Here is a 55,743-nt window from a genome sequence, read left to right as displayed (position 1 = left end):
GACCCGGTTCGTAGAACGGGGCCCGCGCGGCCTGCAGGGCCGCGACCTTCTCGGGGTCCACGTCGATCCCGATGACCTCGTGCCCCAGCTCGGCCATGCACGCTGCATGGACGGCGCCGAGGTACCCACACCCGATGACAGTCATCCGCATGACGCGCTGTTCCTCCGTGTACGAATCTCGTGTGCTGGACGTGTCGGCCGGACAGCCCGTCCGATCCGGTGCTCCTCCGCGGACCGCAGGAGGCGAACGCCTCCGCGGGGCAGGGTCCAGCAGGAGAACCCGTGAGCGGGGGCGCGTGCGTCGTTCGACCGGGGAGGCCCACCGCACCGGTCCCGCCCGTCGCACCTGCCGTTCAACCACCGGCACCCTGAGCGGGACGTGACGGACAGTAGCGCGGCGATACCCTCAGCGGCAAGGTTCGTCGTCGCCGGGACCCGCCCCCCCCCGCGCCGGGCCGGTCCTCAGAAGAAGACGACCCTGTACTTCACGCTGCCGACGAGCCTGCCCAGGCGGTAACCACCCTGGCGCAGGGCTTCGAGGCGGTCGCGCGGGCCGCGCCCGCTGCGCTTGACCAGACGCAGGAAGTAGACCCACCGGTCCAGCGACTCCTTGGCGTCGAAGGTCATCCCCCGCGGACGGAAGTCGCGGTACAGCATGGGGGACTGCCGGCCCCAGATGTACATCTGCTTGACGGACGCCTTCAGCTCGGCCCGCATCCGGTAGTGGACGACGGCTTCGGGCACGTCGAGCAGGGAGAAGCCCGCCAACTGCAGACGCCAGTAGAACTCGGTCTCCGGACCGCCCCGGACGTAGTCCTCGTTGAACCCCCCCAGCGATTCCCAGACCGAACGACGGAAACCGCAGTTCGCACCGATCGGCCGCGGGAGGTACCCCAGCTGCTTCACGATCCCCGTCTGCCCGCCGGGCGGCCCCCAGCGACGGATGTACTCGTCGTTCAGCTTCACGCGTTCGAGCGTTCCCCCGACACCGTCGGCGCGGTCGAGGCCTTCCGCGAGCGCGTCGAGCCACCCGGCGTCCACCTCGTCGTCGGCGTCGCAGATCAGGACCTTCTCCGCACGGGCGGCCGCGGTGCCCGCGTTGCGGGCGACGTTGGACCCCGCCCGGTGGCTCGCGTCGACGACCCGGACGTCGGCGGCACGACCGCGGGCCCACTCCTGGACGACCCCGGCGGTCCCGTCGTCGGACCCGTTGTCCGCCACCAGCACCTCGAACCGTCGCGAGGTGCGCTGGGCGGCCAGGGCGTCGAGCTGCTGCACGATGGTGCGGGCACCGTTGCGCACCGGGATCACCACCGAGACCTCCGGGGCGTTCTCCACGACGTTCTCCACGTTCTCTCCCGACCTCATCATCCGACTACGGGCACGAGCACAAGTGAACGGTCCGACCTAGCGGTGCCGGACCGAGTGGTAGAGCCCCAGGACCTCGCGCCGAGCGCGGGGCCACAGGACCACCAGCAGGACACCGGCGAGACCGGCCGCACCGCCGCGCACCACCAGCTGGACGAGACCGGACGCGTCGGGCACCAGCATCCCGGTCGAGGCCGCCACTCCCCCGCACACCGCGGCGACCACCGCCGGACGGACCGACGTCCGGAGCACGTCGCGCAGCGACACCGGGGTGCCCTTGCCCGCCCGGGCGATGCCGATGGGCGTGAGGATCAGCTGGGACACGGCGTAGGCGATCGCGACCCCGTCGATGCCCCAGGGCAGCCCGACGAAGAAGGAGGCGATGAGCACCGGGCGGCTGATGAGCGCCCACCGCGCCCACGCCCAGGACCGCCCGGAGGTCGCGTACAACCACCCGTTGGTGAAACCGACCACCTGCAGGAGCCCGGCGACCGAGAGCCAGCGGAACACCTCGGCCGAGGCCAGCCACTGCGGTCCGAGCAGGACGAGCACGACCTGGTCGGCCAGGACGGCGAGCACGACGACCACCGGGGCGACCAGGAAGCACAGACCGCTGAGCGCACCGAGGTAGTAGCGGCGGTACCGGTCCGGTTCCTTGAACAGGGCGGCCATGGTCGGGCGCACCACGTTCGCCACCGGTCCGTGGATCTGCTGCAGGGGGGCCATCAGGAGGCCGTAACCCCGGCTGTACAGACCGAGGGCGTCACCGCCCAGGAACTTCCCGATGACCAGGTTGTCGGCGTTCTTCGACGCGTAGTCGAGGATCCGGAAGGTGCTGATGCCGCCCCCGAAGGAGACCAGGGACCGCACGCCAGCTCCCCGCCGGGGACGGGAGGGACGCCAGTCCACCGACCCCCACAGGATGACGATCGTGAGGAGGGCCCGGGCCAGCTGACCCGCCACCAGGGACCAGTACCCCGCTCCCAGGAGGGCGGCGACGATCGAGACGGCGATCTCCGCCAGACCACCGACGAAGTTGCGGATCGCCAGCGTCCTGAAGTTCAGGCCGCGCAGGAGGAGCGCCTGGTGCTGGACGGTCAGCGACCCCAGGAAGAACGTCACGGACAGCGCCAGGGTGATCCCGACGAGTTCGGGACGGCCGTAGAACCACGCCACCACGGGCGCGGCGGCGGCCACCAGCAGCGTGAGCACGACCCCCAGGGCCAGGTTCAGCCAGAACAGGGTGCTCGCCTGGGCGTGGGTGACCCGGTCCCGCTGGACCATCGCCTCGGACAGCCCCAGGCTCCCCACCGTGGCGATGAACCCGGTGATCACCCAGGCCATGGACATGAGCCCGTAGTCGTCGGGGGTCAGGAGGCGGGCCAGCACGACGATGCTCGCCGTGCGGAAGACCTGCAGGCCCCATTGACCGGCCAGCGTCCACGCCACGCCCCGGGCGCTGTGACCGCCGACGCGCTCGACCGACCCGCGCTCCAGCGCCAGGTCGTTGCGTTCCGCGCGTGACGCCTTGACGGTGGTGCCCACCGGTTCCACCCTCCTCGCCGCTCCGCAACCACCACGTCCTCGGCGTCGAGTCGCATGCGAAGGAAGCCACTGCTACCTACGGTTGCGCACCATAGCAGGGGGTAGCTTCGGTGCGGCCGTTCGTGAAGATGGTGGGGAGTACCGGCCAAGATGGGCGCATTCGCGCCGAAAGCGGGGCATGAGCCTTGCCGTGCCCGTCGACACTCGATGACTATGCAGAGCGTGACGAGGACTTCACCCCGCCCGCCCCACCCCGTCGTGACCACCGCACGGCGGGCGTGGGGACGCCTCGGCCGGCGGGCGCGCTTCCTCGCCGCGGGGGCGGCGCACCCCGCGCTCCGCGGGACCCCGGTGGCCGTCGGTCCACGGACCCGGCTCGAGCTGGGGTCGGCGGCCACCTTCGACCGGGGGCTGCGGTGCACGATCGCCGGCGACAGCACCTTCCACGTCGAAGGTCACCTCCGCTGGGGTGACGACGTCTTCGTCAACACCGGTGCCTTCCTGTCGGTCTTCGAATCCCTGACCGTGGGCGACCGCTGCCGGCTGGGGGAACGCGTCTCGATCCACGACGAGGACCACGTCTTCGAGCCGGTCGGGACCGACCGCGGCGCCTATCGCACGAGCCCGGTGGTGATCGAGGACGACGTCTGGATCGGCGCGGGGTCGATCGTCCTGCGCGGCAGCCACATCGGCGCCGGCTCGGTCGTCGCGGCGGGAGCCGTCGTCCGCGGCGCCTTCCCGCCCGGGTCGCTCATCGCCGGCGTGCCGGCCCGGGTCGTCCGCCCGCTGCGGTCGGTCTCCGGTGACGAGGCGCCGTCCGACTCCCCCGGACGCGTGCGCTCCGCCTGATCGCCCAGGTCCGACTCTCCGTGAAGTTGGTTACTCACCGTCGCGGAGCGTGCGCCCCTGGTTCCCGTGACGGCAGCATCCGCACGGTTCTGGGTACTCTCTGCCCCGATGCGACTACCGCTCGCACCACTCCCCGAGACAGATGGAGCAGTCTCCGTGGCTGAAGCAGTCCGCAGCACCCCCACCACCCCCCTGCGGGCGCTGGCCGCCCGTCGCTGGCTGGCCGTCCTGATCATCCTCGCCGGTGCCGTCCTCGGCGTCGCCGCCGCCTTCCTCAGGACACCGGTCTACCTGGGGGAGGCCCGTGTGGCCGTGGGGAGCGAGAGCCTGGACGCGCGCCTGGTGGCCGGGTACTCCACCGGGGCGAACCAGCTCGCGGCGGACGTCAGCCGCTACGTCAACGACGCCCAGGCACAGGCGTCGATCGCGCCCCTGCTGGGGGACGCGGCCGATGACGTGTCGCGGGTCTCGGCCTCCCCCATCCCCGGGTCCAGCGTCATCCGCATCGAGGTCCAGGCGCGGACGGAGGACGCCGCCACCACCGGGGCGCAGGCCGTGGCCCAGCAGCTGGTCGACCAGGTCAACGCCGCGTCGGGGAACGACTCCGACCAGCTGCTGCAGCAGTACACGGACATGTCGAACCGCGTCGCGGCCGCCAAGCAGGCCCTGGCCGATGCCGAGGGCAACCTCGCGTCGGTCACCGCCGGCGAGGCAGCGCAGCCGGTGATCGACGCCGCCAAGGCCGCCGTCGAGCAGGCCTCCGCCCAGGTCGACGTCCTGACCGTGCAGCAGCTCGGCCTGAGCCAGCAGTACCGCGGGGCCGTGACGGAGGTCCCGGTCGCGGGGGGCCTGCGGATCATCCGCGCCGGGCAGCTGGAGAGCGACAACCGGTCCAGCACGATCCAGCAGTTCGGGTTGGTCGGTGCGGCCGCCGGGTTCCTCATCGCTCTGGCCGTCGCGGTCCACCTGGACCGCCGTCGGACCTCCCAAACCGTCGTCCTGGACGCGGACGGGACGCCGGACCGATCCGGCTCCACGACCTCCACGACGGCCTCCCCCGACGAGACGACGTCCGGGGCACCGCGCCGGTGACCGGCCCCGCTGCGGGGACGGCGTCCCCGCGCCACCGATCCACCGGCCAGAGCGGCCCCCCGGTGGGGGCCGACGCCGAACCCGAGCGCCCCCTGTACCTGTGGTGCCTCATCGCGGCCGTCCTGTGCAACGTCTTCTCGGGCCACTGGGACGCCTTCCACCTCCCGGTGGGGCTGGACCGGTTGTTCTTCGGGCTCGGGATGGTGCTGCTCGTCCTCGACCCCTGGGCCTGGCGCCGGACGACGTTGCGGCTGCGGCCCGCCCACGTCGCGATGGTCGTCCTGGTCCTGATCGCCACGGCCTCCGCCGCGGGGCACTCGACGTTGTTCCAGTCCTCGGGCCTGTTCGCGCTGCTCGACCGTCTGGTGGTCCCCTTCCTCCTGTTCACCGTCGCCCCGGTGGTCTTCAACACCGTCGCCCGGCGGGACCTCCTCCTGAAGGCGCTCACGCTCCTGGGGCTGTACCTGGGTTTCACGGCGCTCATGGAGACCCTGAAGGTGTGGAGCCTCGTCTTCCCCAGCTACGTCTCCGACCCGTCGGTCGGCATCCAGTTCGGCCGGGCGCGAGGTCCTTTCGTCGCCTCGGAGGCGATGGGGATGGCCTGCTCGGCGACCACCTTCGCCGCGGCGCTCGTCGCCACGCGGTTCCGGGGTGCGTGGCGCGCCGTCGCCGTCGCCACCGTCGTCCTGGCCGGTGCCGGGGTGCTGGAATCCCTGACGCGCTCGGTCTGGTTGGGCACCGTGGGCGGCATCGTCGTCGCCATGCTGGGTTCCGCCCGCGGACGGCGACTGCTGCCCGCGGTCCTCGCGGGCACCGCGGTCCTCGTCGTCGCCCTGCTGACCTTCGTCCCCGGGCTCAGCCAGAGCACGGACGAACGCGCAGGGACCACGCGCTCGGTCTACGACCGGGCCAACACCAACGCCGCCGCCGTGAGGATCGTCGAGGAGCACCCGCTGACCGGGGTCGGCTGGCTGCGGTTCATCGACGTGTCCCGCGACTGGGTGCGCCAGGCGGACACCTACCCGATCACCAACGTCGACATCGAGGTCCACAACGTCCTGCTGGGACGCGCCGCCGAGATCGGCGTGCCCGGCGCCGCCGTGTTCGTCGCCTGCATCCTGCTGGGGCCGGTGCGGGCGATCTTCCAGCGCGGTTACGCTGAGGATCAACCGGACCTGCTCGGCTGGCGGTCGTTGTCGACCGCCGTCACGGCGGTCTGGGGTGTGACGATCATGTTGAGTCCGACGCCCTACCCGTTGCCCAACTCCCTGGTCTGGATGCTGGCGGGGATCGCACTCATCCCCCACCTGACGAAGGGGCGACCCGATGACGACCGACGACCCAGCCTCGGGGGCGAACCCGGCCCCGGGCGCTGACGACCCCCTGGTCCGGGCCCTGGCCCGGGCGCGACGGCTCGCGGGAGCGGCCTCCTACCTGGCGCTGACGCGGCACCTGCCCTGGTCACCGCGCCCCGGTGGACGGGCCGCCCGGCGGCTGCGCGCCCTGAGCGCCCGGGCGATGCTCGACCGGTGCGGCGACGACGTGAACGTCGAGCACGGGGCCTGGTTCGGCTCCGGGAAGGGGATCCGGCTCGGGGACCGCTCCGACATCGGGATGGACGCCCTCGTCATCGGCCCGGTCCACATCGGCCGGGACGTCATGATGGGTCCCCGCTGCGTCCTGCTGGCCTCGGCCCACGAGACGGCTGCCGTCGACGTCCCGATGAACCAGCAGGGGTTCCGCCCCGACCGGCCGATCGTCATCGAGGACGACGTCTGGATCGGCGCCGGCTGCACGATCCTGCCCGGCCGCCGCATCGGGACCGGTTCCATCGTCGGGGCCGGGTCCGTCGTCGTGGCCGACGTCCCCCCGTGGACGGTGGTCGCGGGGAACCCGGCACGCATCGTGAAGTCCCGGCGCCCCGGAGACCGCGTGCCGGAGGTGGTCACCCGCGCCGTCGAAGCGGCCGAGACCCTGTCGAGCGAGCTCGGGGGCCTGTAGGTCGCCCGGCCGGGGCCCGGTGGCGGGAAGCTCCGTCAGCCCCCCGCCGACGGGCTCGCGGACCGGCTCGGCTTGCCGTAGTTGCGCGGCAGGGCCTGCAGGTCGTCCCAGGGGAAGCCCGCCATGACCTCGTAGGACTTGGCGTCCCCCATGAGGGCGGGCCAGGGGTTGTCCTGCGCCAGCTCCTGCCCGCTCTCGGCGGTGATGGCGACGGACCCGGCGCGGTCGGTGACGATGAAGCCGTACTTCTGGGCGGCCCGGGCGATCATGGCCGCCAGGGGCGTCAGCCCGAGCTGGTCGACGTCGACGTCGGGGTCGAGGCGCAACCGGGTCCCCTCCTGGACCGCGTCCTCGTCCCGGTCGTTCCCGTCGCTGCGCTGGGCCGGCCAGCTGAAGGTCTTCCAGTGGCGAGCCGCGGTCAGCTGCAGGGACAGGGCGTGGTCGATCGTCCCGCTCCGGGCGTCGTCGACCCACACCATGCCCCCCGCCAGCCCCAGACCCGTGGCACTGGACCCGAATCCCCCGTCGAAGTACCCGGGGGAACGGGACACGTCGTCCATGCGCCCGCCCCAGCAGGCCTGCCACGTCCCGGAGTCGGTCTTCTCCGCCTTCCAGAACTCCCAGAGCTGGTCGGTCTCGGGCGAGTAGACGGTGAGCTGCCCGTCGGTCCCGGCGGCGGGGACCGCGTCGTCCGGGATCGGCACGTCCGTGAACTGCCCGTCCTCTCCCAGCAGGCCCCGGGGGGTGTACCCCTTCTTCTGGCAGTCGTTCCAGTCCACGTCGACACGAGGCTGGTCGGGACCGACGGTGTAGAACGCGACCTGGAACCGGTTGACGTTGAACGCCGCCACCCCGTCGTGCTTGCTCTCGACCTGCTGGGCGATCTCCGCCACCTGCGCCGCGGAGTTGTCGGCCACCGGCGCGTCGCTGATGTCCTGGCGCCACACGCTCTCGGCGGAGAACGGGTAGTCCTCCGGGAGGGCCACGTCCTCGTCCCGCCCCGTCGGACCCGGCGTGGGCGATCCTCCTCCACGGACGAGCAGCGCCGTGACGACGAGGACCAGGACGACGACGACGCCACCCGCAGCGATCCACCGGGGACGGACGTCCTTCCGGGCGGGCTTCCGGGCGGGCGGGGTCCGCTGCTCGCTCATGGCGAGATCCTGTCACGCAGAGCACCGCCTCCCCCCGTCCAGTGGTCACCGGCAGGGAGGACGGACGCACGGTCATCACCGTCCGCGCACACGGCGGTCGCACTCCGGACGCAGCGTCACCGGACCGCCGCGCCCGCGTCCTCGACCGGCGGCAACGGCACGCCGGGCACGGACGCAGCGTGACGGTGACGCGCTGCTCCGACCGGGCAGGGACCGTCGAGGCGCCTGGCCCCCGGCACCTCCACCCAGAGTGACCCCGGCGCCCAGGGCCCTCACCCGGTCGTGTGCAACGGCGGGGAATGCACCCCTTCAGGCGCAGGAGGCGGAGGAAGCTGCCCGATGCATGGGGGGCAACCGTCGTTCTCGCCAGGAGTCCATCCCATGCGCAAGCCGTTGTCCCTCGCCGCAGCCACCGCACTCGTCGCCGCCACCGTCGTGTCCATCGCGCCCGCCGCCTCCGCGGGCACCGGCCCCGTCACCGTGACGGCCAAGCAGCGCGCGGTCGCGAGCGCCCCCCGCATCACCTCCGTGCCGGCGGACTCCACCCCCACCGGCGGGTGGTCAGGCGCCCCCACCGGCGGGGTGTTCGGCGCGTCCAGCGTCTGGAAGACCGACGTCTCCTCCGCCCCCGTGGCCGCGAACTCCCCCGCCCTGGTGGCCAACCTGGCCGGCCAGGTCCAGAAGTACTACGGCGCGGCCGCCTTCAACGTCAACTCCTTCGGGACGAGCATCTACACCGTCGACGCGAGCCAGCCCCGCATCGACGTCGCCTGGGACAACTGCCAGCGCAAGAACTACACCCCCTCGGGTCTGCTCGGTGAGGGTGGGCAGTTCACGCAGGTCCCGATCCCGGACGACGCCGTGCCCGCCGCCGGGACCGACAACCACCTGGCGATCTACTCCCCCTCCAGCGACCAGCTGTGGGAGTTCTGGAAGGCCAAGAAGGTCGACGGCAAGTGGCAGGCGTGCTGGGGTGGTCGCATCGACGGCGTCTCCACCAGCCGGGGGCACTTCGACGGGCACTGGGGCGCCAGCGCGACGGGCCTCGCCGTCTCCGGCGGCGCCGTCCTCGTGAAGGACGCGCAGGCCGGGGTCATCGACCACGCCCTGTCCCTGCAGCTCGTCAACGCCGCGCTCTACACCGACTTCAGCTGGCCCGCCCAGCGCAGCGACGGCCAGGACAAGTCCCCGGACGCGATCCCCGAGGGGACCCGTTTCCGTCTGGATCCCAGCGTCGACGTCGACTCGCTCAAGCTGACGCCCATCGCCAAGATGGTGGCGAGAGCCGCGCAGAAGTACGGTTTCATCATCACCGACAAGGGCGGTGCCGTCGCGATCACCGCGGAGAGCCCCAACGCGGCCAAGACGAGCACCGGCGTCAACCCCTGGAAGTCGCTCATGAAGGGCAAGCCCAGCTACAGCATCTTCGCCAACTTCCCGTGGGACAAGATGCAGGCCCTGCCGGCCGACTACGGGAAGAACCTCTGACCGACCGCGCCACGCCCCGTGCCGAAGAGCCCCACCTCCCCTGCGGGAGGTGGGGCTCTTCGGCGTCGCCGCGGGTCCGACCCGGCAGAGTGAGCCGGTTGCTCCGAACAGGTTCGCACTCCCGGGCGATGCGGCGTCCCCACCGCCCGGGCCGATCCCTGGAAGGTCCCCACCCCCCGAAACCCCCAAGGACCTCACGTGCGCACGATGAAGAAGGCGTTCCTCTGCCTGGTCGCCACCACCAGCATCCTCACGCTGTCCGCCTCCCCCTCCCTCGCCGGAGCCTCCGACGTCATCGCCGACCAGGCTCCCACCGGGGGGATCTTCTCGGCGACGAGCGTGTGGCGGACCGACGTCAGCAAGGCACCGGTGAACCCGGACTCCGCCGCGCTGGTGAGCAACGTCACCGGGCAGGTCGCGGCGAACTACGGCACGGCGGCGTTCAACGTGAACCAGTACGGCACCAGCATCTACACCGTCAACGCCACGCAACAGCGGGTGGACGTGGCCTGGAACAACTGCCAGCGCAAGCCGTACACGCCGAGCGGACTCTTGGGCGAGGGGGGCCAGTTCTCGCAGGTGCCGATCCCCGACGGCGCCGTCCCCGCCGCCGGGACCGACGGGCAGCTCACCATCTACTCGCCCGAGACCGACCAGCTCTGGGAGTTCTGGAAGGCCAAGCGCGTCAACGGGACCTGGCAGGCGTGCTGGGGCGGTCGCATCGACGGCGTCTCCACGAGCCCGGGGTACTTCGACGGGTACTGGGGTGCGGCCGCGTCGGGCCTGGCCGTCTCCGGCGGGTCGGTCCTCATCGGGGACGCGCAGGCGGGGGTCATCGACCACGCGTTGTCCCTGCAGCTGGTGGACGTGCAGGAGGCGAGCACCTTCAGCTGGCCCGCCCAGCGCAGCGACGGCATCGACACCGCCGCCGACGCGATCCCGGAGGGTCTGCGCTTCCGGCTGGACCCGACCGTGAACGTCGACGCCCTCAAGCTGACGCCGATCGCCAGGGCGATCGCCAAGGCCGCCCAGAAGTACGGTTTCATCGTCACCGACCGGGCCGGCGCGGTCGCGGTGGTCGCCGAGAGCCCCAGCGCGGTGAAGGCCGACACGGGGGTGAACCCGTGGACGACGCTGATGAAGGGGAAGCCCAGCTACGCGATCATGAAGAACTTCCCCTGGGACCGGCTGCAGGCGCTGCCGATGGACTACGGCGTCCCCGCGGGGTACGTCCGCCCCTGACTCAGCCGCGGGTCCTGCTCAGGCGCCGCCCCCGCAGCAGCTTGGACAGCGAACCCCACGTGTGCGGTCGCCGGACGAACCACCCGGCGTGTCGGGCGACCGCACCGACGTCGCGACCGGCCTGGGCGGCCCGCAGGTCGTCCCAGCGCCACTTCGTGAACGCCCGGTCGACGTCGGCGGCCGAGAACCAGGACTGCTCGGCGCAGTGCTCGACGATCCGGGTGTAGCACTCGCGCATGAGCTCGGTGTCGTTGATCGCCTGCTGCTCGTGCAGGTGGTAGGTGAAGGTGGAGTCGGCCAACGCCAGACCCGACCCCTGCTGCAGGACGCGGACCCACATGTCCAGGTCCTGCGCCCGGCGCAGCGACCTGAACAGCCCGGCGTCCAGCAGGGCCTGCTTGCGCACGATCGTCCCGCTCGTGCAGACCATGTCCCCCGGCGCCACCAGGTCGATGGACGTCAGTTCGACGTCGCGACGCCAGGCGTTCCCCAGCAGCCGTCCTCCGGTGGAACTGCCGGCACCGGCGACGAGGACGTGACCGGCCGACGGCGCCAGCACCTTCTCGAGGTGATCGGGGTGCCATGCGTCGTCGCTGTCCAGGAAGGCGATCCACTCGGTGGTCGCGGCCTCGATGCCCCGGTTGCGAGCCGGGCCGCTCCCCCCGTTGACCGGCAGCTCGATCACGGTCGCCCCGTGCTCGCGGGCCACGGCCACCGTGTCGTCGGTGGAGGCGTCGTCCACGACGATCACCTCGCGCGGACGCACGGTCTGGGCGGCGACGCTCTCGAGCGCACGGCCGATGAGGTGGGCGCGGTTCATCGCGGGCATGACGACGGTGACGTCTGCCACGTCCGGGCCGGTCTCGGGGATAGCGGTCATGTGTCTCCTCGGATCGCGGTCACGAATAATGGTGGTTGGGGTCAAGAGTGGTTACAGTCCGAACACGACGCTGACATCGGCGCGCCAGTCGAACAGTCTTCGGCCGACCAGGAGGGACAGCATGACCGTACGGCAGAAGTGGTCCGGTGCCGGGACCCGGTGGCGCGAGCAGCTCACTCAGGACTTCGCCCGCAACCCCTTCTGGGAATCCCGCGCGACGCTGGGGGTCTGGCGCTTGGGGCAGGCCGTTCACCGTCGTCCTGGCCTGGCCGCAACCCTCTTGCGTCGTCTGCACACCGTGTGCGACGCCGTCTGGGTGCGCGGGCTCATCGGAGCCGAACTCCCCCGGGAGATCGACTGCGGCGCAGGACTCAGGCTGCCGCACGGAGGTCGCGGCGTGATACTCCACCCCGACACCCGGATCGGCGCAGGGGTCACGTTGTACCACCGCGTCACCGTCGGGGTCTCCGGACCGGGGCGACCTCCCGTCATCGAGGACGGAGCGTACGTCGGCGCGGGAGCGACGATCATCGGGCCGGTGGTCGTCGGGCCGGGCGCGAAGATCGGAGCCGGGGCCGTGGTGGTCGACGACGTTCCCGGCGGTGCGACCGCCGTCGGTGTCCCCGCCGTCGTCAGACGACGGACGGTCGTGCTCGACGCCGAGGGTGTGAACTCGGTCTGACGACCGGTCCGGCCGAACTGGAGCGCGTGGCACACCTCTCCTTCCGTCACGTCACCTTCACCCGTCACGATAGCGGCGCGGACAGTGGTGAAGGTCATCCAGTTGCCCCCCTGGCGTCACGAGGTGTGAATGGTGTCGGACGCTCCGGAGTGGTTACTGTTCGGCGCATGACGGGATCCGACGCGACGGCCGGACTGCGGCCGTCCCCCCCGCCCGGCAGCCCGACCCCGACAGCGGATCGCGACGTGTCCGCGCACGAGGGGGGCGTCGGGCCGGTGGCGTACCTCGTCAGCAGCTACCCCTCCTTGTCGCACGCCTTCATCGAGAACGAGGTCGAATCGCTGCGGGCGCAGGGCGTGGAGGTGCACACGTTCACGGTCCGGCCGGCACCGGCCGAGACCCAGCTGTCGCCGCGCAGCCGCGCGGAGGCCGCCACCACCACCACCCTGCTGGGCTCACCGCCCCGGGACTGGGCCCGGGCCGGGCTGCGCACCGTGCGGACCGGCCTGCCCGGCCTGGTGCGGACCGCCGCCGCGGCAGCACGTTCGGGGCCCGCCACCGCACGGTCGCGGACGTGGCAGGCCTTCTACCTCGCCGAAGCCCTCCTGCTGTTCGACACGTTGCGCGAGCGCGGGATCCGCCACGTGCACGTGCACTTCGCCAACAACGGCGCCGACGTGGCCCGGCTCGTCGTCGCGCTCGGCCTCGCCGTGGAGGGTCCCGACTCCGGGTGGCGCTGGACGATGACCATGCACGGTCCCACCGAGTTCGAAGCGGTGGAGGCGTTCGACCTGCCCGCCAAGGTGCGCTCGGCCCACGCCGTCGCCTGCATCAGCGACTTCTGCCGCGGCCAGCTCATGCGGCACAGCCCCCCGCAGGAGTGGGACAAGCTCCACCTGGTGCGCATGGCGGTCGACGTCGAGAAGTTCGCCGACGCCGGAGCCGAACGGCTCCAGCGGGACGGTGCGGGCCTGCGGGTGCTGTTCGTGGGCCGGCTGGTGCCGGAGAAGGGGCCGTCCGTCCTCGTGGCCGCGGTCGACGTCCTGCGCCGCCGCCGTCCCGACGTCCCCCTCGACGTGCGGATCGTGGGGCGGGGCCCCCTGCACGACGACCTCGCCCGGCAGATCGCCGACCAGGGTCTGCAGGACCACGTCACCCTCGTCGGCCCCGTCGCCAACGAGGACCTGCCGGCCCTGTACGCGTGGTCGGACGTGTTCTGCCTGCCGAGCTTCGCCGAAGGTGTCCCCGTCGTCCTCATGGAGGCCATGGCCACCGGCGCGCCCGTGGTGACGACCCCCATCGCCGGCATCCCCGAACTCGTCCAGGACGGGATCTCGGGCCGGCTGGTGCCCCCGGGGCGGGCCGATCTGCTCGCCGACGCCCTGGTGGCCCTGGCCGACGCCGGTGCGGCCGGTCGGGGGCGCATGGGAGCCGCGGGACGCGAGCACGTCCGTTCGGAGTTCTCACCGCAGCTCAACGCCCACCGACTGCTGGAGGTCCTGTCCCGATGAGCGCTCCGGACCTGCCGACCGTGACCGTCATCGTACCGGTCCACAACGGCGTGGACCTGCTGCGGGGTTGCCTGGCGTCCCTGCGGGCGCAGACCTACCCCGCCGAACTGGTGGACGTCGTGGTCGTCGACAACAACTCCACCGAGGACGTCGCGTCGGCGCTGCCGGCCGGCGACTCCCGCTTCAGGCTGCTCAGCGAGACCCGCAAGGGTTCCTACGCGGCGCGCAACAAGGGGCTGGAGTCGGCCACCGGTGAGGTCATCGCCTTCACCGACGCCGACTGCTCACCGCACCCCGACTGGCTGGAACGGGGAGTGGCCGCCCTGTCCGCCGCACCCCGGGCCGACATGGTCGCCGGCGCCATCGCCCTGCGGTTCGAGCACGGCGCGGCCCGGACCGGACCGGAGGTCTACGAGGAACAGCACTCGTTCAAGCAGGACTGGTACCTGGCCGAGAGGAAGTTCGGCGCCACGGCCAACGTCCTGACGTGGCGCGCGACGCTGGACCGGGTCGGCGTGTTCGACGCCTCCCTGCAGTCCAGGGGTGATGCGCAGTGGGGACAGCGGGTGGCCGCCGCCGGCCTGCGGCAGCGCTACGCCGCCGACGCGGTCGTCGACCACCCCGCGCGGGCGTCCCTGTCCGAGATCATCTCCAAGCAGGTGCGGGTCGCACGCGGTCACGTCGACGTCGACCTGGTCGACGACCCCAGGATCCGGCACTTCGCCGGCGTGGGCGCCTCGCACCTGAAACTGGCGCTGAGCACTCCGGTCACCATCTGGCGCCGTCCGCCGACCCCGGACCGGTTGCGGACGGTGCGCTACCTCGGCGTCTTCACGGCGATCCGCGCCATCTACGTCGGTCAGTCCGCGCGGGGCGTCGCGACCGTCGCGTGGGGGGCCCGCCCGGGCCGCCGCGTCCGCAGGACGTGAGCGAACTTCGCGCCGACGAAGTAGTACTGCATCCAGTGCCCGACCGCGACGTAGCGGACGCGGTCGAACGTCCACCCCGGTGACACCCTGGCCGAAGTCCGGACGGTCGACCTGACGTTGGGGCGCAGGGAACCCTTGAGTTCCCCGCGGTCGTACAGGGCGGTCCCGGCGGCCCGCCGCTTGTCCACGTCGCCCCGGGTCACACGCCGGACCTTCTTGTGCAGCTCCGCCATGGTCGGCCGCGCGGGGTGGTCGACGACGGCCGTCGCGCCGAACACCGCCTGCACCCCGGTGCGGGTGGCCCGCTCGCCCCACTCCCGGTCACCACCGCTCCGCAGGAAGGCCGAGAAGGGGCCGACCCGGTCGAAGGTGGAGCGCAGGGTCATCATGTTGGCGGTGGCGGCCCACCCCTGGTCCTCGACGTAGTGGTCCTGACGCAGGCCGTTCACGCAGTCCCACAGCTCGGCGAAGCTCGCCCGGCCGGCGACCGCGGGGAACAGTTCGATCGCACCGCCGACGAAGGCCGGCCCGTCGCAGGCCAGCAACTGCCGGACACCCTCGGAGAGCCAGTCCGGCCGGGGCAGGCAGTCGCCGTCGGTGAAGGCCAGGACCTCCCCGCTCGCGACCGCCAGCGCGGCGTTGCGCGCCGCGTAGGAACCCGGTGTGCTCTCGCGGACCACCTGCACCCGTTCCAGCACGGCCAGGCTCTGCTCCAGCCCCACGTTGTCACCGTTGTCCACGACGACCACGTCGACCGCACCGGGGTAGTCCAGCGCCGCCAGGGCCTTCGCGGTCTTGGCCAGTTCACCCCGGTCCCCGTGCACCGGGACCACCACGGTGACGGCGGGCCAGTCGTGGTCGGTGACCACCGGGTCCGGCTGCGGGCGCACCGTCCCGACGGGGTTCACGCCGTCCGCCGCGACGTGCGCCGCGCCACGGCCCGCGCGAACAACCCCGCCGCGTACGGCAGGTCGTGCACGAGGTACCGCTTGGCCATCCGCCGCGGTTCCATGGCCAGGCGGTGCACCCACTCCAGGCCGCTGCGCTGGATCCACAGCGGTGCGCGCGAGACCTCCCCGGCCACCATGGTCAGGGTGCCCCCGCACCCGACGAACCAGGTGTTCGGGAGGTGTTCGCGCAGGTGCTGCATGAGGCGTTCCTGCTTGGGGAACCCCAGGGCGACGAAGACGATGTCGGGTTCGGCCTCGACGACGGCGCTGACCGTCTGCTCGAGCTGCGCGGGGCGCTTCTCGAAGCCGAAGGGCGGGCACTGGACCCCTGCGACCTTGAGTTCCTCGTAGGTCTCGGTCAACCGGTCCGCTGCACGCTCGGCGATCCCCTCCGCGCCTCCGAGCAGGTACAGCGACCGGTCCGACCGGGCGGCCGCTTCGGACAGCGACCAGATGAGGGAGGAACCCGTGACGCGCTCGGGCAGTTCCTCACCCTGGATGCGGCTGGCCCACACGATGGGCATGCCGTCGGGGACGACGAGTTCGGCCTGCTCGGCCAGTTCCCGCAGTTGCGGGCGGCGCAGCTGGCGCAGGATGTCGACGTTGGGGGTGATGAGGTTGCCGCCGCGGCCCTCCTGCAGGGCGAGCATGACGTGGTCGACGACCTCGCTCTCGCGCAGGGCGTCGAAGTCGACGTCGTCGACGGTGACCTGCTGGTGCTCCCGGGACGGGTTCACCCCGAGGTCGTCGATTGCGGTGAGGTCAAGGGAAGTCACGGAGCGTAGCGATGCCAGGCTTCGCGAGGGGCCGGAGAAGAGGACCATGTGATCTCCCAGGGAGCCGGTCAGCGAGTGGACGTGTCCCGCTGCCAGGCGGTGGTCTGCCTGCGGCGGGCGGAGATCCGGGACGCGACGGTGACGGCGGTGTAGACGGCGACGGACGGAAGCAGTCGTGGACGGGCCAGTGCGAGCTTCGCGAGGGCGGTGGTCGTTCCCGACGTCGACCTCTCGAAGGGTGGTGCGTCCCCCGTGGCGCTGACTCCGGCGGCGGCCGCCGCGTCCTGCGACGCGTCGACGGTCCCCGGGCGCCCCCCGGCGCCTGGTGCGGTGCGGTGCTCGGTCCTGCTGAGTTCCGCGTTCCCCGACGCGGTCCTCGTGCGCACCTTGATGAGGTTGCGCAGGTTCCTGGGTGCGGCCACGACGAACTCCCCGTCGCTGGTGCCGCGCTCGTGCTCGGCGAACAGCCGCTGCACGAAGAGGTCGTCGCTGGTGACGTCGGGGAACTGCCCGAACCGCGCCCGACCCACCTCCGACATCCCGTAGACGCCCAGGCCGACGAGGCCGGAGCGGACGTAGGGGAGCTCGGCGTAGGCGCGGTAGAACGCGCGCACGGGCCAGGAGGAGCCCCGCAGGTCGAACCGGATCCGCGGGGAGGCGGCGTGCACGTCCCCGCGGCGCAGCCGCTGCGCCAGGTGCGCCAGGGTCCCCGGCGTCAGGACGATGTCGGCGTCGAGGTAGACGCGCGGGAAGGCGGTGGCGGCCTCGTCGCCGGCGCGCAGGGCGGCGGCCTTGGAGGCCTGCCCCAGCTCCACCACGCGGGCCCCGGCCGCGCGGGCGACGTCCGCGGTGCCGTCGGTGCACCCGTTGGCCACGACGACGACCTCGGGGGTCTCGGTCCCGGCGGCGGCCCCCAGCGCGGTCAGGGTGCGGGCGAGGGTGCGGGCCTCGTCGTGCGCCGGGACGACGACCGAGAGCGTGGGACCGGCCGGCGGGGCGGGCGTGGCCGGCAGCGGTTCCGTGCTGGTGCTCACGCGCTCTCCTCCTCGTCCGGTCGTTGCGCCGTTCGGTACCCCGCCCGGCGCAAAGCTGTCACTTCTGGTCACTCGGTCGTGCGCATAGTAGCGAGGCTCACAGGGACGGCCGCAAGACGTGAACACAGGGTCACCGTGCGAGACCAGTCACACCCACGCCCTCCCCGGAGGGCGACGGGGTGAGTCGTCACCCTCAGTACGCCCCACGGCCACCGAAGACGGCCTGGGCGGTCTTGGCGAGGATCATCACGTCGAAGGCCGGCGACCAGTTCTCCACGTACTGCAGGTCCAGCCGCGTCGACTCCTCCAGGTCCAGGTCCGAGCGGCCCGAGACCTGCCACAGCCCCGTCAGGCCCGGCTTGACCAGCAGGCGCCGGCGCAGGTCCTGCCCGTACTCGGCGACCTCGCGCGGCAGCGGCGGGCGCGGACCGACCAGCGACATGCTGCCGCCGAGGACGTTGAACAGCTGGGGCAGCTCGTCCAGGGAGTACCGGCGCAGCAGCGCCCCCACCCGCGTCACCCGGGGGTCGCGGCGCATCTTGAACAGCAGGCCGTTGCCCTCGGACTGCTCGCGCAGGTCGATGAGCAGCTTCTCGGCGTCGGTGACCATCGAGCGGAACTTGACCATGGAGAACTCCCGGCCGTCGCGCCCGACGCGGGTCTGGCGGAAGAACACCGGACCGGGGTCGTCGACCTTGATGGCGAGGGCGACCAGCAGGAACAGCGGGGACAGCAGCAGCAGGCCCAGCGCGGCGCTGCCGCGGTCGAACAGGGCCTTGCCGGCGTGCCGGATCCCGCGCAGCTCGGGCCGGTCCACGTGCAGCAGCGGCAGCCCGGACACCGGGCGGATGACCACGCGCGGGCCGACGACGTCGGTGAGCGCGGGCGCCACCACCAGGTCGGCGCGGGTGTCCTCCAGCTCCCAGCCGAGGCGGCGCAGCACCGGGCCGTCCAGCTCCGGGCAGGTCAGCGTGGCCACCACGTCGACGTCGGCCTCGCGCGCGACGCCGGCGATGTCCTGCAGCGACCCCAGGACGGGGACGCCGAGGCGGTCCAGCTCGGGCGTGCTGCGCCCGTCGGGGGTGCAGGTCCCGTCCACGCGCAGGCCGTGGTCGGTGTTGCGCTGCACCTGCCGCACCAGCGAGGCGACCGCGGCGGGGTGCCCGGCCACCAGGGTGGACTGCATGCACTCCCCCGCCGAGCGGCGGCTGTGCAGGTAGCGGCGCACGGCGAGGCGGGCGGTCACGGTCAGGACCCCCGCGACCGGCAGGGCGATGACGACGAACCCGCGGGCCACGTCCAGGGCGAAGGCCCACGAGAGCGTGCCGACGAGGGCGACGACGGTGGTCCCGGCCAGCAGCACCCGCTGGAACTCCTCCGACCCCACGCCGAGGAAGCGCGCCTCGTAGGCGCGGAACAAGAGCATCGAGGCGACCCAGACGGGCGGCAGCAGCACCATGGTCCAGGCGACCGAGGGGCCGGCGGACTGCGGGGCGTCGCCGAAGCGCAGCAGGTAGCCCAGGACGGCACCGACGAGAGCGGCCAGCGCGTCGCAGACGGCGATGGTGCGGCTGTACTCCCGCTGCCACACGGGCCGGCGGTCACCCCTGGGCGGGGTGGGGCGGCGCAGCCCCCCGGGCAGGGCCACGGGCAGGAAGGGCCGCAGGGGTCCGGGGGTGGGGGGCGCGGCCGGAGCGTCGATGACGCGCCGGCGCTGGTTCGGCAGCAGGTGCAGTTCTTCGGCGGCCAAGGACCCTCCCCCGTCGTGGCCTGTGCGGACACCCACGACGGTGTGGGACGCCGGTCACCTGTCCGAGTGATCTCATCGAGCCGAAATCGTTACGCAAGGGTGAGCCAGCGGAACCCATGGTAGCCAGACGTCACCCGTTCGCCGCAAGTTCCTCACGCGACGCCCATGACCGGCGACGGGCCCGACGCGAGCGGCACCGGCAACGGAAAAGGCCCCCACCGTTGACCGGTGAGGGCCTTGCCAGGGTGGAGCTGAGGGGATTCGAACCCCTGACCCCCTCGTTGCGAACGAGGTGCGCTACCAGCTGCGCCACAGCCCCAGACCGTCGCCCGAACACCCGCGGCGACGAGAAGAGGTTACCAGTCCCGCCGGGAGCCGGTGACCACCGCGTGCGCGACCGTCACAGGTTCACGACGCGGGCGTGCTCGCGCAGGTCGATGACCCGGGTGTCCTCCTCGGCGCCGGCGTGCAGGTCGCTCCCGTCCACCGTCGCGGCCGCGGCGACGGCGGGCGAGACGGGGTCCCACGTGCGCGCCCGGTCCTTGAGCAGGTAGGTCGGCAGCGGGACCGGCACCGGAGCCCAGCCCCGGTCCTCGGCCAGCGGGGAGGGACGTTCGTCGCGCGGGGCCGGCACCGTGACCCGCGGACCGGACGGACGCGCCCGGGGCAGGGTCGCGGCCGGGGCCGCCGGCCGCACCGCGCGGCGGGCCGGGGCGCTCGCCCCGTGCCGGGTCAGGGCGGCCACGACGAGCAGCAGCCCCAGGGTCGGGACCGCCCCGGACCACCACGGCGCGGCCCCGGCCACCACCAGGGCCCAGCCCACCGCGGTCACCCCCGCGGCGCTCGCCAGCAGCCGGCGACGGCGGGCCACGACCCGGGAACCGGCGCGCGGGGACGCCACGGGCGCGACCGGCCCCGACGACGGCGACGGCAGCGCCGGCACCGACCGCAGCGACGGGGTGGCGGGGGCCGGGGAGGGCCCCAGGACGGGGCGGGAGGAGGACCCCACCGCGACGGCGGAAACGGCGGCCGCCGCGAGCGCCTCACCCACGGGAGCGGACCCGCGGCGCACCACGACGCGCATCGCCTCGGAGTCCCGGTCGGCCTGGCGTGCCTCGGCCGTGCGGCGGTGCCGGCGGATGGCGTTGGGGACGAGGAAGGCGGCCCACAAGGCGATGATGGTGAGGAAGATCAGGCTGCTGGCGGGCACGGGCGACACGCTATGGCACGGGCGGGCCAGATCCCGCAACTCGGGTGCGTGTCGCGCCGCGGAAGTCCTTCCGCCTCAGCGCGTGCGCTGGGTGGCCCGGTACCGGGTGAGCAGGCCCTCGGGGACCTCCCCGGCCGTGAGCGCGAACGTCCGGTGGTCGCGCCAGGCGCCGTCGATGTGCAGGTAGGCCCGGCGCACCCCCTCGTCGCGCATCCCGAGCTTCTCCGCGACCCGCAACGACGCCGCGTTCTCGGGCCGGATGTTGACCTCGACCCGGTGCAGCCGCAGCGTCCCGAAGCAGTGGTCGGCCACCAGGGCCAGCGCCACGGGGATCGTGCCGCGCCCGGCGACCCGGCGGTCGATCCAGTACCCGACGTGGGCCGAGCGCAGCGACCCCCAGGTGATGCCGGAGACCGTGATCTGCCCGACGAGGGTGCCGTCGAGCTCGACGACGAAGGGCAGCATGCGCCCGGCCCGGGCCTCGCGGGAGAAGCCGCGCACCATCTGCGGGAAGCTCGGCGCCGGTCCGCTGCCCTCGGGGGAGGTGGCCTCCCACGGCCGCAGCCAGGACGCGTTCGCCGCGCGCACCGCCCGCCACACCGGGGCGTCGCGCCGTCGCAGGGGACGCAGCCGGACCGGACCCTCGCGCAGTTCGACGGGCCAGCCGGGACTCACCGCTGCGCTCCGGCGGGCGGGACGCGCGGGTGGTCCCCGCCGTGGACCTGCTCCACGGCGTGCGGCAGGAACCCGGTCAGCACCCCGATCCCGTCGCGGACCCCGCCGACGGAGCCGGGCAGGTTCACCACGACCGTGCCCCCGGCGACCCCGGCGACCCCGCGGGACAGCACGGCGGTGGGGACCCCGGCGGCGGCCCCGGCGGCCCGGATCGCCTCCGGCACCCCGGGGACGAGGTAGTCCAGGACGCGCAGCGTGCGCTCGGGGGTGAGGTCCAGGGGGCTCAGCCCCGTGCCGCCGTTGGTCACGACGACGTCGTACCCGGCGGCGACGGCGTCGCGCAACGCCTCCTCGACCGGGTCGCCGTCGGGGACGACGACGGGCCCGTCCACGGTGAACCCCATCTCCCGCAGGCCCTCCACGGCCACCGGGCCGGAGGTGTCGGTGTAGACACCGGCCGAGGCGCGGTTGGAGACCGTCACCACGAGGGCGGTCCGCCCGGGTCCGCGCTCACTCATCGACGGTCCAGTCCCCGCTGCGACCGCCGCTCTTGGCCGTGACCCGCACGCCCTCCAGGACGGTGCGCTTGTCCACGGCCTTGACCATGTCCACGAACGTCAGCCCCGCGACGGCGACGCACGTCAGCGCCTCCATCTCGATGCCCGTGCGGTCGGCCGTGCGCACGGCGGCCGTGATGTGCACGCCCGTCAGCTCGGGCGTGCTCACCGGGACGATGTCGACCTCGACGGCGTGCACCGCCACAGGATGCGCCAACGGGACGAGGTCGGGGGTGCGTTTGGCCGCCTGCAGCCCCGCGATGCGCGCCACGGCCAGGGCGTCGCCCTTGGGCAGCCCGCCGGCGGACAGCAGGTCCAGGACGGTCTGCGAGCAGCGCACGTACCCCTCGGCGCGGGCCTGGCGGGCCGTGACCGGTTTGGCCGAGACGTCGACCACCCGTGCGTGCCCGGCGTCGTCGAGGTGGGTCAGGCGCGCGTTCACGGCGTCACTGTGGCTCACGCCCGCCCCACCGGCACGTCCGGGCCCGGTTCCACCGGCAGGGGGCCCAGCAGGACGCACTCCACCTCGTCACCGGGCTCGACCTGCGCGACGCCCGCGGGCACCACGACCAGGCACGTCGCCCGCGCCAGCGCGGTCACCAGGTGCGAGCCGTGCCCGGAGACGGGTTCGACGACGAAACCGCCGTCGCCGTCGCGGGTCCAGGCGGCGCGCACGTACTGCTCCTTGGCCGGCGGGGACGTCCACCCGGCCCCGGCCCGCGCCCGCACCCGGGGCCGCTGGGGGTCCGGCCCCTCCTCCCCGAGCATCCGGCGCAGCGCCGGGCGCACGAAGACCTCGAAGGACACGAAGGAGCTGACGGGGTTGCCCGGCAGCGTGAACACCGGGACGGCCTGCTCGCCCAGGGTGCCCAGGCCCTGGGGCATGCCCGGCTGCACCGCGACGCGGTCGAAGCGGACCGCGTGCGCCCCCGGCGCCGACAGGACCTCCTTGACGGTGTCGTAGGCGCCCTCGCTCACCCCGCCGGAGGTGATGACGACGTCGGCCCGCACGAGCTGGTCGTCCAGGACGGCGGCCAGCTCGCGGGCGTCGTCGGCGACCACCCCGACGCGGAAGGCCAGGGCCCCCAGGTCCTCCACGGCGGCGGTGAGCAGGTACCCGTTGGCGTCGTGGAGCTGACCGCGGGCCAGGGCCAGGCCGGGTTCGACGACCTCGGTCCCGGTGGAGACCACGACCACGCGCGGACGGGGCCGCACGCGCACCCGGGCGCGGCCCAGGGCGGCGAGGACCCCGAGGTGGCGGGGCTCCAGGCGGGTGCCGGCCTCCAGGACCAGGACCCCGGCCTCGACGTCCTCCCCGGCGCGGCGGATGTGCTGGCCGGGGACGGGGGCCCGGCGGACGGTGACGTGGGAGACGCCGCGGTCGGTCCACTCGACGGGGACGACGGCCTCGGTCCCGTGCGGGACGGGCGCCCCGGTCATGATCCGGACGGTCGTCCCGCCGACCAGGCGCAGCGAGTCGGCGCGGCCGGCGGCCACGTCCCCGACGACGGGCAGCCCGACGGGCTCGTCCTCGCTGGCGGACTCCACGTCGCGCACCCGGACCGCGTACCCGTCCATCGCGGAGTTGTCGAAGGCCGGCAGCGGCCGGGGGCTGACGACGTCCTCGGCCAGGACGCAGCCGAGGGCGTCGCGCAGCGCCAGGTCCAGCGGTGGCAGCGGCCGCACCAGGTCCAGGCAGGACTGCCGGTGCGCCGCCACCGTGGTCAGGGGTGCAGCACTCACACCCCGAAGATTGTCACGCTCAGTCCTGCGAACCCGCACCGGACGCGACGAACTCGCCCAGCCACTCGCGCAGGTCCGAGCCGATGTCGGAGCGCTCGCTGGCCAGGCGCACCACGGCCTTGATGTAGTCGAGCTTGTCGCCGGTGTCGTAGCGGCGGCCGCGGAAGACGACCCCGTGCACGCCGTAGCCGGGGCCGTCGCCGGAGGCGAGGACCTGCAGGGCGTCGGTGAGCTGGATCTCCCCGCCCTTGCCGGGCGGGGTCTCGCGCAGCACGTCGAAGACGGCCGGGTCCAGCAGGTAGCGGCCGATGATGGCCAGGTTGCTGGGGGCCTCCTCGCGCTTGGGCTTCTCCACCAGGCCCGAGACCTTGACCACGTCGGTCGTGCCGGTGGGCTCGGCCACCGCGCAGCCGTAGAGGTGGATCTGGTCCTCGGGGACCTCCATGAAGGCCACGACGCTGCCGCCGTGCTCCTCGCGCACCGCGATCATGGCGTCCAGCAGTGGGTCGCGGGCGTCGACGATGTCGTCGCCCAGCAGGACCACGAAGGGCTCGTCGCCGACGTGCTGCTCGGCGACGGCCACGGCGTGCCCGAGGCCCTTGGGGTCGCCCTGGCGCACGTAGTGCACCTGGGCCAGGTCGGTGGACTCCTGGACGCGGGCCAGCTTGGCCGAGTCGCCCTTGGCCTCCAGCCCGACCTCGAGCTCGACGTTGCGGTCGAAGTGGTCCTCCAGGGAGCGCTTGTTGCGCCCGGTGATCATCAGGACGTCGGTGAGCCCGGCGCGGACGGCCTCCTCGACGATGTACTGGATGGCCGGGGTGTCCACCACCGGCAGCATCTCCTTGGGCATCGCCTTCGTGGCCGGCAGGAAGCGGGTTCCCTGACCGGCGGCGGGGATCACGGCCTTGCGCACCGTGCGGCCGGGACGCTCGTCGCGTTCAGTCATGGGCGGAGGCTACCGCCCGTCCCGGACCGGGCACTGACCGCTGCCCTCCTGCCCCGGCGGGGTGACACGCGCCCTCTTCCCGAACCCCGCCCCAGGAGGCAGACTCGTCGGGAGCGGACTGCGCCCGGAACCCCCGTCGCGAGCCCGCGCGACCCAGGAGCGGCCGTGCCCCCATCCGACACCGTCCTCGACACCGGTCCCGACCCCGGCGCCGACCGCACCGGCGGGGACGACCTCGACGTCCGGGCGGACCTGTCCCTCGCGCCGGACGTCCTGGCGGTCGAGGCCCACAAGCGCGCCCTGCGCCGCGACATCCGGGCCCGGCGCCGGCGCTGCACGGCCCAGGACGCCGCCGCCGTCGACGCCGCCGTCGCGCACGTGCTGCTGGACTGCCCGCTGCTGGTGGGCGTCACACGCGTGGCGGCCTACACCTCCCTGCCCGGGGAACCGGGCACCCGCACGAGCCTGGCCGAGCTGCGCCGGCGCGACGTGGAGGTCCTGCTGCCCGTGCTGCTGCCCGACGACGACCTGGACTGGGAGCTGGGACCGGCCGGCCCCGCCACCGGCCACCTGGGGGTGCAGGCGGTCCGCAGCGCCGACGTCGTCGTCGTGCCCGCCCTCGCCGTCGACACCGCCGGCCGCCGGCTCGGCCAGGGCGGCGGCAGCTACGACCGGGCGCTGCGCCGCGTCCCGGCCCGCGTGCCCGTGGTGGCCGTCGTACACGACGAGGAACTGCTCGACGCAGCCGTCACACCGCTGCCGGCCCTGCCCCACGACCGGCTCGTCCAGGCCGTCGTGACGCCGACGCGCTGGCTCTGGCTCGCCGCCTGACGACCCACCGGGGAGGTGGGCCTCAGGGGGTGCGCCCGCCGCCCAGCCGCCGGGACCGGGCCAGGTCGCGCAGCGCGAGGATCGCGGCGTGGAAGCCGCACATGCCGTGCACCCCGCCACCGGGCGGGGTCGCCGCCGAGCACAGGTAGGTCCCGGGCAGCGGCACGCGGTAGGGCGAGAGCCCGACGACGGGCCGGAAGAGCTGCTGGCGCAGGGTGAGGGCACCCCCGCCGACGTCCCCGCCGACGAGGTTGGCGTTCTGCTGCTCCAGCTGCGCCGGCGGCGTCTCGACGCGGGCGAGGACCCGGTCGCGGAAACCCGGCGCGAACCGCTCGACCTGCCGGTCCACCCGCTCCCCCACCCCGGGGTCGGCCGAGCCCTGGGGCGTGTGCGCGTAGGCCCACACGACGCGCTGCCCGCCGGGCGCGCGGCCGGGGTCGGCGGCGTCCTGCTGGGCCAGCAGGACGAAGGGGCGCTCGGGGTGGCGGCCGGCGACGACGTCGGCCTCGGCGGCGGCGACCTCGGCGGCGGTGCCGCCCAGGTGGACGGTGACGGCCCCGGCCAGGCGGGGGTCGCGCCAGGGGACGGGCCCGTCGAGCAGGTAGTCGACCTTGTGGGCCCCGGGCCCGTAGCGCCACCGCCGCAGCGCCGCGGCGTACCGCGCGGGCAGCCGGTCACCGCCCAGCGCGAGGAGCTGGCGGGGGGTCACGTCGAGCAGGGTGAGGTCGGCCGGGGGCAGCTCGGCCAGCGACCGGACCGGGTGCCCGGTCACGACGCGACCACCGTTCTCGGCCAGGACCCCTCGCAGCGCACGGGTGATCGCCCCGGACCCGCCGGCGGGGACCGGCCAGCCGGTGGTGTGTGCGGCGGCGGCGAACAGGGTCCCGAACGCCGCGGTCAGCACCTGGGTGTGCGGCTGCAGGGCGTGCGCGGCCATGCCCGCGAACAGGGCCCGCGCCGGTTCCTCGCGGAACGCCGTGCGCACGAGGGCGGCCGAGGGCCAGGCCGCGCGCGCCCCGAACGACCCCAGCGCCAGGGGCGCGGACGGCACCCGCAGCAGCGGGCCCAGGACGGCGGGGACGAGCTCCTCCCAGCGCGCCACCGGGCCGGCGAACAGCGCGCGCCAGGCCCGGCCGTCCCGGCCCAGGGCACCGGCGGCCTCCTCGAGGTCGTGCGGCAGGACCGCGGCGGGCCCGTCGTCGAGGGCGTGCCCGAGCGGGTACCGGCCGTGCCGCCAGCGCAGACCGTGCCGCTCCAGCGGCAGGTCACGGAAGAAGGGGCTGGCGACGGCGAAGGGGTGCACGGCCGAGCCCAGGTCGCTCACGACCCCCGGGCCGAGCAGCTCGGCGTCGACGCAGGCCCCCCCGGCCCGCTCGCGGGCCTCCAGGACGGTGACCTCCAGCCCCGCGCGGGCCAGGACGACCGCGGCCGACAGGCCGTTGGGCCCGGACCCGACGACGGTGGCCGTGCCCCTCACGGGCGCCGGCGGGGGACGGACGGGCGCGGTTCTCCCAGGGGCACGTGAGCACCGTAGCCGCCACGTTACGGTTCGGCATGACCCCGGAGGAGTTCAGCCGCACGCTGCTGCTGGCCTCCGGAGTCCTGCTGCTGGCCGTGCTCGCCGTGCGCCTGTCGGCCCGCACCGGGCTCCCCTCGCTCCTGCTGTACCTGGGCCTGGGGCTGGTCCTGGGCGAGGACGGGATCGGCATCCCCTTCGCCGACGCCGAGATCGCCCAGGTCCTCGGGTACGGCGCGCTCGTCCTCATCCTGGCCGAGGGCGGGCTGACGACGCGGTGGGAGGCGATCCGGGGCGTCCTGGCCCCGGCGGCCGTCCTGGCCACCGCCGGCACGGCCGTCTCGATCGGCGTCGTGGGCCTCGGCGCGCACCTGCTGCTGGGCACGTCCTGGCCGATCTCCCTCCTGCTGGGGGCGGTGGTCTCCTCCACCGACGCCGCGGCGGTGTTCTCCGTCCTGCGCGCGGTGCCGCTGCCGCCCCGGCTCTCGGGGGTGCTGGAGGCCGAGTCCGGTCTCAACGACGCCCCCGTCGTGATCGCCGTGCTCGCCTTGACCGAGGTGGCCGCGGGCGGCTCGGGCCACGCGTGGTGGTTCTACCTCGGCGAGGCCGCGTTCGAGCTGGTCCTGGGCACCGTCCTCGGGGTCGGGGTGGGCGCCGCGGGCGCCTTCCTGCTGCGGCGCAGCGCGTTGCCCAGCTCGGGGCTGTACCCGGTGGCCGTGCTGGCCCTGGCCGTCGGGGCCTTCGCCGTGGCCGACGTGCTGCACGCCTCGGGGTTCCTGGCCACCTACCTGTGCGGGCTGGTGATCGGCAACGCGCGGCTGCCCCACCGGCACGCCACGCGCGGGTTCGCCGAGGCGTCGGGCTGGCTGGCCCAGATCGGCCTGTTCGTCATGCTCGGGCTGCTGGCCAGCCCCTCGCGCCTGCCCTCGGCGGTGCTGGACGCCCTGCTCCTGGGGGCCGTCCTGACCCTCCTGGCCCGCCCGGCCTCGGTCCTGGTGTCCCTGGCGGGGTTCCGGCTGCCGCGGGCGGACCTGGCGTTCCTGTCGTGGGCGGGTCTGCGCGGGGCCGTCCCCGTCGTCCTGACGACGGTGCCGGTGGTGGCGGGCATCGCCGGCTCGGAACGGCTCTTCGACCTGGTGCTGGTCCTGGTCGTCGTGTTCACCCTGGTCCAGGCCCCCACCCTCGCCCCGCTGGCCCGGGCGCTGGGCCTGATGAGCGCGGCCCCGACCACCGACCTGGACGTGGAGGTCTCCCCGCTGGGGACGCTGTCGGCCGACGTCGTGCAGGTGCGGGTGGGACCGCGGTCGCGGCTGCACGGGGTGGAGGTCTTCGAGCTGCGGCTGCCGCGCGGGGCGAACGTGAGCCTGGTGGCCCGCGACGGCACGACGTTCGTCCCGCAGCCGCGCACCGTCCTGCGCCGCGGCGACGACCTGCTCGTCGTCACGGGCACCGCCGAGCGCCGGCTCGTGGAGGAGCGGCTGCAGGCCGTCAGCCGGGCCGGCAAGCTCGCGGACTGGCGGGAGGCCTGACCCCGGGCACATACGGTGAGTAGATGCGTCGTCGCACGGTGTTGTCGATCGCCACCCTCTCCGCGTCCGGCCTGCTCGTCCCGGCCCCGACCCCCGCGCGGGCCCTGGCCGTGCCGGACGGCCCGGAGACGCTGGCCCCCGGGGTCACCCTCGAACGCTCCACCTCGCCCGGCCCCGTGCGCCAGGTCCTCGTGCGCCTCGCGGCCGGGTCCTCCACCCGGCCCGTGCTGCTCCAGCGGACGCTGAGCTCCCCGCGCACCCCGGCGGAGCTGGCCACCGCGGCCGGGGCCGTCGCCGCCGTCAACGGCGACTTCTTCGACATCGACCGGACCGGGACCCCCGACGGACCCGTCGTCCTGGACGGCCGGGCACTCAAGGCCTCCGCCGAGCCGCAGTGGGCCGTCGGCCTCGACGCGGGCCCCGACGGCTGGCGGGGGCGCGTGGGACGGGTCGTGCTGCAGGGCTCGGCGACGGTCGCGGGTCGGCCCTTCCCGCTGGCGGCGCTGTGCACCCGGACCGTCCCGCCGGACGCCCTGGTGCTGTTCGGCCCGGAGTGGGGCGCCGGGGACCGGTCGCTGACGACCGCGGGTGGGCTCGAGCTGGAGGTGCGCGGCGGGACGGTCACCGCCGTGCGGCCCCCCGGGCCGGACCCGGTGCCGGGCGACGGCGTGGTCCTGGTCGCCTCGGGCACCCTCGCCGCCGCGCTCGCGGGTACCCCCCTGGGCAGCGCGGTGACGACGGACGTCCGCGTCCTCGACGACGCGCTCCCGCCGGGCTCCACGGGTTTCGCCGTCGGCGCCCGGCTGGAGCTCGTGCGCGACGGCGCCCTGACCCCCGTCGACGAGGCCGACCCGACGTGGGCCGCCCTGCGGGCGCGGACGGCGGTGGGCTGGACCGCGGCCGGCGACCTGCTGCTGCTCACCGTCGAGGGCGGGACCTCCCGCTCGCGCGGGGCGACCGCGGTCCAGACGGCGCGGCGGGTGCTGGACGCCGGGGCCGTCGGGGCGGTCATGCTCGACGGCGGCGGATCGGCGCAGCTCGTGGCGCGGACCCCGGGGGACGCGACGGTGAGCGAGGCCGTCGTCCCCTCCGACGGCGGCGCCCGGCCGGTCGCCCACGTCCTGGCCCTCGTGCCCGCCCCGGCCGGACCGCAGGCACGGACCGTGGCCCTGCGACCGGTCCGCGGTGCCGCGGCCGTGTTCCCCGGCCTGAGCACGCTCGTGCGTGCGGTGCCGCTGACGGCGTCGGGGGCCCCGGCGGCGGGGACCCCGCTCGTCGGGGTCGCCGCCGGCGCGGTGGCGGTCGAGGACCGCGGCCCCGACGAGGCCGGGCACCCGCGCGTCGCCGTGCGGGGCCTGACCCCCGGACCGGCGAGCCTGCGCGCCACGCTGGGTACCGCGACCGGGGTCCTGGCGCTGCGGGTGCTCGACCCCGTGACCGGGCTGGGCCCGGACCGGCCGCTGACCCTGCCGGCGGCGGGCGCCACGCTGGACGTGGTGGTCACGGGCCGGGACGCGGCCGGGCGGGAGGCGGCCGTCGACGCCGGTGACGTGCACGTGCGGACCGACCCGGACGTCCTGACCGCGCAGGCGCTGCCCGACGGCCGGTTGCGGTTGACCGCCGTGGCCGCGACCCCGGTCTCGACGTGGGTGCGCATGTCGGCCGGCGGCCTCGACCGGGCCGTCCCGGCCGCCGTCGGGACCCGCCCGGTGCCGGTCGACCCGCTGTCCGACCCGGGCGCGTGGGCCGTGGCGACGGTGCGGGCGGCCGCGACGGTCACCGCCGTCGAGGGTCCGGCCCTGCGCCTGGCCTTCGACTTCACGGTGCGCCCGGCCGAGCCGGGGACCACGACCGCGGCCCTCGTGGCCCGGGTCCCCCTCGCCGTGCCCCGGGGGGCCACCGGCCTGGCGGTGAGCGTGCGGGGCGACGGAGCGGGCGGCTGGCTGCGCGGCGTCGTCCGCGTCGACGGGGCGAGCCGTCCGGTGACCTTCGCCCCCCGGGTCGGCGTCACCGGGTGGCAGCGGTTCGTCACCGAACTGCCGGCGACCGCCCGGGAGGTGCTCGTGGAACGCCTGTACCTCGCCCAGACGTCGACGGCCGCGCGCGGCCGGGGCGCCCTCGACCTCGCCCGGCTCGAGGCCGACCTCCCCCCGCTGCCCGCGGGCACCGGGACGGTGCCCCGCCGACCGCGACCTCGTCGCTGAGCGCCCACGCACCGGCGACGGCGAGTACCATTGGCACTCGAACGACCCGAGTGCCAGCGGGGTCCTTGAGCTCACGGAGAACGCGTGCCCACCTACGCCTACGCCTGCCAGTCCTGCGGACACTCCTTCGAGGTCCGCCAGTCCTTCAGCGACGACGCGCTGACGGCCTGCCCCGAGTGCTCGGGCTCGCTGCGCAAGCTGTTCAACAACGTCGGCATCGTCTTCAAGGGATCGGGCTTCTACCGCAACGACTCCCGGTCCTCCAGCGGTTCCTCCGAGGGTTCCTCGGGCACGTCCTCCGGCGGGGAGAAGTCCTCGGAGGGTTCCTCGGGTGGCAAGCCCGCCTCGGACTCCAAGCCCTCCTCCTCGTCCGGGTCCTCGTCCGGCTCGTCCAGCTCCTCCGGTTCCTCCACCGGCTCGTCCACCAGCGGGTCGACCTCGGCCGCCTGAGGTCGCACCGGTCTGCACAGGCCACCGGTGACGCCCACGGTCCACAGCCGGGCCGTCGTCACCGGTGGTCCCCCGCACGGCGCCCCTAGCCTCGCGCCGTGCCCCCCTCCACCGACACCGGCCCCCAGACCCCGTTCCGGCCCCCCGCTCCCCCACCGCGCGGGCCGGGTGCCCGGCGGCGGCGCCGGCTGACCCGCCGGTGGCTCTCGGCCGGGCTGGTCGCGGCCGCCGGCGGGGTGGCCGTGGCCACGCTGGCCCCGCCCTCACCGGTGCGCGAGCCCGTCCTCGTCGCCGTGCGGGACCTGCCCACCGGGGCCGTGCTCACCGCCGCCGACGTGCGCACGGACCGGCGCGAGGACGCCACCGTGCCCGACGGCGCCCTGACCGCCGCGGCGGTCCAGGGCGCGGTGCTGGCCACCCCCGTCCGGCGCGGGGAGGTGCTCACCGACGCGCGCACGACGACGGGTCCGCTGCTCGCGGGCCAGCCCGCCGGGACGGTGGCCGCGGGGGTGGGCGTGGACGACCCCGCCCTGCTGCAGAGCCTGGCCCCGGGGGCGCGGGTGGACGTCCTGGCCCGCACGCAGGACCCGGTCTCGGGCGCGGCGACGGGGGCCGAGCGGATCGCCGCCGGTGTCGTGGTGCTGCGGGTCCCGGGGCCGCCGGCCTCCGCCGGGCTGCTCGGCGCCGCGCCCGCTCCCGGCCCGGTCTCGGTGCTGGTGGCGGTCGACCCCCCGACGGCCGCGCGACTGGCCGCGGCGGCGGGCCGCACCGTGGTGACGGTGCGGTCGTGACCTCACTCGGGGCGCGGGGCGGTCACCGGGGCGGGCCGCGCGGCGGCGGCGGCCCGGCGCGCGCGCAGGAGGTCCAGGACGGCCGCGGCCGTCATCGGCCCCCCGACGTGCTCGCCCTGGGCGCTGTGGCAGCCCAGCGCCGCCAGCGCCTGCTGGGTGGGGGCGTCGGTCACGCCCTCGGCCACGACGCGCAGCCCGAGGTCGCGGGCCATCTGCACGGTGGAGCCCACGATGACGGCACGGGCCCGGTCCCGCGTCATGCCCGTGACGAAGCTGCGGTCGATCTTCAGCTCGTCGACCTCCAGGTCGACCAGGTGGGCCAGCGAGGCCTGCCCGGTGCCGTAGTCGTCGACCGCGACCGAGCAGCCCAGGGCCCGCAGCCGGTGCACGACCACCCGGGCCCGCTCGGGGTCGGACACGATGCCGGTCTCGGTGATCTCCAGGACCAGGTCGCCGGCGGGCACCGCGTGCCGCCGCAGACCGGCGGCGACGAGCGCGGGCAGGTCGTGGTCGGTCAGCAGCCGGGCGGAGAGGTTGACCGAGACGGTGGGGGTGAACCCGGCGGCGCGCCACGAGGCGGCGTCGGCCAGGGCCCGGTCCAGGACCACGGTGGTCACGCCGGCGACGAGCCCGGACTGCTCGGCGAGCGGGATGAACCGGTCCGGCCCGACCGGTCCCAGCTCGGGGTGGCGCCAGCGCACCAGGGCCTCGGCCCCCACCACCGCACCCGTGCCCGGCTCGACCTGCGGCTGGTAGTGCACGAACAGCTCCCCGCGGTCCACGGCCCGGGCGAGGTCGCCGAGCAGCCGCAGGCGCTCGACGCTGTTGACGTCGCACCGTCCGGCGTAGGTGCAGGCCCGCCCGCGCACCTGCTTGGCCTGGTACAGCGCGACGTCGGCGCTGCGCAGCAGCGAGGCGGCGTCGGCCCCGTGGTGGGGGGCCAGGGCGACCCCGACGCTGGCCGGCAGCAGCACCTGCAGCTCCCCCACGCGCAGCGGCCGGGACATCTCCTCCACGACGGCCAGCGCCAGCCCCTCGGCCTCCAGCCGGTCGGGGACGAGCAGGCCGAACTCGTCCCCGCCGAGCCGGGCCAGGAGGGCGTCCGCCGGGGCCTGCGCGGCGAGGCGGTCGGCGACCTCGCGCAGCAGGGCGTCCCCGACGGGGTGCCCGAGGGTGTCGTTGACGTCCTTGAAGTGGTCGAGGTCCACCACGAGCAGCCCCGGGCCGAGCTCGGGGCCCGGCTCCCCGCGCAGGTGGCGCGCGGTCGCGGCCAGGAAGGCACCGCGGTTGGGCAGGCCGGTCAGGTCGTCCACGAGGGCGCGACGTTCGTGGCGGCGGGCGACGGCGGCGCTGACGAGCACGACCGACAGCGGGACGCACACCAGCAGCAGCAACCCGGCGCCGCCCTCGGCGCTGACGACGACCACGGGTGCCGAGGCGAGGACCGCCAGGGTCAGCAGCAGACCGGAGGCCGACCCGGTGCGGACCACCCGCCGGGGCGGGCGGACCACGACGCGCCAGGAGGCCGAGCGGGCCAGGGCCTGGGCCAGCAGCCCGGCCGTCCCGGCCACCAGGACGGCGGGCCAGTCGGTGGGGTCGCGCAGCACCGGGCCGCCGGCGGCGGTCCCGAGCAGGGCGTCCAGGACGACCGCGCAGACGAGCACGCCCACGAGGGACGTCCCGACGGCGACGAGGACGGCCTGCGGCCCGGCGCCCCGGCGGACCTGCCGCACGAGGGTGGGCACGGCCCGGACCAGCAGCGCCAGCGAGACCGGCCCGAGGGCGACCAGGGCGACGAGGAAGCCCCAGGAGACCGGCAGCGGTCCACCGCGCCCGCTGGTGCGGCGGGTGACGGGCCGGGACTCGGCCACGAGGACGACCAGGGCCAGGACGAGGGCGAAGCTGGACACCCGCCACGGGGGGGCACCCTGCAGGGCGCTGACCACGGCGACCGCGAGGACCCCGGCGGCGGCCGCGGCCGCCAGCACGTCCAGCGCCAGGGGGATCCGTGGTCGCGGACCCGGGCCGCGCAGGGCCGGACCGGGTACGGCGAGTGCGAGCGTCGAGCGTCGCACCCTGCACCTCCCACCACCGGACCCGTCGGACGGACCGGTCCCCTGGCCCCCGTCCGGGGGGCACTGGTCACCTGTCCGGGGACATCATGGGGGCCCCGGACGGCTCAGCAGAAGCCCTGGTGCGTTCGGAGACAGGACTTTCGACCGAGAGTCATGGTGGTTGAGCGTTCAGTCAGAAAGTCGTGTCGTTGGGCCACCCGCCGGTCACCCGCCGTCGGCCCGGCGTCCCCCGCACCCGGTGGTCGTCAGTCCCAGTGCGGGGGCCGCTGCGACAGGTACCAGTCGTCGTCGAAACCGGACCCCGAGCGGTCCCCCCACCCCTCGTCGCGGTCGTCGGCGGAGCGTTCGTCCTCCAGCGGGACGTCCCGCTCCTCCTCCCCCGGCCCCACGTCCGGTCCCGCGCTCACGGGGTCTGCACCCGCGGGCGGTCGAGGTGGACGTCGACGGCGGGGACCGGCACCTGCGTCACCGGCCCGGTCGGCACCTCGTGGCCCTCGTGACCCTCGTGGCTCTCGTGGGTCCCGCCGGTCTCGCGGGAGTCCCGGGTCTGCGGGGCGGCCAGGTCGACCACCCACGGCAGGTCGTGCCCGGCGTCGGCCAGCGCGTCGCGCCACAGGCCCGCGATGCGGTCCGCCTCGGCGTCGGCGTCGGCGAACACGTCCGCGGTCAGGACCCGCACGTACCGCCACCCCCGGCGCTCCAGCTCGGTCGGGCCGTCGACCTCGCGGTCCACCACGTCACCGCCGGCCCACGCCGCGTCGTCCAGCTCGACGACGAGCGCCGGGCCCGCACCCGCCCGGGCCCGCGCGTCCCGCACGACCACGGCCAGGACGTGGGAGTCCCCGACCCCGCACCGCACCGGCAGGCCGATGCGGCGGCACGCGTCCACCAGGGCCCGCACCACCGCGTCGGACCCGGCGCGCTCGGGCCGGTCCCCGCCGCCGAGCAGCTTCTCGCGCTCCCACGTGCGGGCCGTGCGCTCCAGCAGCGTCCGCCCGTCCTCGCCGTCCCCCTCCACCGGCGCACCCTCGCGCCCGGCCCGATCGGCCCGGTCGGCGCTCCAGCCGGAGTCGTCCAGAACGAGGGTCGTGCGCAGCCGGCTGCGGGTCAGCGCCATCCACGCCTGCGCGCGGCCGGTGTCACGGTCCTGCCCGGCCCCCTCCCCCAGGGCGGGACCGTTGAGGACGGCGTCGGTGACGACCAGCACGTGGTCGCGCCGCTCCCCGGCCCACCGCACCGGCGTGCCCACGAGCACCGGTTCGCGGCCGACCGACAGCGGCAGCGCCCGGTCCAGGGCCTGCCGGCGCACCGTGTCGGCCAGCAGCTCCGCGCCCGCCGCGTCCGGCACGACGATCCCCAGCGACTCCTCGGGGTGGCGGGTCAGGGCCGCGAGCGCCGTCTCCACGACGAGGTCGACGAGCGCGTCCGGGCCCCGGCGCGCCCCCGGCGGCCGGTCGGAGGTGCGGGCCGTGGCGCGGCCGTCGTGACCGGGGCCGGGCAGGGACACCTGCCCGGCCGGGACGGGCACCCCGGTCAGGAGGGTGTCGTCGAGCAGGGCGTGCTGGCGGTCCAGCCGCAGGGTCGGCAGCACCCCGTCCACGTCGGCGAACAGGCTGCCGGCGACCGGGCCGGGCACCGTGTGCTCGTCGCGGGCGGTGGGCAGGTCGGCCGGGCCGGGCAGGTCCGGGTCGCCGACGACCAGGACGCGCCCGGCCCGCGACAGCGCCGGCAGCGCAGCGGCCGTCGTCGTGGCCTGGGCCCCGAGCACGACGAGGAGGTCGGCGTCGGGGACGTCCTCGGCCAGCCGCGCCACCCCGGCCGCCGACAGCGCGGTGACCGGCAGGAGGTCACCGGGGCGACCGGAGGCCTGGGCGCGGGCGTCCAGCGCGGCGCGGACCCGGGCCGTGTGCCGGCCGCGGCGGGCGGCGACGGCCAGCTGCAGCTCGTAGCGGGCCGTGCGCAGGGCCGCGGCCTCCCCGGTGCCGACCAGCGGGTCGACCATCGCGACGGCGTCCAGGACCCCGGCCCACCAGGCGCGGTCGACCTCGGCGGTCAGGTCCAGGCTGCCCGGGCCGTCCCAGCGCGCCCCCAGGTCCTCCAGCAGCCCGCCCCACCCGGCGCCGTGCAGCTCCTCCAGCAGGACGGTGCGGCGCGGCAGCGGGCCGAGGGCGGCGGCGTCGGCGGCCAGCGCGCGCAGCAACGCGGACAGCTCCGGCAGCTGCACGTCCTGCAGGGACCGCGCGCCCAGGTCCGTCCAGGACCGCTCCGGCAGCACCTGCTCCAGGTCCTCCAGCTCCCGCTGCACGCCGGCCACCGCGGCGCACAGCGCGTCGAGGTCGTCGGGCACGACGGGGGCGTTGTCGCGCACCGAGACGCGCTGCCAGCGCAGCCGCTGCGAGCGCGCCTGCTGCAGCCACTCGTGCAGGGTCGCCCAGTCCCCGGCGGACACGTCCGGCCGCAGGAGGGCGCGGGCCTCGCGCCGCAGCCGCCACCGGCGCACCCAGCCCTGGCGCACCTCGTGCTCGCGCCGCCACTGCGGGCTGGCCGTCGCGGCGGCCACGTCGCCGAGGGACTGGCCGAAGACGTCCGCGCCGAAGCGCCCGGTGGTGGTGCGGACCCCCTCGAGCAGCCCGGTGCGGTCGGCCGCCTCGGCGACCGAGGCCGCGCCCCGCAGACCCGCTGCGTCGCAGACGGTCGCGAGCAGGGCCCGCAGGGCCGGCAGCCGCTGGCCGATGAGGTCCTCGACCCGGGCCAGGGCCTGCTCGGCGGCCTGCGGGGTGCGCAGGCGCGCCCCGGCCCACGGTGTCGTGCCGGGGCCGACGTCGAAGGCGCCCAGCTCGACGGCCTCGACGAGGCGCTGCGCCCAGCCGGGGACGTCGGCGCGCAGGCAGGAGGACAGGTCCTGGCCCCGCAGCCGCCGGCTGGTCGTCGGCGGCTCGGGTCGTTCGGCCAGCTCCAGCAGGGCCGTCATGGCCTCGGCGGCGCTGACGCCCCAGGGGTCGCGGGGGCGGTGCAGGGCCCGCGCGTGGTCCTCCAGGGCGCTCGCGGGGCCGGCCACGTCGGGTTCGGGGGCCGTCCCGGACGTCGCCGCGGCGGCCTGGACCCGGGCGTGGACCTCGCGGCGGGCCGCGTCCAGCTGCACGGAGGCGTCGTCGGCGCTGGCGTCCAGGTCGGCGACCAGGTGCAGCAGCAGCCGGCCCAGACCGTGGTCGCGCAGCCGCTCGTCGACGGCGCGCCGGTCGGCGGCGGAGTCGGCCACCAGCAGCACCCGGCGCCCCGCGGCGACCTCGGCGGCGATGACGGCGGCGGCGACCTGCGTGGCGCCCGTCCCGGTGGGGGCGTGCAGGCGGACGTCCTGCCCGGCCAGCACGGTCTGCACGACGTGGCGCTGGGCGGGGTCGAGGGTGAGGCCGTCGACGGGCTCGGGCGCGGCGGGGCCCTGCTCCCCGGCCCGCTCCCCGGCCGGGGCCGCGGGGGCGGGCGGGGCCGGCGGGGGGTCCACGGGCCGGTGCGCGGCGATGGCGGCGACGACGCGGTGCTCGCGCACCAGGGCACCGCGCCGGCGCAGGTCGGCCAGCAGGTCCGCCCCCGGGTCGGCGAACGTCGTCAGCAGCAGGCGGCGGTCGACCCGCAGCCCCCGGGTGCCGGTCAGCTGCCGGCGCAGCTCGTCCATGGCGGGGTTGGGGTCGAAGCCCCAGTGCGCGCCCACGGCGATCGCGATGCGGCGGGTGTCGAGGTCGACGCCGAGCTCGGCGCGCGCCACCCGGACCAGGACGGGGTTGACGATCACCTCGGGGGCGAGCTGGACGACGAAGTCGTCCAGGGCCTCGGTCGCCGGGGTCAGGGTGCAGCGGCGCAGCAGCACGGGGGTGCGCCGCGGCGGGCGCAGGGCCGGGGGCGCGTCCCCCTCGGCGAGGGTGGCGGCGTCGGCCTCCTCGGCCAGCGACCAGCCGGCGGTGCCGACGGCGACCGCCAGCGAGCGGGTGCCGCGCTGGGCCAGCAGCACCCCGGCGAGGCGGTGGGTGGTGCGGGCCCGGCGGCGGGCCTCGGCGAAGGCCCCGGCCTCGCGCACGAGGCTGCTCAGGGGCGCGGGCCCACCGGCCAGGAGCTGGGCCAGGCCGGAGGGGTGCGCGGTGGTCAGGTCGAGCACGGCGTCGGTCCCCACGGGGCAGTCGAGCAGGGCCGAGGTGCCGCCGAGGGCTTCCGCCTCCGCCCACCAGCGCCGACGCGTGGAGTCGGGACCGGGGGCGGCAGAAGACGTCACGCGGTCAAGGTTAGGCGTCGTGCGCCGTGGATCGGGTCAGGCGCCCGGGTCCTGCGCGCCGTCGGCGGCCACCGGCGCCGAGGGCACGGTGGCGGTCCCCCGCGACAGGGCCACGAGGGTGACGTCGTCGCGGGCGCGGCCGCCGCTGAAGCGCCGCGCGACGTCGAGGGCCTCGTCCACGAGGGCCTGCGGCGTCAGCTCCGGCAGGCCCCCCAGGGCCTGCAGGACGCCCTCGATGCCCAGCTCGTCGGTGCTGCCCGTCGGCCGGGCCTCGGTGAGCCCGTCGGTGTAGACGACGAGCACCGACCCCGGCGCCAGCGAGGTCGTGGCGGTGTGCCAGCTGCCGGGGACGTCGAGGTGCAGCCAGGACAGCAGCGGCCCGGTGGCCTCCAGCTCCCCGACCACGCGCACGCTCCCGTCCTCCTCGCCCGCGCGCAGCACCACCGGCGCCGGGTGCCCCGCGTTGGCGTAGGAGACGGTGCCGGAGTCGGGGTCGACGACCACGACGACGCAGCTGGCGAACCGCTCGGCCTCGTCGGCGAAGACGCGGGCCGCCATCGCCAGGGCCAGGTCCGGTTCGGGCGCCAGGTTCAGGGCCGCCTCCAACAGCCGCTTGAGCTGGATGGCGACGATCCCCGCCCGCGCGCCGTGCCCGGACACGTCGGCCACCACGACGGCGAACCGTCCGTCGGCCAGGGGCAGGACGTCGTACCAGTCCCCCGCCAGCAGGCCCTCGGCCGGACGCAGCGCCGCCGCCGAGGACCAGCCCGGCACGACGGGCAGGTCGTGGGCGGTGAGCTGGTCGCGCACCTCGGCCACCAGGGGCTGGCCCTGCTTCAGGGCCTCCCGGGCCGAGACGGCGTCGGCCAGCTCGTCCAGGATGCGCCGGCGCATCGTCTCGGCCGAGGCCGCGACCGCCGCCAGCTCGGGGGGTCCGGGCAGCGAGACCGGGGTCTGCAGGTCCCCGCCCCCCACCCGCAGGAGCTGCTCGGACAGCGACCCCAGCGGGCGCAGGACCCACCGGCGGACCAGGTGCAGCACGGCGGGGACCAGGAGCAGGGCGATGCCGGCGACGACGAGCTGGACGTAGCGGAACCGGTCGCGCTGGTCCACCAGGGCGCCCCGCGTCCGGTCGTCGATCTCGCGGAGCCGTTCGTTGAGGGGCCCCAGGTCCAGGTAGACGGCCAGGAAGGCCTGCGCCGAGGGGTCGTCGAGGATCGAGTCGCTGAGCCCGACCTGGTCGAGGTCGGCCTTGAAGTCCGCCTGCCGGTCGGTGACGCTGCGCCAGTAGGCGGCGTCGTCCAGGACCCGGGTCAGCCGCTGGCGGACCTCCTCGTCCAGCCCGGGCCGGCCGACCGCCGTCACGAGCGGTCGCCGGACCTGCTCGTACCGCTCCATCGCCGCGGCGCGGGCCCGCTGCTCCCGCTGCAGCCGCTCGACGGTGGAGGCGGTGACGTAGAGCTGGTGGGTGGACTGGGCCTGGACCACGGCCCGGCCGAACTCGTCGATCTGCTCGGTCAGCTGCGAGCCGGTCCGTTCGGGCCGCTGCGTCGCGGGCGAGGAGGTCGACCAGGGCCGGCTGGCGATGAGCACGACGGTCAGGACGAGCACGATGGCCAGGAACGAGATGCCCATGACCGAGACGCGCCGCTGCAGCGTCGTGCGGGTCCAGAGCCGGCGCCAGGCGCTCCCCACCCCTCTCAGCTGCCCCACCCCCGCTCACCGGCGCCGGTGCGGATCACCGGTCGGTCCGCACACACCTTGTCATCCCGGTCCCACCGGGTCACCCTCCCCGTCCCACGCTCCCGGCGCCCAGATCGTTCCCGGCGGGCGCACAGGCGCAGGACGCGGTAGGGGTGGTGGGGTGAACGCCGCCCTCCCCCAGCCCACCGGTCTGGTCCTCGTCCGGCACGGGCAGTCGACGGGCAACCTCGCCGACGCCCACGCCCGCACGACGCACGCGGAGGTGGTCGACGTCGAGGAACGCGACGCCGACGTGCCGCTGTCCCCGCTGGGCCGGGCGCAGGCCTCGGCCGTCGCGCGCTGGTTGACCCGGGACCCGGCCGCGCCCCCCGTCCCGGACGTGCTGCTCGCCTCCCCGTACCTGCGCGCCCACGACACGGCGCGCGCGGTCGCGCGGGAGCTGCAGGCCGCCGGGCACGATGTGCGGCTGCGCACCGACGAGCGGCTGCGCGAGCGCGACCTGGGCTGGTGGGACGGGCTGACCGGGCGCGGGGTGCGCGCCCGCTTCCCCGAGGAGGCCGAGCGGCGGCGCCGGATCGGGAAGTTCTACTACCGCCCGCCGGGCGGTGAGAGCTGGTGCGACGTCGCCCTGCGCGTGCGGAGCCTGCTGGCGAGCGTGCGCGAGGAGCACGCCGGCCGGCAGGTGCTGCTGGTGTCCCACCAGGCGGTGGTGATGAACTTCCGGCTCGTCCTGGAGGACCTCGACGAGGAGTCGGTGCTGCGGCTGGACGCCGAGCAGCCGCTGGCCAACTGCTCGGTGACGGCCTACCGCGCCGACGGCGGCCACCTCGCGCTCGACCGCGCCGGCGACACCACCGCGGTGCGCGACGTGGAGGTCACCGACGACGCCGTGGACGACGAACCGCGTGACGTGCAGGCGCGCGGGTAGGGGCTGCACGTGAGATCCGACGACACCCGGCCCGACCGCCCCGACCACGACCCCGCCCAGGACGGTCCGCGGGACGCGGTCACCGTCACCTCCGCCGTCCTGCGCGAGTGGCCGCTGCCCCCACCGGGGACCGGCAAGGAGTCCCGGGGCCGCACGGTCGTCGTGGGCGGCAGCGTCCGGACGCCGGGGGCCGTGCTGCTGGCCGCGGAGTCCGCGCTGCGCTCGGGGGCGGGCAAGCTGCAGGTCGCGACGACGGCCGGCACGGCCACCGCCCTGGGGGTGGCGCTGCCGGAGGCGCTGGTGCTGGGGCTGCCGCAGACCCCCGGCGGGGGGATCGACCCGGTCTGCGCCGACGACGAGGAGCTGGTGGACCTGGTCGGCGGGGCGCACGCGGCGCTGCTGGGCGTGGGCGCGGTCGGCGAGCAGGACGTGCGCTCGCTGCTGGAGGCCGTCGTGCCGCGGCTGGACACCACGGTGGTGCTCGACGCCCTGGGCCTGGCCCCGGTCACGGCCGACGTGACGTTCCTGCACCACCTGCAGGGCCGGGCCGTGCTGACGCCGAACCTGTCCGAGCTGGCGATCGTGCTGGACGCCGACCCCGAGGAGATCGGGCAGGACGTGGGGTCGGCGGCGCGCGAGCTGGCCCGCCGCAGCCGGTGCACGGTGGCGGCCGGCGGCGGGGAGTCGTGGGTGGCGGCCCCCGACGGCCGGTGCTGGCGGGACGCCTCCGGCGGGGCCGGGCTGGGGGTCTCCGGTTCCGGGGACGTCCTGGCCGGGATCGTCACCGGTCTGTGCGCGCGCGGCGCAGACCCGACCCAGGCCGCCGTGTGGGGCGTGTACCTGCACGGCCGCGCCGGTGACCGCCTCGCCAGCACCGTGGGACGGCTGGGGTTCCTGGCCCGCGAGCTGCCGGGCCAGGTGCCCGGCGTGCTCGCCGAGATCGAGGTCTGAGGCCCCGGGCTCAGGACAGCAGCGCGGCGGCGGTGGGGACGACGTCGGCGGCCGGGACCTGCAGGCGCCAGCTCGTGGCCGAGCGGTTCGCGCAGGCGTCGGGGTCGCCCTCGGCGCCGGCCCACGTCTGCGGCTGGGCGGTGACCTTCCAGGCGTCCCCGCCCTGCTGGCGGGCGCGGGCGGCCAGGGCCGGGTCACCGGCGCGCGTGGCGGCGGAGGCGATGACGTCCACGGCGCGCCCCAGGGAGCGGGCGTCGTAGAAGGAGACGGTGCACCCGCCCTCGGAGACCTCCGTGGCCACGAGGATGCAGCCGGACTCCACGAGCGCGGTGTGCAGGGCCGCCACGGCGGCCTGCTCCCGCGGGGCTCGACGGGGGGCGGGACGCGCGGCGGGGACCCGGGCCTGGCCGGCCGGGCGGGCGGTGGTGACGGACATGCGGGAGTTCTCCTCGAGTGGCGGCGACTGCCGGGTGCCGGCGTCCCCGTCGACGTGAGTCCGACACCCGAGAAGGCCATCGGTCGGTGTTCTGTACGGCTTGAGTGTAGGCACCCGGACGGCCCCCTCCCGACCGCACCCCCGCCCCGTTCGCCTGCAGCGCAGCGATTCCGCGACGACAGCGTGTCGTAGTTCGGCGATGTCGGACGCCGCGCGGGCCGCCGGTGCGGGCCGCCCCCGCCGGGCCGGTACGCTGCCCACGGGCCCCCATAGCTCAGGGGATAGAGCATCGGTTTCCTAAACCGTGTGTCGCAGGTTCGAATCCTGCTGGGGGCACCTGCGAGCGCGGTGGGCGCGGCCGCCGGACGGCCGCCTGCGATGCTGACCGCGTGGAGGAGACCCGCGGCACCCGGTCCACCACCCCACCCGAGGCCCCGTCCGAGCCCGGTGTGCGCGTCCTCGTCGTCGACGACGAGCCCCTCGTCCGCTCGGGCCTGACGGCCGTCCTGTCCGCGGCCCCCGACCTGCACGTCGTGGCCGCCGTCGGGGGCGGGGGCGCGCTGGAGGCCGTGCACCGCCACCGGGTCGACGTGGTGCTGCTGGACCTGCGGATGCCCGACGTCGACGGCCTGACGGTGCTGGCGGGCCTGTCGCGGCTGCCGCGCCGCCCCGCGGTGGCGGTGCTGACGACGTTCCACGCCGACGACCAGGTCGCCGCGGCGCTGGCCGCCGGCGCCGACGGCTACCTGCTCAAGGACACCGACCCCGACCTGCTCGTGCGGCACGTGCGGGAGCTGGCGCGGGGGGCGGGGGTCCTGTCCCCCGGGGTCACCGCGGCGGTCGTGGCGGGGTTCGTGCGCTCGCGCGGGTCGGCCCCGGCGCGCCAGGCCCTGCGCCGGTTGAGCCCGCGCGAGCACGAGGTCCTCGTCCTGCTCACCGAGGGCGCCCCGAACGCCGAGATCGCCCGGCGGCTGTTCGTCTCGGTGCCCACGGTCAAGGAGCACGTCGGGACGGTCCTGGCCAAGCTGGGCGTCAGCAACCGGGTGCAGGCCGCCGTGCTGGCCGTGCGCGCCGGTCTCGCCGACGGGGCGTGACCCCTCCGCGTGACCCCTCCGCGTGACCCCTCCGCGTGACACCCCTGCCGAAGGAGGGGGCGCGCGGCACCGCGCCCCGAGGACCATGCCCGGGTGGAGGACCGGACCGGAGCGGTGAGGACGCGGGCAGCGGGCGGGGCGGGCGGGGCGGTGAGGCGGGCGGCGGGTCGCAGGCCCGGCTGGGACGTCGACCACCGCGTGGTCCTCGTGCAGCCGGACGGGAACCTCGCCGTGTGGTCCACCGGCGCCCGCACCCTGCTCCTGCGCGACGCGACCGACCAGCAGGTCGTCGAGCACCTCACCGCCCGCGCGCTGGCCGACGACGGCGGGACCGGGGACGCCGTGAGCGGGCGGCGTGCGCTGCGGGCGGCGCGCTGGGCCGTCGGCCGCGCCCGCCAGGGGCTGCAGCCCCGGGTGCAGCTGCCCCGCTGGGACGACGTCGCGGGCACGCCCGGTGAGCACCCCGGCGCGTGAGGGCGGGCGTGCGCCGGGGTGGCCGGTGTGCGCCGACCGGGTGAGTTCGGCGGCCTGGAAGGCGCCGGGGGCAACCATGTCCTAGTTTCACGACCGCGGCGGCGAGGACGCCCCCGTCACCTGCGACCAGAGGATCCACGATGCGCTTCACCCGACGCTCGACCCTGTCGGCCCTCGCCGCCACCGCCCTGCTGTCGACCGTGGGTGCCGGGGCCGCGCAGGCCGCCACCCCGGTGCCGAAGGTCGGCACGCCCTTCCCCTACGTCGGTCTCGTCCGCGCGGCCGGAGCCGACCGCTACGAGACGGCCGCCGTCGTCGCGCAGGGGTCGTTCCAGCCCTCGCAGGGGTCGGCGGTGTTCATCACCAGCGGTGAGGCCCCGGCCGACGCGCTGACCGCCGGGCCCGCGGCCGCCTCCCTGGACGCCCCGCTGCTGCTGACCCGCGCCGGGGACCTGCCGGAGGCCACGGCCGCCGAGCTGGCCCGCCTGAAGCCCGCGGCCGTCTACGTCGTCGGGGGCACCGACCGCGTCTCGGACGCGGTGCTGAGCGCGATCGGCACCGCCGCGACGGGGGCGACGGTCACGCGCATCGCCGGCGCCACCCGCTACGAGACGGCCGTCGACGTCGCCGAGCGGTTCTTCCCCACCCCCGAGGGCGTGGTCGTCACGCGCGGCGACACCTTCCCCGACGCCCTGTCCGGGGGTGCGGCCGCCGCCTCGGCCGGGGTACCGGTGATGATCACCGAACCGACCGCGGTCCCGGCCCCCGTGGCGCAGTGGATGTCCGAGCACACCTTCGCCTCCAGCCTCGTCGTGGGCAGCCCGGTGTCGGTGAGCGACCAGGTCGCCGCGGTCGTCGCCGGCCGCACGGGCGACCCGGCGCAGTCCACCCGCGTCGCCGGCGCCGACCGCTACGACACCTCCGCCGCCGTCGCGACCGCGGTCTTCCCCGACGCCGGCACCGTCTTCATCGCCACCGGCGACGACTTCCCCGACGCCCTCGCCGGGGTCCCGGCCGCCGCCGTCAACGGGGCGCCGGTGCTGCTGCTGCCCAAGGAGTGCTCGCCGGCCTCGGTCAACGAGTACGTCCTGGCCAACACGAACATCTCCGCGGAGGTGGTCCTGGGCGGCCTGACCTCGGTCACCCCCGAGTCGCTGCTGACCGCCTGCCCCTGACCCGCCGGGGGCGGCCGGTCACCGGGCCGGTCGCCCCGCCAGCAGGTCCGGCACCCGCACGCACGCCTCCAGGGCGAGGGCGTGCACGAACCCCTGGGGCAGGTTCCCGCGCAGCTGGTGCTGCTCGGGGTCGAACTCCTCGCTGAACAACTGCGGCGGCCCGGCCGCGGCGAGCGCCTTCTCCAGCCGCGACACGGCCCGGACCGGTTGCCCGAGCTGGGCCTCGGTCATCGCCGTCCAGTACGAGCACAGCAGGAAGGCCCCCTCGGCCTCCGGCAGCGGCCGGGCGTCGTGGCGGTACCGGAAGACGTAGCCGTCCAGGCTGAGCTCGGACTGCACGGCCGCCAGCGTGTCCAGCGTGCGCGGGTCCTCCAGGGGCACCGCACCGCGCAACCCCGCCAGCAGCAGTGCGGCGTCGACCCGCTCGTCGTCGGCGGCCCGCTGCCAGCGGCCGCTGGGGTGCAGGCCGGTGCGCGTCGCCTCGGCGAGCACCTGGTCGGCCAGCACGAGGACCGAGCTGTCCCGGTGCCGGGCCGGGGAAGCGGCCCGGGTGGCCGCCGCCCAGGCCCGCAGGCCCGCCACGGCGGCGAGCTTGCTGTGCGTCCACTGCCGCTCCTGCAGCTCCCAGACCCCCGCGTCCGGTTCCCGCCAGCGCTGGGCGATCGCGTCGACGGCGGCGCGGGCCGCGCGCTCGCCCTCCTCGTCGAGCCGGTCGCGGCGGGCGGCGGCCGCGAACACCTGCAGCGCCTCGCCGAAGGCGTCGAGCTGGAACTGCGTGCGGACCTGGTTGCCCGTGCCGGCGTCGGCGCCGGGGTACCCGGGCAGGTGCACGCGCCCGGGCCCGGGCACGGGGTCGCCGTCGGCGGTGTAGGCCGGGGCCAGGCGCGCGCCGTCCTGCAGGAGCCGCGCCGTGAGGAACCGGGTGGCGCTGTCGCCCAGCCGGTCGTCGCCGGCGGTGTAGGCGGCGAGGCCGGCGTAGCACTGGTCGCGCACCCACGCGTAGCGGTAGTCGTAGTCCTCGTGCCCGTCGAAGCGTTCGGGCAGGGACGTCGTGGCCGCGGCGACCATCGCCCCCGCCGCGCTGGTCAGGCCGTGCAGGACGGCCAGGCTGTGCCGGGCCTGCGACGGGGACCAGGCGTCCTGCAGCCGCGGGACGCGACCGGCCCACTCGACCTCGGTCTCCTGCCAGCGCACCTGGGCGGGCACCGCCGGGGCCCACCCGCGCGGATCGCCCGGTCCGACCTCCAGCACGAGGTCGTGCTCCTGCCCGGCCTCCAGCTCCACGGTGGTGCACAGCCCGCCGTGGTGGGTGCTGCGGACCGCCTGCGGCGCCCCCGTCCAGCGGACGCCCAGGTCACCGGTCCGCATGGTCCACGTCCCGTCCTCGGCCCGGTGCTCGGCGCGCACGCCGTCGCGGTCGAACCCGGCCCGCGGGTCGAGGTCGACGACGAGGCGGGCCCGGCCGCGCAGCACACCGATCCGGCGCAGGAGCACGACCCGCCCGGGGTCGGCGGGCAGCGCCAGGGCGTCGCGGCACTGCACGACGGCCCCGTCGTCGGTGACCCACCGGTTGCGCCAGACGAGGGTCCCCGGTTCGTAGTTCCCGCCCCACACGCAGCGCGCGGCCGGTGCGATCCGGTAGCGGCTGCGGCCTCCCAGCAGGGCCGAGAACACGGCCGGGTCCTCGAACCGCGGCGCGCACATCCACGCGACGTCGCCCTGCGGCCCGACGAGCGCCCCCCGCTCCCCGTCGGCCAGCAGCGCGTACTCGCGCAGGGTGTGGGCCATCGGACCGGGACGGGCGTCCTCCGGGGCGCTGCTCACCGGGTGGCTCACCGGGCGGCTCACCGGACCCGCCCCGCGCCGGCCCAGGACGCCGCGCCCCAGCCGAGGGCGAGGGCCGCGTCCACCAGGGCCACCCGGCGGCGGCCGGGGTCCCAGCCCGCGAGGGCGAGCATCGAGGCGCCGTGCGCGGCGTCGGCGACGGCCCCGGCCAGCAGGACCGGGCGGCACGGGAGGGCACCGGTGAGCGCGGCCTGCACGAGGTGGCGCACGCCGAGCACGCGGGCCACCGCGACGGCGCGGTCGTCGGCCCCCGCCGGGTCCAGGCGGCGCAGCAGGGGGCGCGGGACCGTCACCAGCGCGGTCCCCCACACCGCGCGGGCCAGGGCCGGGGACGTCACCGGCGGGTCCCGCGCGCCAGGAGGCCGGCGGTGAGCGCGGCGGCCCCCACGGCCACCCCCGTGAGCGCCCGGCGGTGCAGGAGCGCCCAGATCTGCGGGCTGGACCGCCACGAGCGGTCGTCGAACTCCCCGTGGGCCCCGTGGTCACCGGGCACCGCCTCCCACAGGTTCTCCCCGACCATCGTCGAGGCGTCCTGGTCGGTCTGCTGCCCGGAGATCCCCGACCGCGCCAGGTAGCGGTCCAGCAGGGGGGCGACGGTCCGGTTGCCCAGGATCGTCCCGATCGTGGACTCCCCGACCCAGGTGGTGCGCCGCGGCCGGTCCACGACCGAGGCGACGACGGCGGCGCAGGCCTCGGGCTGGTAGATGGGGGCCACGGGCTGGGGGTGCTTGGGCAGCGTCGTGCGCACCCACCCGAACTGCGTCGTGTTCATCCCCGGCATGTGGACCATCGAGACGTGCACGGAACTGCCCTGGTGCAGGAGCTCGGTGACGACGCTCTCGGTGAAACCCACCACCGCGTGCTTGGACCCGCAGTAGGCCGCCTGCAACGGGATCCCCCGGAAGGCCAGCGCGGAACCGATCTGCACGACCTGCCCCCGGTCGCGGGGGACCATGCGGCGCAACGCGGCCCGGGTCCCGTTGACGAAACCCAGGTAGGTCACGCGGGTGGCCCGTTCGAAGTCCTCCGGGGCCGTGGTGAGGAACGGGGCGAACACGCTCGTCATGGCGTCGTTGACCCACACCTCGACCGGGCCGAGGAGTTCCTCGACGCGGTCGGCGGCGGTCTCGACCTGCTCGTGCTCGGAGACGTCGCAGACGACCCCCACCGCGCGCCGGCCGGTGGCCGCGACGTCGCGCACCGCCCCGGCCAGGCCGTCGCGGCCGCGGGCCAGGACGGCCACGTCCCACCCGCGCTCGGCCAGGGTGCGCACGAGCGCCCGGCCCAGCCCGGCCGAGCCGCCCGTCACGACGGCCACCCCCCGCGACGACGGTGGCGCCTGCAGCGCGGTGAGGTCCTGGTCGGTCACGGGAGCCGGGTTCGTCGACACCCCGGCAGCGTGCCGCGGGTCGGGGTTCCCCGCAGGTCGAGGTTCCCCGCAGGTGGTTCCCCCCCGCGGGCGCCGGCCGCACCGGCACCGGCCCGGGCGTCGGTACGGTCGGCGCGATGACGACGGCGGCGGTGGGCGCGGGACCGGTGCGGGTGGTGCTCACCCGCGCGCGGGCGGGGTTCCTGGACCTCGGGCGGGGGTTGGGCACCGCGCTCACGGCGGCCCTGCTGACGGCCTGGCTGATCGTCGTGCTGGCCCTGCTGCCCGTGGGGGCCGGGGTGCTGCTGGCGCCGTCCGCGGTGCGCGAGGTCCGCCGGCTGGCCGAGGTCGAACGGGCCCGCACCGGGTCCCCCACCCTGGGCCCGGGACCGGACCGGCTGCGGGCGGCGGTGACGGACCGGTTGTGGCGCAGGGACCTGCGGTGGGTGCTGCCGCACGCCACCGCGGGCCTGGCGCTGGGGCTGCTGGGCACGCTGCTGCCCGTCTACGCGGTGCGCGACCTGTCGTTCCCGCTGTGGTGGTGGCTGGTCCCCGCCGGTGCGGACGCCTCGCCGTGGTGGTGGACCGTCCGGACCTGGCCGGACGCGCTGGCCGTCGCCGGCCTGGGCGCGGGGTGGGCGCTGCTGTCCCTGGCCGGGCTGCCCGTCCTGGCCCGCGCCCAGTCCGGGCTCAGCCGGGCCCTGCTGCACCCGCCGGCCGACGTCGACCTGTCGCTGCGGGTCGCCGAGCTCACCGCGACCCGCGCGGCGGCGCTGGACGCCCACGCCGCGGAACTGCGGCGCATCGAACGGTCCCTGCACGACGGCACCCAGAACCGCCTCGTCGGCGTGAACGTCCTGCTCGGGGCGGCGCGACGGGCCCTGGCCCGGAACCCCGCGGGGGTCGACGACCTGCTGGCCCGGGCCCAGACCGCCATCGAGGAGGCCCTGGCCGACCTGCGCGCGGTGGTGCGCTCGGTCCTGCCGCCGGTGCTGGAGCGCGGCCTGGCCGCCGCCGTGACGGGGCTGGCCGCCGACTGCCCGGTGCCCTGCCGCGTCGAGGTCGCCGTCGAGCCCCGCTGCCCCGCGTCGGTGGAGGCCACGGCCTACTTCGTCGTCGCCGAGGCCCTGACCAACGTGTCCCGGCACGCGCGGGCGCGGGCCGCGTCGGTGTCGCTGCACCGGCGGGCCGGCGTGCTGCACGTCGCGGTGGACGACGACGGCCGCGGCGGCGCCGAGCCGGGGGCCGGGACGGGGCTGGCGGGGGTGCGGCGCCGGGTCGAGGCCCTGGACGGGACGCTGGAGGTGACCAGCCCGCCGGGCGGGCCGACGAGGGTGGAGGTGCGGTTGCCGTGCGGATCGTGATCGGGGAGGACGACGCCCTGCTGCGCGAGGGCCTGGCCCTGCTGCTGGCCGCGGAGGGCCTGGACGTGGTGGCGACGGCGGTCGACACGGACGGACTGCTCACCGCCGTCGACGAGCACCGGCCCGACGTGGCGGTCGTGGACGTGCGGATGCCCCCCACCCACACCGACGAGGGGATCCGCGCCGCCGTGCGGGCCCGGCGCACCCACCCCGGCCTGGCCGTCCTCGTCCTGTCGGCCCACGTCGAGCAGGCGTTCGCCACCGACCTGCTGGCCGGGGGCGCCCGCGGCGTGGGGTACCTGCTGAAGGAGCGCGTGGGGCGCGTGGAGGAGTTCCTGGAGGCGCTGCACCGCGTCGCCGGCGGCGGCACGGCCGTGGACCCCGAGGTCGTCGCCCAGCTCCTGACCCGCACCGGGACCGACGCGGGCCTGGAGCGGCTGTCGGCCCGCGAGCGCGAGGTGCTGGGCCTCATGGCCGAGGGGCTGGGCAACTCCGCGATCGCGGCCCGGCTCGTGGTCAGCGACGGTGCCGTGCACAAGCACGTGCGCAGCATCTTCGCCAAGCTGGACCTGGCCCCCAGCGACGAGGCGGACCGCCGGGTGAGCGCGGTGCTGCGGTACCTGCGGGCGGCCTGAGAGCCGTTCCCGCGCGGCGGCCGACCGGTCCCGGCCCGGGGCACCCGGTAGCGTCGCCGGGTGAGCACCGCACCCCTGGACCCCGCCGGCGCTGACCACCGGGACCTCCTGGCCGTCCTGCGCGGAGCGCCCGCCGCGGCCGCGCCGGTGCCGCTCCCCCCGCCCCCCGCGAGCGTGTCCCTGCTGCCGGAGGCGGCGACCTCGCGCCACCAGCTCGTCGCCGACCTGGCCCTGGCCGGGGGGCCGGTCCTGGTGGACGTGGGTCCCGGCGCCCACGACGGTGCCCCCCACGGTGCCCCCGACGGTGCGCCCGAGGAGGGGCAGGTGCTGCTGGTGGGGCTGCTGGCGGCGCTGGCCGCCGCGGGCCGCTCGGTGCGGCTGGTGCCGGGTCCGGCGACCGCGGGGGCCCGCGCCGAGCTGACCCGGCTGGGCCTGGGCCACCTGCTGGCCGACGTCGCCGAGGACGCGAGCCGCCGCGGCGCGGGGCTGCCGGCCTCGGACCCGAACCGCTGGCTGACCCTGCTGCGCGACCTGGACGCCCGGCACCGCGCGTGGTTCACCCCCGGCGGGGCCGGGGCCGGGGCCGGGGCGAGCCGTTCGGAGCAGGTGGCCGGGCTGGCCGCGCTGCGCGCCGAGCACCTGCACCCGCCGCTGCTGCCGGTGGCCGCGACCTGGTCGGCCCAGGACCGGGCCCGTGTCGCCGCGCTCCTGGACCGGGCCCGCGCGGTGGGTGAGGAGCCGCTGCGGGGGGTGCCCGAGGAGCGCCTGGCCGCCGCGGCCGACGACCTCGACCGCCTCCCCGACGGGCTGGACCGGCTGGCGGCCCTCGTGCCGCGGCTGGCCTCCGAGACGGGCTGGCGGCCGCGGACGGTCTCGGAGCTGGCGGCGGGGCTGCCGGTGCTGACCCGCGTCGAGGACGCGCTGCGCACCTACGTCCCGGCCGCCCTGCGCACCGACCTGGACCAGACGGCGGCCGTGCTCGCCCGCCAGCCCCGGTCCCTGCTCTCGGCCGAGGAGCGCGAGCGGCGCCGGGAGCTGAAGCGGCTCGCCGCGCTGCGCCACGACGGGGCCTCCTTCGGGCCCGGCGACGTCGAGGCGCTGGGGGCGTTGCAGCGGGACTGGGCCGCGACCGTCGGCGGTGCCCCGGCCCCGGCCGCCTCGCGCGCGGACCTCGCCGACCTGCTGGACCCGGTGCGCCGCAGCCTGGTCGCGGTCGCCGACGTGGTGCCGGACGTCCCGGCCGACCCGGAGCTGGACCGGCTCGGGGACGTCGCCGGGCAGGTGCGCCGGGCCGCGCGCGCCGTCCGGGGGCGGCAGGACCGGGCGGCCGTGGAGGTCGAGGGGCTGGCCGACCTCGCCGCCGCCGTGCCCGCCGGGTCGGGCCCGGCGGACGTGGCGCGGCTGGTGGACGGGACGCACTGGCGGGCGGCCCTGGAGGCCGCCGACCCCGGTGGCGCCCCCGTCGCCCGCGTCGCCGAGGACTTCCGCCGGCTCGACGAGCAGCGCCGGGCCCGCGCGGTCCGGGAGCTGCAACTGGCCCTGTCCGGGGCGCGCGCCCGGCCGGTGCAGGTCGCGGGGCGGGAGCCGGGTGAGCAGACGGGTGAGCAGGCGGGTGAGCAGACGGGTGACGTCGACGTGCTCGTCGTCGAGGACGCCCACCGGCTCGCCGCCCCGGCCGTGGCCGAGCTCGCTGACCGGGCCGGTCAGCTCGTCCTGCTGGGGACCGGGGGCGGTGAGGACGGTTCGGCCTGGACCCGGGCCGCCGCCGTCCTGCCGGTGCTCGCCTTGCCCCTGCCCGTCCGGCCCTCGGCGGTGGCCGAGGCCGTGACCTCGGCCCTGACGGCTGCCGGCGTCGAGGTCGTCCCCGCCGGGACCCCCGGGGCCGCCGAGCTGGAGCTGCGCGAGGGCGGGGCCCGGTTGCTGCTGGGCCTGGAGGACGCGCTCGCGACCTGGCGGGTGCAGGACCGCGAGGTCGTGCGCCCGGCCCGGGCCCGCGCCACCGGGGTGCCGTACCGGCTGCTGCGGGTGGCGGACTGGTCCACCGACCCGCGCGCGGTGGCCCGCTCCCTGGCCGAGGAGGTCCGCGCGCTGGCCCCCGCGGTCGAGCAGGCCCCGGCCGCCGCGGCCCCGGCCGTCCCCGTGCCCGTGGAGTCCTTCCCGAAGGGCCTGGGCGCCGCCGAGGACGCCCAGCGGGCCGTCTCCGACTTCGTCACCGCCCTGGCCGGGGGGAACCCGAACATCGACCAGACCCCGCCCGCCACGATCGACGCCGCGGTCGCCCTCGCGTACGCCGACCTCGGGGTCACCGCCGCCGACGCCGCCGTCCTGGACGCGGCGATGGACCGGCTGGGCTACCGCCGCCGCGGCACCAAGGTGCTGCGCGCGTTCAAGGAGTCGGTGCAGCGCACCAAGAAGAAGATGCGCGGCGCCGGCGTCCGCGTGCCCTGACCCCGGGAGAGGCCGCCCGGTCGCGTGCCGGGACAGGGTGCACCGCGTCTGCCGCGTCCTGCTCGACGACGACCGGGACCACCGGGACCGCCGGGACCGCCGGGGCTGAGACGTTCAACCCCGGGCCCGGGCCGGCCGATGACTCCCGGGACGACCGGTGACCGCCGGCCGCGCGACCGACGGCGGGAGGGGCGGCGTGACCCCGCAGGACCGGCCGTCCCCCGCGCCCACCGCCCCGCGCCCCGTCCCGGCCGTCGCGGTCCGGCGCGGCCCGCTCACCCGCGCGTCCCTGGCGCTGGCCCCGGCGGCCGTGCTCACCGGCGCGCACGTCCTCACCGACGGCGGCTGGTCGAGCGCACTGGCCCTGGCCGCCGGCCTGGCGGTGCTGCCCGGCACGTGCGCCCTGGCGTGGTCGGCGGTGCGCGCCGAGCGCGCCGCGGCGGCCCTGCGCACCGCGCACGCGGAGCTGGCGGCGGCCGCGGCGCAGGCGGAGGCGGCCGCGGCCGAGCACCTGCAGGAGCAGGTCCGCGGCGCCTTCGTCCACGTGCAGTTCACCGAGCGGCAGTCCCGCGCGCGGGCGCAGGAGGTCGTCGACGACTCCAGCTCGGCCATCGTCGCGCGCCTGGGCGAGGTCGAGGACCAGGTCGCCGGCGTGCAGGCCTCGACGGCGGTCATCGACGACAAGGCGCTCGCCGCGACCGGGGCCACCCGCGAGATCCTCGCCCTGGCCGCGCAGGCCGACCGGGACGTCGCGGCGCTGGAGGGCTCGCTGCGGTCGGTGGGGTCGATGGCCACGGTCATCGCGCAGGTGGCGGGCCAGACGAAGCTGCTGGCGCTCAACGCGACGATCGAGGCGGCCCGGGCCGGGGCGGCCGGGGACGGCTTCCGGGTCGTGGCCGGTGAGGTGCAGGACCTCGCGGCGACCACGGCCGGGTCCACGCACGAGATCACGCAGACCGTCGCGGCCGTGCAGGCCGACGCCCGGGCCGTGCTGGCCGGTCTGCGCGCCGTGCAGGAGCGCATCGCCGGCATCGACGCGGCCGCGGAGGGGTTGCGCTCGGTGGCCGACACCCAGCGGGAGGCGCTCGTGTCGCTGCGGGGGTCGGTGACGGCGGCCGTCGAGGGCGCCCGCGGGATGGGTGACCTGGCCGCCACGATGGAGCGGCGCCGGGTCGACCGCTTCCCCTGCCGGCAGGCCGTCGTGCTGGGCGTGGAGGGTCAGGAGGAGCCGGCGACCGTGCTCGACCTGGGGCTGGGCGGGGCCCGGGTGGCCACGGGGACGACCCGCAGGGTGGGCGTCGGCACGCGCGTCGTCCTCCGCTGGCCCGACGGCGGCCGGAGCCTGGACCTGCCCGGCGCCGTGGCGCGGGCGGGCGGGTCCGCCGGTGCCTGGGAGCTGGGCGTGGTGTTCGACACGACGAGCTCGGCCGCCCCGCCGGCCCTGGTGGCGCTCGTGCAGCGCCTGCGCTCCACCGTCGCCTCGGCCCCCGCGCGCTGAGGCGCGGGGCCGGCCCCTCCCCCGTCCGGGGACCCCGGGTTTCCCGAAGGTGGTTGCCTCATGCAAGATTGTGCGGCCACAACCGTCGCTCGTCCCTGGAGATCCCGTGTCAGCACGACACCCCGACACCCCCGCGTCCGGCCGCACGGCCGACGTGCTGTTCGACATCCGCACGGTCATCGGCGGCCTGTTCGCCGTCTACGGCCTCGTCTGCCTCGTCTGGGGCCTGGTCTCCTTCACCGACGCCGACCGCGCCAAGACCGGGGGCGTCAACCTCAACCTGTGGACCGGCATCGGCATGCTGCTGCTGTCCGCCTTCTTCATCGGCTGGACACTGCTGCGCCCGCTGCACCCGGCCGAGAGCGCCGACCCCGCCGCCCCCGCGGACGGTGAGGACGCGTGACCGCCGCCGTGACCGCCGCCGTGTCCTCCGCCATGTCCTCCGCCACCACGGGCGCGCTGCGCATCGACGCCCACCTCGTCGACTACCTGCTCGTCGGGTTCTACTTCCTCATCGTCCTGGGCATCGGCCTCATCGCCCGGCGCAGCGTCTCCTCCAGCCTGGACTTCCTGCTCTCGGGCCGCAGCCTGCCCGCGTGGGTGACGGGGCTGGCCTTCGTCTCGGCGAACCTGGGCGCCACCGAACTGCTGGGCCAGGCCGCCAACGGCGCGCAGTTCGGCGAGCAGGCGTTCCACTACTACTGGATCGGCGCGATCCCGGCGATGGTGTTCCTCGCCCTGGTGATGATGCCGTTCTACTACGGCTCCAAGGTCCGGTCGGTGCCGGAGTTCCTCGGCCGCCGCTTCGACGCCAAGACCCAGCGGCTGCAGGGCCTGCTGTTCGCCATCGCCTCGGTCCTGCTGGCCGGGGTGAACCTCTACGCGATGGCCATCGTCGTCAACGCGCTGCTGGGCTGGCCGACGTGGCTGGCCATCGTCGTCGCCGGGGTGATCGTCCTGGCCTACACGTTCCTCGGCGGTCTGTCCGCCGCGATCTACAACGAGGTCCTGCAGTTTTTCGGGCTCTTGTGACGCATGTGTGAGGTCAGGTCGGCTGTTGCGACGCCTCTGAACAGCTGAGATGCAGGACGCACGCCGTCCTGGTGGCTACGGTCTTGAGTGTCGAGTTCATGATCGTTACCACGGGAGAACGGCGTGCGCGGGATCAGGATATGGGCTGAGCTGCTCGGCTTGAAGCAGGCCGTCGTCGAAGACGTCGACCTCGATGAGGAAGCCGGCGTCCTGGTCGTCTCGGCACGGGTCCCGAAGCGGGCCAAGGACCGGTGCGGGCGGTGCCGGCGGCGGTGTCGCCGCTTCGATGAGGGCCGCGGGCAGCGGCGGTGGCGGGCGCTGGACCTGGGGTCGATCCGCGCGTTCGTCCAAGCGCCCGCGCCGCGGGTCCGCTGTCGTGAGCATGGTGTGGTGGTCGCGGCGGTGCCGTGGGCTCGCCACGACGCCGGGCACACGTACGCCTTCGAGGAGCAGGTGGCGTGGTTGGCGGTGCACACCTCCCGATCGGCTGTGGCGCAGCTGATGCGGGTCGCGTGGCGCACGGTGGGGGTGATTGTGCAGCGGGTCGCGGCGGCGGGGATGGCCGGGGTGGACCGCTTCGCCGGGCTGCGCCGGATCGGGGTCGATGAGATCTCCTACAAGCGCGGGCACAAGTACCTTACGGTGGTGGTCGATCACGACACCAAGCGGTTGGTGTGGGCGGGGCCGGGGCGGGACAAGGAGACGTTGGCCGGGTTCTTCGATCAGCTCGGGGACGAGCGGTCGGCGT

At 75.8% G+C, this 55,743-nt stretch carries 49 protein-coding genes, 2 tRNA genes and 1 pseudogene; 27 read left to right on the top strand and 25 right to left on the bottom strand.

All coding sequences use genetic code 11. The features are described from left to right. From AB2L27_RS17985 to AB2L27_RS17975, 3 genes are all read right to left on the bottom strand, one after another. The coding region (locus AB2L27_RS17985; RefSeq protein ID WP_370441880.1) for a 3-hydroxyacyl-CoA dehydrogenase NAD-binding domain-containing protein at positions 1-151 on the bottom strand (151 nt) is incomplete at its 3' end. 311 nt (positions 152-462) lie between these two features. Further along, positions 463-1,371, bottom strand: coding sequence for a glycosyltransferase family 2 protein (locus AB2L27_RS17980; RefSeq protein ID WP_370442867.1), 909 nt, complete (start codon positions 1,369-1,371; stop codon positions 463-465). Between the two features lie 36 nt (positions 1,372-1,407). After that, a complete protein-coding gene (locus tag AB2L27_RS17975; protein WP_370442866.1) occupies positions 1,408-2,913 on the bottom strand; it encodes a lipopolysaccharide biosynthesis protein in 1,506 nt (501 codons plus the stop codon). Between the two features lie 258 nt (positions 2,914-3,171). Between AB2L27_RS17975 and AB2L27_RS17970 the strand changes: the two genes are divergently transcribed. The 4 genes from AB2L27_RS17970 (at position 3,172) to AB2L27_RS17955 (ending at position 6,855) form a co-directional block, all read left to right on the top strand. Then, positions 3,172-3,762, top strand: coding sequence for an acyltransferase (locus tag AB2L27_RS17970; protein WP_370442865.1), 591 nt, complete (start codon positions 3,172-3,174; stop codon positions 3,760-3,762). Between the two features lie 156 nt (positions 3,763-3,918). Further along, positions 3,919-4,854: a Wzz/FepE/Etk N-terminal domain-containing protein gene (locus AB2L27_RS17965; RefSeq protein WP_370442864.1), complete on the top strand. Its 936-nt coding sequence runs from the start codon at positions 3,919-3,921 to the stop codon at positions 4,852-4,854. A 62-nt stretch (positions 4,855-4,916) separates the two neighbouring features. Then, positions 4,917-6,230, top strand: a complete 1,314-nt coding sequence (locus tag AB2L27_RS17960) for an O-antigen ligase family protein (RefSeq protein ID WP_370442863.1) — start codon at positions 4,917-4,919, stop codon at positions 6,228-6,230. Continuing rightward, positions 6,181-6,855 carry an acyltransferase gene (locus tag AB2L27_RS17955; RefSeq protein WP_370442862.1) on the top strand — a complete coding sequence of 225 codons (675 nt, stop codon included), beginning with the start codon at positions 6,181-6,183 and terminating at the stop codon, positions 6,853-6,855. Before AB2L27_RS17960 ends, AB2L27_RS17955 begins: the two co-directional genes overlap by 50 nt. Positions 6,856-6,890: 35 nt before the next feature. Here AB2L27_RS17955 and AB2L27_RS17950 read toward each other — a convergent pair whose 3' ends face one another. Then, positions 6,891-8,009, bottom strand: a complete 1,119-nt coding sequence (locus AB2L27_RS17950; RefSeq protein WP_370442861.1) for a DUF4124 domain-containing protein — start codon at positions 8,007-8,009, stop codon at positions 6,891-6,893. Between the two features lie 381 nt (positions 8,010-8,390). Here AB2L27_RS17950 and AB2L27_RS17945 point away from each other — a divergent pair, with 381 nt between their 5' ends. After that, positions 8,391-9,497 (top strand): DUF4124 domain-containing protein, encoded by a 1,107-nt coding sequence (locus tag AB2L27_RS17945; RefSeq protein WP_370442860.1) that lies wholly within the window; start codon positions 8,391-8,393, stop codon positions 9,495-9,497. Between the two features lie 198 nt (positions 9,498-9,695). Then, positions 9,696-10,739, top strand: coding sequence for a DUF4124 domain-containing protein (locus tag AB2L27_RS17940; RefSeq protein WP_370442859.1), 1,044 nt, complete (start codon positions 9,696-9,698; stop codon positions 10,737-10,739). A gap of 1 nt (position 10,740) precedes the next feature. On the opposite strand, the gene AB2L27_RS17935 is transcribed toward AB2L27_RS17940, so the two are convergent. Further along, positions 10,741-11,619, bottom strand: a complete 879-nt coding sequence (locus AB2L27_RS17935; protein WP_370442858.1) for a glycosyltransferase family 2 protein — start codon at positions 11,617-11,619, stop codon at positions 10,741-10,743. On the opposite strand from AB2L27_RS17935, the gene AB2L27_RS17930 reads away from it, so the two are divergent. The 3 genes from AB2L27_RS17930 to AB2L27_RS17920 all read left to right on the top strand — a co-directional run bounded on the left by AB2L27_RS17930 (position 11,618) and on the right by AB2L27_RS17920 (position 14,741). Continuing rightward, entirely contained in the window at positions 11,618-12,301 is a 684-nt protein-coding gene (locus AB2L27_RS17930) for a serine O-acetyltransferase (RefSeq protein ID WP_370442857.1), read from the top strand. The genes AB2L27_RS17935 and AB2L27_RS17930 overlap by 2 nt on opposite strands. Positions 12,302-12,546: 245 nt before the next feature. After that, entirely contained in the window at positions 12,547-13,812 is a 1,266-nt protein-coding gene (locus AB2L27_RS17925; protein ID WP_370442856.1) for a glycosyltransferase family 4 protein, read from the top strand. Then, positions 13,809-14,741 carry a glycosyltransferase family 2 protein gene (locus AB2L27_RS17920; RefSeq protein WP_370442855.1) on the top strand — a complete coding sequence of 311 codons (933 nt, stop codon included), beginning with the start codon at positions 13,809-13,811 and terminating at the stop codon, positions 14,739-14,741. The genes AB2L27_RS17925 and AB2L27_RS17920 overlap by 4 nt, the downstream gene beginning before the upstream one ends. Here the strand turns inward: AB2L27_RS17920 and AB2L27_RS17915 are convergent. The 11 genes from AB2L27_RS17915 to galU form a co-directional block, all read right to left on the bottom strand. Beyond that, positions 14,672-15,649 (bottom strand): glycosyltransferase, encoded by a 978-nt coding sequence (locus AB2L27_RS17915; protein WP_370442854.1) that lies wholly within the window; start codon positions 15,647-15,649, stop codon positions 14,672-14,674. The genes AB2L27_RS17920 and AB2L27_RS17915 overlap by 70 nt on opposite strands. Then, positions 15,646-16,428 carry a WecB/TagA/CpsF family glycosyltransferase gene (locus AB2L27_RS17910; protein WP_370442853.1) on the bottom strand — a complete coding sequence of 261 codons (783 nt, stop codon included), beginning with the start codon at positions 16,426-16,428 and terminating at the stop codon, positions 15,646-15,648. The genes AB2L27_RS17915 and AB2L27_RS17910 overlap by 4 nt, the downstream gene beginning before the upstream one ends. A gap of 107 nt (positions 16,429-16,535) precedes the next feature. Then, the gene (locus AB2L27_RS17905) at positions 16,536-17,501 is read right to left on the bottom strand and encodes a glycosyltransferase family 2 protein (protein ID WP_370442852.1); all 966 of its coding nucleotides are present in this window, start codon (positions 17,499-17,501) and stop codon (positions 16,536-16,538) included. 193 nt (positions 17,502-17,694) lie between these two features. After that, entirely contained in the window at positions 17,695-19,149 is a 1,455-nt protein-coding gene (locus tag AB2L27_RS17900) for a sugar transferase (RefSeq protein WP_370442869.1), read from the bottom strand. 348 nt (positions 19,150-19,497) lie between these two features. Continuing rightward, a tRNA-Ala gene (locus AB2L27_RS17895) sits at positions 19,498-19,570 on the bottom strand. An 81-nt stretch (positions 19,571-19,651) separates the two neighbouring features. Then, the gene (locus AB2L27_RS17890) at positions 19,652-20,461 is read right to left on the bottom strand and encodes a hypothetical protein (RefSeq protein WP_370442851.1); all 810 of its coding nucleotides are present in this window, start codon (positions 20,459-20,461) and stop codon (positions 19,652-19,654) included. Positions 20,462-20,536: 75 nt separating this feature from the next. Then, a complete protein-coding gene (locus AB2L27_RS17885) occupies positions 20,537-21,136 on the bottom strand; it encodes a GNAT family N-acetyltransferase (protein WP_370442850.1) in 600 nt (199 codons plus the stop codon). Then, positions 21,133-21,654, bottom strand: coding sequence for a MogA/MoaB family molybdenum cofactor biosynthesis protein (locus tag AB2L27_RS17880; RefSeq protein WP_370442849.1), 522 nt, complete (start codon positions 21,652-21,654; stop codon positions 21,133-21,135). The genes AB2L27_RS17885 and AB2L27_RS17880 overlap by 4 nt, the downstream gene beginning before the upstream one ends. Continuing rightward, the gene (gene moaC / locus AB2L27_RS17875; protein WP_370442848.1) at positions 21,647-22,135 is read right to left on the bottom strand and encodes a cyclic pyranopterin monophosphate synthase MoaC; all 489 of its coding nucleotides are present in this window, start codon (positions 22,133-22,135) and stop codon (positions 21,647-21,649) included. The genes AB2L27_RS17880 and moaC overlap by 8 nt, the downstream gene beginning before the upstream one ends. Before the next feature lie 14 nt (positions 22,136-22,149). Continuing rightward, positions 22,150-23,436, bottom strand: coding sequence for a molybdotransferase-like divisome protein Glp (gene glp / locus AB2L27_RS17870; RefSeq protein WP_370442847.1), 1,287 nt, complete (start codon positions 23,434-23,436; stop codon positions 22,150-22,152). 19 nt (positions 23,437-23,455) lie between these two features. Beyond that, entirely contained in the window at positions 23,456-24,382 is a 927-nt protein-coding gene (gene galU, locus AB2L27_RS17865; protein WP_370442846.1) for a UTP--glucose-1-phosphate uridylyltransferase GalU, read from the bottom strand. Between the two features lie 165 nt (positions 24,383-24,547). Between galU and AB2L27_RS17860 the strand changes: the two genes are divergently transcribed. Continuing rightward, positions 24,548-25,213 (top strand): 5-formyltetrahydrofolate cyclo-ligase, encoded by a 666-nt coding sequence (locus AB2L27_RS17860; RefSeq protein WP_370442845.1) that lies wholly within the window; start codon positions 24,548-24,550, stop codon positions 25,211-25,213. Between the two features lie 22 nt (positions 25,214-25,235). Here the strand turns inward: AB2L27_RS17860 and AB2L27_RS17855 are convergent, their stop codons facing one another. Continuing rightward, positions 25,236-26,690: a phytoene desaturase family protein gene (locus AB2L27_RS17855; RefSeq protein ID WP_370442844.1), complete on the bottom strand. Its 1,455-nt coding sequence runs from the start codon at positions 26,688-26,690 to the stop codon at positions 25,236-25,238. Between the two features lie 77 nt (positions 26,691-26,767). Between AB2L27_RS17855 and AB2L27_RS17850 the strand changes: the two genes are divergently transcribed. From AB2L27_RS17850 to AB2L27_RS17835, 4 genes are all read left to right on the top strand, one after another. Further along, the gene (locus tag AB2L27_RS17850; RefSeq protein ID WP_370442843.1) at positions 26,768-28,258 is read left to right on the top strand and encodes a potassium/proton antiporter; all 1,491 of its coding nucleotides are present in this window, start codon (positions 26,768-26,770) and stop codon (positions 28,256-28,258) included. A gap of 23 nt (positions 28,259-28,281) precedes the next feature. Further along, positions 28,282-30,462 (top strand): phosphodiester glycosidase family protein, encoded by a 2,181-nt coding sequence (locus AB2L27_RS17845; RefSeq protein ID WP_370442842.1) that lies wholly within the window; start codon positions 28,282-28,284, stop codon positions 30,460-30,462. Positions 30,463-30,546: 84 nt separating this feature from the next. After that, positions 30,547-30,912, top strand: coding sequence for an FmdB family zinc ribbon protein (locus AB2L27_RS17840; RefSeq protein ID WP_370442841.1), 366 nt, complete (start codon positions 30,547-30,549; stop codon positions 30,910-30,912). Positions 30,913-31,010: 98 nt separating this feature from the next. Next, entirely contained in the window at positions 31,011-31,703 is a 693-nt protein-coding gene (locus tag AB2L27_RS17835) for an SAF domain-containing protein (RefSeq protein ID WP_370442840.1), read from the top strand. Positions 31,704-31,705: 2 nt separating this feature from the next. Here AB2L27_RS17835 and AB2L27_RS17830 read toward each other — a convergent pair whose 3' ends face one another. The 4 genes from AB2L27_RS17830 to AB2L27_RS17815 all read right to left on the bottom strand — a co-directional run bounded on the left by AB2L27_RS17830 (position 31,706) and on the right by AB2L27_RS17815 (position 39,737). Beyond that, positions 31,706-33,778 (bottom strand): putative bifunctional diguanylate cyclase/phosphodiesterase, encoded by a 2,073-nt coding sequence (locus AB2L27_RS17830; protein ID WP_370442839.1) that lies wholly within the window; start codon positions 33,776-33,778, stop codon positions 31,706-31,708. A gap of 245 nt (positions 33,779-34,023) precedes the next feature. Beyond that, positions 34,024-34,185: a hypothetical protein gene (locus tag AB2L27_RS17825; protein WP_370442838.1), complete on the bottom strand. Its 162-nt coding sequence runs from the start codon at positions 34,183-34,185 to the stop codon at positions 34,024-34,026. Beyond that, positions 34,182-38,042, bottom strand: coding sequence for a hypothetical protein (locus AB2L27_RS17820; RefSeq protein ID WP_370442837.1), 3,861 nt, complete (start codon positions 38,040-38,042; stop codon positions 34,182-34,184). Before AB2L27_RS17820 ends, AB2L27_RS17825 begins: the two co-directional genes overlap by 4 nt. Before the next feature lie 36 nt (positions 38,043-38,078). Further along, positions 38,079-39,737, bottom strand: coding sequence for a PP2C family protein-serine/threonine phosphatase (locus AB2L27_RS17815; RefSeq protein ID WP_370442836.1), 1,659 nt, complete (start codon positions 39,735-39,737; stop codon positions 38,079-38,081). Positions 39,738-39,906: 169 nt separating this feature from the next. Between AB2L27_RS17815 and AB2L27_RS17810 the strand changes: the two genes are divergently transcribed. Together AB2L27_RS17810 and AB2L27_RS17805 are read left to right on the top strand one after the other, a co-directional pair. Further along, positions 39,907-40,674 (top strand): histidine phosphatase family protein, encoded by a 768-nt coding sequence (locus tag AB2L27_RS17810; RefSeq protein WP_370442835.1) that lies wholly within the window; start codon positions 39,907-39,909, stop codon positions 40,672-40,674. Positions 40,675-40,683: 9 nt separating this feature from the next. After that, entirely contained in the window at positions 40,684-41,625 is a 942-nt protein-coding gene (locus AB2L27_RS17805) for an NAD(P)H-hydrate dehydratase (RefSeq protein WP_370442834.1), read from the top strand. A gap of 10 nt (positions 41,626-41,635) precedes the next feature. On the opposite strand, the gene AB2L27_RS17800 is transcribed toward AB2L27_RS17805, so the two are convergent. Continuing rightward, positions 41,636-42,061 (bottom strand): hypothetical protein, encoded by a 426-nt coding sequence (locus AB2L27_RS17800; protein WP_370442833.1) that lies wholly within the window; start codon positions 42,059-42,061, stop codon positions 41,636-41,638. A 263-nt stretch (positions 42,062-42,324) separates the two neighbouring features. Here AB2L27_RS17800 and AB2L27_RS17795 point away from each other — a divergent pair. From AB2L27_RS17795 to AB2L27_RS17780, 4 genes are all read left to right on the top strand, one after another. Next, positions 42,325-42,397: transfer RNA gene (locus tag AB2L27_RS17795), tRNA-Arg, on the top strand. A 53-nt stretch (positions 42,398-42,450) separates the two neighbouring features. Next, positions 42,451-43,155: a response regulator gene (locus tag AB2L27_RS17790; protein ID WP_370442832.1), complete on the top strand. Its 705-nt coding sequence runs from the start codon at positions 42,451-42,453 to the stop codon at positions 43,153-43,155. Positions 43,156-43,248: 93 nt separating this feature from the next. After that, positions 43,249-43,629 carry a hypothetical protein gene (locus AB2L27_RS17785; RefSeq protein ID WP_370442831.1) on the top strand — a complete coding sequence of 127 codons (381 nt, stop codon included), beginning with the start codon at positions 43,249-43,251 and terminating at the stop codon, positions 43,627-43,629. 140 nt (positions 43,630-43,769) lie between these two features. Then, positions 43,770-44,804 (top strand): cell wall-binding repeat-containing protein, encoded by a 1,035-nt coding sequence (locus AB2L27_RS17780; protein ID WP_370442830.1) that lies wholly within the window; start codon positions 43,770-43,772, stop codon positions 44,802-44,804. A gap of 18 nt (positions 44,805-44,822) precedes the next feature. Here the strand turns inward: AB2L27_RS17780 and AB2L27_RS17775 are convergent, their stop codons facing one another. The 3 genes from AB2L27_RS17775 to AB2L27_RS17765 are packed head-to-tail and all read right to left on the bottom strand — an operon-like array spanning position 44,823 to position 47,994. Then, a complete protein-coding gene (locus AB2L27_RS17775; protein ID WP_370442829.1) occupies positions 44,823-46,628 on the bottom strand; it encodes a glycoside hydrolase family 15 protein in 1,806 nt (601 codons plus the stop codon). A gap of 20 nt (positions 46,629-46,648) precedes the next feature. After that, on the bottom strand, positions 46,649-46,987 hold the full coding sequence (locus AB2L27_RS17770) for a hypothetical protein (protein ID WP_370442828.1): 339 nt from the start codon (positions 46,985-46,987) through the stop codon (positions 46,649-46,651). After that, a complete protein-coding gene (locus AB2L27_RS17765; protein ID WP_370442868.1) occupies positions 46,984-47,994 on the bottom strand; it encodes an SDR family oxidoreductase in 1,011 nt (336 codons plus the stop codon). The genes AB2L27_RS17770 and AB2L27_RS17765 overlap by 4 nt, the downstream gene beginning before the upstream one ends. A 161-nt stretch (positions 47,995-48,155) precedes the next feature. Here AB2L27_RS17765 and AB2L27_RS17760 point away from each other — a divergent pair, with 161 nt between their 5' ends. The 7 genes and pseudogenes from AB2L27_RS17760 to AB2L27_RS17730 form a co-directional block, all read left to right on the top strand. Then, complete coding sequence (locus AB2L27_RS17760; protein WP_370442827.1) at positions 48,156-49,382, top strand: sensor histidine kinase; 1,227 nt, start codon at positions 48,156-48,158, stop codon at positions 49,380-49,382. Continuing rightward, positions 49,370-50,017, top strand: a complete 648-nt coding sequence (locus AB2L27_RS17755) for a response regulator (protein ID WP_370442826.1) — start codon at positions 49,370-49,372, stop codon at positions 50,015-50,017. Before AB2L27_RS17760 ends, AB2L27_RS17755 begins: the two co-directional genes overlap by 13 nt. Before the next feature lie 60 nt (positions 50,018-50,077). Next, positions 50,078-52,465, top strand: a complete 2,388-nt coding sequence (locus tag AB2L27_RS17750; protein WP_370442825.1) for a hypothetical protein — start codon at positions 50,078-50,080, stop codon at positions 52,463-52,465. A gap of 196 nt (positions 52,466-52,661) precedes the next feature. After that, positions 52,662-53,963 carry a methyl-accepting chemotaxis protein gene (locus AB2L27_RS17745; RefSeq protein WP_370442824.1) on the top strand — a complete coding sequence of 434 codons (1,302 nt, stop codon included), beginning with the start codon at positions 52,662-52,664 and terminating at the stop codon, positions 53,961-53,963. 106 nt (positions 53,964-54,069) lie between these two features. After that, positions 54,070-54,366, top strand: coding sequence for a hypothetical protein (locus tag AB2L27_RS17740; RefSeq protein ID WP_370442823.1), 297 nt, complete (start codon positions 54,070-54,072; stop codon positions 54,364-54,366). 32 nt (positions 54,367-54,398) lie between these two features. Then, positions 54,399-54,992, top strand: a pseudogene (locus tag AB2L27_RS17735) (sodium:solute symporter family transporter); the annotation flags it as partial. Between the two features lie 126 nt (positions 54,993-55,118). Continuing rightward, positions 55,119-55,743 (top strand): helix-turn-helix domain-containing protein (locus tag AB2L27_RS17730; protein ID WP_370442822.1); only part of this gene is annotated, 625 nt, incomplete at its 3' end.

It is taken from the genome of Kineococcus halophytocola (assembly GCF_041276425.1).
Classification (GTDB): domain Bacteria; phylum Actinomycetota; class Actinomycetes; order Actinomycetales; family Kineococcaceae; genus Kineococcus; species Kineococcus halophytocola.
The sequence above is the reverse complement of the archived record's forward strand: the minus strand, read 5'-3'. Positions and strand labels throughout refer to the sequence as shown.

Coding starts and splice junctions, on each gene's coding strand:
- AB2L27_RS17760 (WP_370442827.1), top strand. CDS start 48,156: ATGACGACGGCGGCGGTGGGCGCGGGACCGGTGCGGGTGGTGCTCACC.
- AB2L27_RS17920 (WP_370442855.1), top strand. CDS start 13,809: ATGAGCGCTCCGGACCTGCCGACCGTGACCGTCATCGTACCGGTCCAC.
- AB2L27_RS17780 (WP_370442830.1), top strand. CDS start 43,770: ATGCGCTTCACCCGACGCTCGACCCTGTCGGCCCTCGCCGCCACCGCC.
- galU (WP_370442846.1), bottom strand. CDS start 24,382: ATGACTGAACGCGACGAGCGTCCCGGCCGCACGGTGCGCAAGGCCGTG.
- AB2L27_RS17800 (WP_370442833.1), bottom strand. CDS start 42,061: ATGTCCGTCACCACCGCCCGCCCGGCCGGCCAGGCCCGGGTCCCCGCC.
- AB2L27_RS17950 (WP_370442861.1), bottom strand. CDS start 8,009: ATGAGCGAGCAGCGGACCCCGCCCGCCCGGAAGCCCGCCCGGAAGGAC.
- AB2L27_RS17880 (WP_370442849.1), bottom strand. CDS start 21,654: ATGAGTGAGCGCGGACCCGGGCGGACCGCCCTCGTGGTGACGGTCTCC.
- AB2L27_RS17955 (WP_370442862.1), top strand. CDS start 6,181: ATGACGACCGACGACCCAGCCTCGGGGGCGAACCCGGCCCCGGGCGCT.
- AB2L27_RS17850 (WP_370442843.1), top strand. CDS start 26,768: ATGACCCCGGAGGAGTTCAGCCGCACGCTGCTGCTGGCCTCCGGAGTC.
- AB2L27_RS17945 (WP_370442860.1), top strand. CDS start 8,391: ATGCGCAAGCCGTTGTCCCTCGCCGCAGCCACCGCACTCGTCGCCGCC.
- AB2L27_RS17980 (WP_370442867.1), bottom strand. CDS start 1,371: ATGATGAGGTCGGGAGAGAACGTGGAGAACGTCGTGGAGAACGCCCCG.
- AB2L27_RS17845 (WP_370442842.1), top strand. CDS start 28,282: ATGCGTCGTCGCACGGTGTTGTCGATCGCCACCCTCTCCGCGTCCGGC.
- AB2L27_RS17930 (WP_370442857.1), top strand. CDS start 11,618: ATGTGTCTCCTCGGATCGCGGTCACGAATAATGGTGGTTGGGGTCAAG.
- AB2L27_RS17935 (WP_370442858.1), bottom strand. CDS start 11,619: ATGACCGCTATCCCCGAGACCGGCCCGGACGTGGCAGACGTCACCGTC.